The organism is Bacillus sp. hwrm1 (assembly GCF_040207805.1).
GTDB lineage: Bacteria > Bacillota > Bacilli > Bacillales > Bacillaceae > Bacillus > Bacillus velezensis.
Window position 1 is genome coordinate 1780274 of the sequence record NZ_CP157943.1, and the last position, 57671, is coordinate 1837944.

Annotated in this window: 57 protein-coding genes and 1 pseudogene (1 of these 58 cut by a window edge); 15 read left to right on the forward strand and 43 right to left on the reverse strand. The window is 36.4% G+C overall.

The features are described from left to right. The 4 genes from ABK447_RS09105 to ABK447_RS09120 form a co-directional block, all read left to right on the forward strand. Positions 1–163: the 3' end of a hypothetical protein gene (locus ABK447_RS09105; RefSeq protein ID WP_064778345.1), read on the forward strand. 179 nt of this gene lie to the left of the window's left edge; 163 of the gene's 342 nt are visible here — the last part of the coding sequence; its start codon lies beyond the left edge, outside the window; its stop codon occupies positions 161–163. Positions 164–290: 127 nt separating this feature from the next. Next, positions 291–1049 carry a sporulation protein YunB gene (yunB, locus tag ABK447_RS09110; protein ID WP_076982785.1) on the forward strand — a complete coding sequence of 253 codons (759 nt, stop codon included), beginning with the start codon at positions 291–293 and terminating at the stop codon, positions 1047–1049. Between the two features lie 216 nt (positions 1050–1265). Then, positions 1266–1598: a YolD-like family protein gene (locus tag ABK447_RS09115; RefSeq protein WP_064778347.1), complete on the forward strand. Its 333-nt coding sequence runs from the start codon at positions 1266–1268 to the stop codon at positions 1596–1598. Next, positions 1591–2841: a UV damage repair protein UvrX gene (locus tag ABK447_RS09120; RefSeq protein WP_197200350.1), complete on the forward strand. Its 1251-nt coding sequence runs from the start codon at positions 1591–1593 to the stop codon at positions 2839–2841. Before ABK447_RS09115 ends, ABK447_RS09120 begins: the two co-directional genes overlap by 8 nt. Positions 2842–3004: 163 nt before the next feature. Here the strand turns inward: ABK447_RS09120 and ABK447_RS09125 are convergent, their stop codons facing one another. From ABK447_RS09125 to ABK447_RS09335, 43 genes and pseudogenes are all read right to left on the reverse strand, one after another. Further along, the gene (locus tag ABK447_RS09125; protein WP_020954197.1) at positions 3005–4165 is read right to left on the reverse strand and encodes a tetratricopeptide repeat protein; all 1161 of its coding nucleotides are present in this window, start codon (positions 4163–4165) and stop codon (positions 3005–3007) included. Positions 4166–4316: 151 nt separating this feature from the next. Next, positions 4317–4622, reverse strand: a complete 306-nt coding sequence (locus ABK447_RS09130; protein WP_099762739.1) for a hypothetical protein — start codon at positions 4620–4622, stop codon at positions 4317–4319. A 338-nt stretch (positions 4623–4960) separates the two neighbouring features. Then, positions 4961–5212, reverse strand: coding sequence for a phage holin (locus ABK447_RS09135; RefSeq protein WP_014470077.1), 252 nt, complete (start codon positions 5210–5212; stop codon positions 4961–4963). Positions 5213–5224: 12 nt separating this feature from the next. Then, positions 5225–5596, reverse strand: coding sequence for a hypothetical protein (locus ABK447_RS09140; RefSeq protein WP_014472511.1), 372 nt, complete (start codon positions 5594–5596; stop codon positions 5225–5227). A 106-nt stretch (positions 5597–5702) separates the two neighbouring features. Next, entirely contained in the window at positions 5703–6749 is a 1047-nt protein-coding gene (locus ABK447_RS09145; RefSeq protein WP_079005041.1) for an N-acetylmuramoyl-L-alanine amidase family protein, read from the reverse strand. A 169-nt stretch (positions 6750–6918) separates the two neighbouring features. Further along, on the reverse strand, positions 6919–9468 hold the full coding sequence (locus ABK447_RS09150; RefSeq protein WP_241745096.1) for a peptidase G2 autoproteolytic cleavage domain-containing protein: 2550 nt from the start codon (positions 9466–9468) through the stop codon (positions 6919–6921). A 13-nt stretch (positions 9469–9481) separates the two neighbouring features. After that, the gene (locus ABK447_RS09155; RefSeq protein WP_197200349.1) at positions 9482–10297 is read right to left on the reverse strand and encodes a hypothetical protein; all 816 of its coding nucleotides are present in this window, start codon (positions 10295–10297) and stop codon (positions 9482–9484) included. A 20-nt stretch (positions 10298–10317) separates the two neighbouring features. Beyond that, complete coding sequence (locus ABK447_RS09160) at positions 10318–13614, reverse strand: phage tail protein (protein WP_241745095.1); 3297 nt, start codon at positions 13612–13614, stop codon at positions 10318–10320. A 14-nt stretch (positions 13615–13628) separates the two neighbouring features. Beyond that, on the reverse strand, positions 13629–14390 hold the full coding sequence (locus ABK447_RS09165) for a phage tail domain-containing protein (protein WP_197200348.1): 762 nt from the start codon (positions 14388–14390) through the stop codon (positions 13629–13631). 44 nt (positions 14391–14434) lie between these two features. Further along, positions 14435–21319 carry a phage tail tape measure protein gene (locus tag ABK447_RS09170; protein WP_197200347.1) on the reverse strand — a complete coding sequence of 2295 codons (6885 nt, stop codon included), beginning with the start codon at positions 21317–21319 and terminating at the stop codon, positions 14435–14437. Between the two features lie 63 nt (positions 21320–21382). Further along, a complete protein-coding gene (locus ABK447_RS09175) occupies positions 21383–22009 on the reverse strand; it encodes a hypothetical protein (RefSeq protein WP_197200346.1) in 627 nt (208 codons plus the stop codon). A 126-nt stretch (positions 22010–22135) separates the two neighbouring features. After that, complete coding sequence (locus tag ABK447_RS09180) at positions 22136–22594, reverse strand: hypothetical protein (protein ID WP_109566959.1); 459 nt, start codon at positions 22592–22594, stop codon at positions 22136–22138. Positions 22595–22728: 134 nt separating this feature from the next. Then, positions 22729–23706, reverse strand: a complete 978-nt coding sequence (locus ABK447_RS09185; RefSeq protein WP_236655725.1) for a tyrosine-type recombinase/integrase — start codon at positions 23704–23706, stop codon at positions 22729–22731. Between the two features lie 13 nt (positions 23707–23719). Beyond that, the gene (locus ABK447_RS09190) at positions 23720–24136 is read right to left on the reverse strand and encodes a hypothetical protein (protein ID WP_197200345.1); all 417 of its coding nucleotides are present in this window, start codon (positions 24134–24136) and stop codon (positions 23720–23722) included. After that, a complete protein-coding gene (locus tag ABK447_RS09195) occupies positions 24136–24621 on the reverse strand; it encodes a hypothetical protein (RefSeq protein ID WP_014417863.1) in 486 nt (161 codons plus the stop codon). Before ABK447_RS09195 ends, ABK447_RS09190 begins: the two co-directional genes overlap by 1 nt. A 78-nt stretch (positions 24622–24699) precedes the next feature. Further along, positions 24700–24804, reverse strand: coding sequence for an XkdX family protein (locus ABK447_RS20905; protein ID WP_022553071.1), 105 nt, complete (start codon positions 24802–24804; stop codon positions 24700–24702). Positions 24805–24895: 91 nt separating this feature from the next. Then, positions 24896–25234 carry a hypothetical protein gene (locus ABK447_RS09205; protein WP_225630112.1) on the reverse strand — a complete coding sequence of 113 codons (339 nt, stop codon included), beginning with the start codon at positions 25232–25234 and terminating at the stop codon, positions 24896–24898. After that, positions 25228–26562 carry a pyocin knob domain-containing protein gene (locus ABK447_RS09210; RefSeq protein ID WP_197200344.1) on the reverse strand — a complete coding sequence of 445 codons (1335 nt, stop codon included), beginning with the start codon at positions 26560–26562 and terminating at the stop codon, positions 25228–25230. Before ABK447_RS09210 ends, ABK447_RS09205 begins: the two co-directional genes overlap by 7 nt. Continuing rightward, entirely contained in the window at positions 26562–26918 is a 357-nt protein-coding gene (locus tag ABK447_RS09215) for a hypothetical protein (protein WP_022553073.1), read from the reverse strand. The genes ABK447_RS09210 and ABK447_RS09215 overlap by 1 nt, the downstream gene beginning before the upstream one ends. 71 nt (positions 26919–26989) lie before the next feature. Next, positions 26990–27391 carry a hypothetical protein gene (locus ABK447_RS09220; protein ID WP_077722246.1) on the reverse strand — a complete coding sequence of 134 codons (402 nt, stop codon included), beginning with the start codon at positions 27389–27391 and terminating at the stop codon, positions 26990–26992. Between the two features lie 20 nt (positions 27392–27411). Next, complete coding sequence (locus tag ABK447_RS09225) at positions 27412–28206, reverse strand: hypothetical protein (RefSeq protein WP_077722247.1); 795 nt, start codon at positions 28204–28206, stop codon at positions 27412–27414. A gap of 39 nt (positions 28207–28245) precedes the next feature. Beyond that, a complete protein-coding gene (locus tag ABK447_RS09230) occupies positions 28246–28971 on the reverse strand; it encodes a hypothetical protein (RefSeq protein ID WP_197200343.1) in 726 nt (241 codons plus the stop codon). Then, a complete protein-coding gene (locus ABK447_RS09235; RefSeq protein ID WP_197200342.1) occupies positions 28968–29474 on the reverse strand; it encodes a hypothetical protein in 507 nt (168 codons plus the stop codon). The genes ABK447_RS09230 and ABK447_RS09235 overlap by 4 nt, the downstream gene beginning before the upstream one ends. Continuing rightward, positions 29471–30136: a hypothetical protein gene (locus ABK447_RS09240; RefSeq protein ID WP_197200341.1), complete on the reverse strand. Its 666-nt coding sequence runs from the start codon at positions 30134–30136 to the stop codon at positions 29471–29473. Before ABK447_RS09240 ends, ABK447_RS09235 begins: the two co-directional genes overlap by 4 nt. Further along, positions 30133–30453: a hypothetical protein gene (locus tag ABK447_RS09245; protein ID WP_041481761.1), complete on the reverse strand. Its 321-nt coding sequence runs from the start codon at positions 30451–30453 to the stop codon at positions 30133–30135. Before ABK447_RS09245 ends, ABK447_RS09240 begins: the two co-directional genes overlap by 4 nt. Then, positions 30450–30881 carry a hypothetical protein gene (locus tag ABK447_RS09250; RefSeq protein WP_224988287.1) on the reverse strand — a complete coding sequence of 144 codons (432 nt, stop codon included), beginning with the start codon at positions 30879–30881 and terminating at the stop codon, positions 30450–30452. Before ABK447_RS09250 ends, ABK447_RS09245 begins: the two co-directional genes overlap by 4 nt. Positions 30882–30893: 12 nt before the next feature. Further along, entirely contained in the window at positions 30894–31427 is a 534-nt protein-coding gene (locus tag ABK447_RS09255; protein ID WP_197200340.1) for a hypothetical protein, read from the reverse strand. 52 nt (positions 31428–31479) lie between these two features. Next, positions 31480–32472, reverse strand: coding sequence for a hypothetical protein (locus ABK447_RS09260; RefSeq protein WP_014417872.1), 993 nt, complete (start codon positions 32470–32472; stop codon positions 31480–31482). Positions 32473–32496: 24 nt separating this feature from the next. Continuing rightward, complete coding sequence (locus tag ABK447_RS09265; RefSeq protein ID WP_014417873.1) at positions 32497–33039, reverse strand: hypothetical protein; 543 nt, start codon at positions 33037–33039, stop codon at positions 32497–32499. Between the two features lie 24 nt (positions 33040–33063). Beyond that, the gene (locus tag ABK447_RS09270; protein WP_241745094.1) at positions 33064–34545 is read right to left on the reverse strand and encodes a hypothetical protein; all 1482 of its coding nucleotides are present in this window, start codon (positions 34543–34545) and stop codon (positions 33064–33066) included. A 29-nt stretch (positions 34546–34574) separates the two neighbouring features. Further along, positions 34575–36017: a hypothetical protein gene (locus ABK447_RS09275; protein WP_181816511.1), complete on the reverse strand. Its 1443-nt coding sequence runs from the start codon at positions 36015–36017 to the stop codon at positions 34575–34577. Positions 36018–36043: 26 nt separating this feature from the next. Then, a complete protein-coding gene (locus ABK447_RS09280) occupies positions 36044–37858 on the reverse strand; it encodes a terminase (RefSeq protein WP_181816512.1) in 1815 nt (604 codons plus the stop codon). After that, positions 37851–38900 (reverse strand): hypothetical protein, encoded by a 1050-nt coding sequence (locus ABK447_RS09285; protein WP_238794483.1) that lies wholly within the window; start codon positions 38898–38900, stop codon positions 37851–37853. The genes ABK447_RS09280 and ABK447_RS09285 overlap by 8 nt, the downstream gene beginning before the upstream one ends. Positions 38901–39115: 215 nt before the next feature. Next, positions 39116–39445: a hypothetical protein gene (locus tag ABK447_RS09290; RefSeq protein ID WP_197200339.1), complete on the reverse strand. Its 330-nt coding sequence runs from the start codon at positions 39443–39445 to the stop codon at positions 39116–39118. Between the two features lie 41 nt (positions 39446–39486). Continuing rightward, a complete protein-coding gene (locus tag ABK447_RS09295; protein WP_014417880.1) occupies positions 39487–39942 on the reverse strand; it encodes a hypothetical protein in 456 nt (151 codons plus the stop codon). Then, positions 39914–41155, reverse strand: coding sequence for a metallophosphoesterase family protein (locus tag ABK447_RS09300; protein WP_197200338.1), 1242 nt, complete (start codon positions 41153–41155; stop codon positions 39914–39916). Before ABK447_RS09300 ends, ABK447_RS09295 begins: the two co-directional genes overlap by 29 nt. Before the next feature lie 11 nt (positions 41156–41166). Beyond that, on the reverse strand, positions 41167–41376 hold the full coding sequence (locus ABK447_RS09305) for a YonK family protein (RefSeq protein ID WP_047474221.1): 210 nt from the start codon (positions 41374–41376) through the stop codon (positions 41167–41169). A gap of 261 nt (positions 41377–41637) precedes the next feature. Next, on the reverse strand, positions 41638–41868 hold the full coding sequence (locus ABK447_RS09310; protein WP_197200337.1) for a hypothetical protein: 231 nt from the start codon (positions 41866–41868) through the stop codon (positions 41638–41640). Between the two features lie 662 nt (positions 41869–42530). Next, positions 42531–42686, reverse strand: a pseudogene (locus ABK447_RS09315) (hypothetical protein); the annotation flags it as partial. Between the two features lie 644 nt (positions 42687–43330). Next, positions 43331–43606: an HU family DNA-binding protein gene (locus tag ABK447_RS09320; protein ID WP_020954168.1), complete on the reverse strand. Its 276-nt coding sequence runs from the start codon at positions 43604–43606 to the stop codon at positions 43331–43333. 252 nt (positions 43607–43858) lie between these two features. Continuing rightward, positions 43859–46384: a hypothetical protein gene (locus ABK447_RS09325; protein WP_197200336.1), complete on the reverse strand. Its 2526-nt coding sequence runs from the start codon at positions 46382–46384 to the stop codon at positions 43859–43861. A 40-nt stretch (positions 46385–46424) separates the two neighbouring features. After that, positions 46425–46604, reverse strand: coding sequence for a hypothetical protein (locus ABK447_RS09330; RefSeq protein WP_014417885.1), 180 nt, complete (start codon positions 46602–46604; stop codon positions 46425–46427). Between the two features lie 119 nt (positions 46605–46723). Then, entirely contained in the window at positions 46724–46960 is a 237-nt protein-coding gene (locus ABK447_RS09335) for a helix-turn-helix transcriptional regulator (protein WP_020954165.1), read from the reverse strand. A 178-nt stretch (positions 46961–47138) separates the two neighbouring features. Here ABK447_RS09335 and ABK447_RS09340 point away from each other — a divergent pair, with 178 nt between their 5' ends. The 11 genes from ABK447_RS09340 (at position 47139) to ABK447_RS09390 (ending at position 57617) form a co-directional block, all read left to right on the forward strand. After that, positions 47139–47423, forward strand: coding sequence for a hypothetical protein (locus ABK447_RS09340; protein ID WP_038458716.1), 285 nt, complete (start codon positions 47139–47141; stop codon positions 47421–47423). Continuing rightward, a complete protein-coding gene (locus ABK447_RS09345; protein WP_197200335.1) occupies positions 47423–48535 on the forward strand; it encodes a tubulin-like doman-containing protein in 1113 nt (370 codons plus the stop codon). Before ABK447_RS09340 ends, ABK447_RS09345 begins: the two co-directional genes overlap by 1 nt. A 954-nt stretch (positions 48536–49489) precedes the next feature. Continuing rightward, positions 49490–49708: a hypothetical protein gene (locus tag ABK447_RS09350; RefSeq protein WP_206701183.1), complete on the forward strand. Its 219-nt coding sequence runs from the start codon at positions 49490–49492 to the stop codon at positions 49706–49708. Positions 49709–50011: 303 nt separating this feature from the next. Continuing rightward, positions 50012–50251 carry a hypothetical protein gene (locus ABK447_RS09355; protein WP_014472020.1) on the forward strand — a complete coding sequence of 80 codons (240 nt, stop codon included), beginning with the start codon at positions 50012–50014 and terminating at the stop codon, positions 50249–50251. Between the two features lie 79 nt (positions 50252–50330). Continuing rightward, positions 50331–51548: a hypothetical protein gene (locus tag ABK447_RS09360; RefSeq protein ID WP_197200333.1), complete on the forward strand. Its 1218-nt coding sequence runs from the start codon at positions 50331–50333 to the stop codon at positions 51546–51548. Positions 51549–51855: 307 nt separating this feature from the next. After that, positions 51856–53727 (forward strand): LPD29 domain-containing protein, encoded by a 1872-nt coding sequence (locus ABK447_RS09365; protein ID WP_197200332.1) that lies wholly within the window; start codon positions 51856–51858, stop codon positions 53725–53727. 53 nt (positions 53728–53780) lie between these two features. Further along, positions 53781–55382 carry a DUF4942 domain-containing protein gene (locus tag ABK447_RS09370; protein ID WP_197200331.1) on the forward strand — a complete coding sequence of 534 codons (1602 nt, stop codon included), beginning with the start codon at positions 53781–53783 and terminating at the stop codon, positions 55380–55382. Positions 55383–55734: 352 nt separating this feature from the next. Beyond that, positions 55735–56487 carry a Rha family transcriptional regulator gene (locus ABK447_RS09375; RefSeq protein ID WP_038458705.1) on the forward strand — a complete coding sequence of 251 codons (753 nt, stop codon included), beginning with the start codon at positions 55735–55737 and terminating at the stop codon, positions 56485–56487. Positions 56488–56672: 185 nt separating this feature from the next. Then, entirely contained in the window at positions 56673–57098 is a 426-nt protein-coding gene (locus tag ABK447_RS09380) for a hypothetical protein (protein ID WP_038458703.1), read from the forward strand. Positions 57099–57101: 3 nt separating this feature from the next. Continuing rightward, positions 57102–57272 carry a hypothetical protein gene (locus tag ABK447_RS09385; RefSeq protein ID WP_203226402.1) on the forward strand — a complete coding sequence of 57 codons (171 nt, stop codon included), beginning with the start codon at positions 57102–57104 and terminating at the stop codon, positions 57270–57272. Between the two features lie 33 nt (positions 57273–57305). After that, the gene (locus tag ABK447_RS09390; RefSeq protein WP_038458701.1) at positions 57306–57617 is read left to right on the forward strand and encodes a hypothetical protein; all 312 of its coding nucleotides are present in this window, start codon (positions 57306–57308) and stop codon (positions 57615–57617) included. Positions 57618–57671: the final 54 nt, after the last annotated feature.

Genomic DNA, 57671 nt, shown 5'->3' on the forward strand with positions numbered 1-57671 from the left:
CCAGGAACTATCTAAGATTGTAAATACAAGAATTCCTATGATGGAAGAAAACACAAAAGAGCTAAGCAATGAAATGGAAAATTCACATCAAATTTATAAGGGAATTTCAAAAGAAAGCATAAAAAGAAAAAGGATTAGAAAAACGAAAATAAGCAGGCTATAAAAATAGCCCGTCATTTGCGTGATCAGAAAGAAAAGCAATACTTTGTGCCGGAGTTTTTAAGTGTGAAAATAAATTACTATGTCCCCCCTTACAAGCATACATTGTGATATGTAAGGGGGGATTTTTCTTGCCTAGATACCGGAGCGCTCTTCGCAAGAGAGGGCCTTTGCCTTTTCGGTATGTGTTGCTTCTGTCGTTTGCTTTTTTTATCATATCGACGGTCATCAGCCTCTGGATGATCAACTCCTCAATCAAACCGGTGCTGATGAACATAGGAGAAATGGAAACCAAACGGGTGGCGACAGAGGTCATTACGGAATCCATTGAAGAATACATGTCTCACAGCGACAATGTGAAAGATATGGTCGATATGAAAACGGATGAAAACGGAAAAGTCACAACGATGGATTTTAATACACAAGTGGTCAACAGCATGAAGGCGAAAGTGACAAAGCAGCTTCAGGCTCATTTGAAGGAAGCGGAGTCGAACAATAAGCAGCATGAAACGGAAAAAGGCGCGAAAACGGCCGATGAAATTATGATTAACATCCCTTTAGGGCAGGTCACGGGAAACAGCATTCTCGGAAATCTGGGGCCGAAAATCCCCGTGCGCTTTAACCTGATCGGTGATGCGTTAACTGATGTGAAAACAAAAATAAAGCCGTACGGCATTAACAATGCCCTGATCGATATCAGTATTTTTGTGGAAATTAAAGTGAAGGTCATTATTCCGTTTGCCAGTAAAACATCAGTCGTGACAAATAATATTCCGGTCTCCATTAAAGCGATTCAAGGAGAGGTGCCGCAGTTTTATAACGGAAGCGGCGGATCAGGTGTGACGCCTTCCATCCAGCTGCCGAATGAAAAAAAGGAGAAAGACAAATAAAGACACACAGCCGCATTTTCTTCTGGCGGCTGTTTTTACTTTTTCCTGCGGATTTCTTGAAACTGAACTCAAGTATCGACTAGAGCAGCCCATAAAGCTTAGTGGATACTTGCTGAATAGTCATTTCCAACAATTACATCGAACTATTGTTCTTATTTATATTGAATAAAGAACATTTGTTCTGTTAATATTAGATCAATAAAGGAGTGATTCAAAATGCTTAGAGATCGAGGGGCGATCAAATGGACTTCCATGATGCTTCCAGAACATTTAACGCAATTAAAACAGGACTTGTTAGATGTTTCGAAAATGGAGAAGCCATCTTTAGATGAGCAACAAATTGAGGAGATTGACATCCTGGTTTCTGAAGCAATGGCGCTGAATAAAGAACTAAAGTTTAAGCTCTTTAAAGAAGGGGTTGCCGAGGATTTAATCGGTACAGTTCAATATCTCAATTACGAACAACACAAATTGCATGTAAAAGATCATCACGATCAAACCGTATACATCACCATGAATGACATCATAGGAGTTGCTTACAATGATTGATTACTCACAGTTTCCACGTAAAAATATACTTTGTGTAGATATGAAATCCTTTTATGCTTCAGTTTCAGCTGTAACAATGGGATTGAATCCAATGACATGTTACCTCGCTGTAGTTGGAAACACGGATAGACAGGGAAGTGTCGTCTTAGCAGCATCTCCTGCACTTAAAAAAGATTATGGAGTCAAGACTGGTTCCCGGTTATTTGAGATTCCAGATGATCCGAGAATTCACATAGTAAACCCGCAAATGAAACTTTTCATCAGAGTTTCAACTGAAATCACTAAATTGTTTTACAGGTTCGTTCCTGAAACATGTGTACACACGTACTCAATTGATGAATCTTTTTTAGATGCAGGAAAAGAAAATCCTGAAGTCATGGCAGAAGCAATTCAGAGCAGTATGAAGAGAGAGTTTGGCTTAGTTTGTACTGTTGGTATTGGTGACAATATGTTGCTGAGTAAGTTAGCTCTTGATTTAGAGAGTAAGAAAACAAAGACTGGGATTGCACGGTGGAGATATGAAGATGTTCCAAATAAGCTTTGGTGTGTTCATCCGTTATCTGAAATGTGGGGAATAGGAGGGAGGATGGAGAGGAATTTAAACCGGATGGGGATTTCAACTGTTGGTCAATTAGCTAAATATCCATTAGAGCTACTTGAAAAACGATTCGGCATTATGGGCAATCAGCTTTATTATCATGCACATGGAATTGACCTTTCTGAAATTGGAGCTCCTTTGATGCAAGGGCAAATAAGCTACGGGAAAAGTCAGATATTACTTAGAGACTATACGAAGAAAGAGGATATCAAGGCGGTTCTCTTGGAGATTTGTGAAGAGGTTGCACGAAGAGCACGAACACATAACAAAGTAGGGCGCACAATTAGCTTGGGTATTGGTTACAGTAAAGATGAGTTCAGCGGCGGCTTTCACAGAGCTAAAACGATTGATTTGCCTACAAATATCACAATGGATATTTATCGATATTGCTTGATGTTGTTTGATAAATTCTATACAGGCAAAACGGTACGAAGTGTTTCAGTTACCTTATCCAATATTGAGGATGATGTAAATCAACAATTAAGTCTGTTTGAAAAAGATAATGAGAAGAGAAGAAAGCTTGGATTCGTTATGGACGGGATAAGAAACAAATACGGATCTAAAGCGATCTTACGAGCTGTTTCTTATACACCTGGAGGCACAGCTTTGCATAGAGCAGGTTTGACGGGTGGACATAAATCATGAGAACAGAGAGCAGCTCCCTCTGTTCTCCTTACAAAGTCATTAGTTTTTTACGTTTCGGCTCTTTCAGCAACCTTGAACGTATCATTTTGTTGTTGGAGATAGGAAGCACCCACTGTTCCGGCAACGCCGAATAATAGAACTGCACAGATAAATAGTTTAGTTTTCATATTGCTTCTCCCCTTTTGATTTGTCTTCTTGCTTCATTTGCCAAACGATAAAATTCAACTGCACCCCAAGCATCCTGTTTTCCAGTGAGAAAATCTGCTACAGAGACACCATAGCTTTCCATGTCAGGGTATATACTTCTTTCTTTGAAGAACTCGAATGTTTTCCTAACTAAGTCTAAATCATAGTCCAAGAAAAGTCCTTTAACCATTTTTAACTTTTCAAGTACCATTTCATTGTTATGCCGTTCAGCCAACTGTTTGGCCTGTTCATAAAATTTTTTTGCGTTTTCAATGTCATTTTGCCTTCCCTTTAAGAAGGAGATAACAAATAATGTTTTAGCAGCGTAATCATGATTTTCCGGCTCAATGATTTGAAGTGACTTATTAAAGTGAAAAAATGCTTTATCAAGTTCTTCCATTTGATTATAACATAATCCAATATTAAACAGTGCTGAACGCATCAAATGCCCACGATTCTTTTCACTTTTGTTTAGCTCTACTGCTTCCTGATACGCTTTGTATGCTTGCTTTAAAGCTTCATCAAACTTCATACTGTCCAATAAATTACCAAATATGACGAATTGACAGCGTACCTTTTGTACCCCGTATGTAGGGCTCCCGTCAATAGCAGGTTGCTTTTTAAATATATCGTAAGCCCTCATGGCATAATTCATTGAAAAATAAGTCTGTTTCATGTGGTAATACACTTCTGACAATTTAAAATAAAATTCAGCTTTTTCAACTTCAATATCTTCGCTCTCAATTGAATCCAAATATCTCTCAGCTTGTCTATAGTGATTAAGGGAGAATGCCAACTCCTTTTGTCTAAAATAGAACATGCCCATGAAAAAATAATAGTAATATTCGAGCATTCCAGTTAAGTTTTCATGGCCTTCGTATGCTTTTAACTCACCATAGTTTTTCTCAATGTCTTTTATAGCGTTAGGATACATATATGCCAACATTAGCTTATGTCTAAACTCAAGTAGGGAGTAGTATAGTAAAACATCTTGGTTTTCTTCCATAATTTTTATTTCCTGCATAACTTCTTTACGCATTTCTTCTGCTCTACCGACCCAATTCTTTTTAATAGCCACATACCAATGATTCATCTTTGTTGCTACTAAATCATAAGGAATGACCTTTTCGTTCTCCAAGTCCTAAACCCCTTTCAAATCCATTTTATTATATAGTTGCATTGGAGGAAAGAAATGTAAAGGGAATTTGAGTGAAAATTAAAAACAAATCAATAATTCGATTATGAACGAAACGAAAAAAATACCCTCCTCGTTAGAGAAGGGTATATGATCAGTTTGCTGTTGCTTTTAGAGAAGCAAGCCACTCATCTAATGTTCCAGTGAAGCCTTGTTGAACGGCTAATTCATATGCTGATTTTCCATCTTTACCGGCAGCACCAGTAGCTCCTTTAGCACCGGTTGCACCAGTATCACCTTTGTCTCCCTTAGCGCCAGTAGCTCCAGTGTTGCCTTTTTCACCTTTTAGTGAAGCTAACCATTCCTCTACAGTTCCTGAAAAACCATTGTCCACTGCGATTTCATAAGCAGACTTCCCAGTGACAATTGAGACATTAACCATTGGATTGAAAAAACTCATTTATGCGCCCCCAAAAAGTTATATGTAATTCCTGACTCAGAAATTTTGAAGCTTGTGATAGGTGAATCGTGAGCGTCCATTTGAAAGCCTTGTCCAGCCCTTAAATAGATAGGATCTCCACCATTGATTGATACGTGGCATTCCTGATCATTCGAAAAGCTGAACTTATAGAAAGAATATTTAATCGTCCAGGTTGCAGGTGGGGAGGGGATTACTTCATGGTTAGATTCTGACTTCTCAAGCATTGGACTTCCGATATATCCAGATCCTATTTGCATAATCAACAATCATTCCTTTCTTCTTGAAAATGAAAAAAAGGGGGAGATAAACTCCCCAAGTTATTTTGGCTCTGTGTATTCCATGGCTTGATCGCTGTCTGAGATACCTGTAGTGGTTGGATCCACTACAACCCCCATTGCAGTTAGAAATGTAAGCAAAGCATTAAATTTCTCAGTAAGATCATCGCTAAACACAGAAATGTCGTATCCAAATGCAGATGCAATTGCTTGTGCAAACAAAAGAGTTGCAGAGAAGATTGCAACCAGGAATGTTTTCTTTTTAAGTCTTACTTTCCAGTTAATTTTAGTCATTAAATCGTCTCCTTATAAATTAGCTAATTTGGTGATATCAACACCAGCGATCTCTGCACCAAGCAGTAAGAGAATAATTAGAACTAAAATCTTTAATGTCTTGCCGAATGTTCCTTCTAATAAGTTTTGAAGCCATTTTGTTTGCGACTGATTAACTTGCTGAAACTCATTTCTTAGTCCAGCTATCTCAGTGGTGAACAAATTTTTTGTTTCAACAAGGTTTTTTTCCTGATTCTCAACAACAGTGGTAAGCCTAATGAGCGATTCACTTGTTGTTTTTTGTGTTTCCAACATGATTTTTCTATCTTCTGCTTGTTCTTTAAGACGTTCTTTTATATGAGCGACCTCGGTCTTTAAAACTTCATAGTTTTCTTTTTCAGCCACAATGCAATCATCCTCCATAAAAAATAGGAGGTAATGTCACATCACCTCCTAAATAATCATTGATACACTTTGAGCTACAATCATTCTCAAAGATATTTAAATATATTTAGATTTTTGAGCCAAATTGTCCTGAGATGTAGCCTCGTTTACCTTTGTAGATAACTTCCCAGTAACCCTTAGCATTGTTTAACCCTTTCACTGAGCCAGAAATGCTGACGGTATCACCTAGCTCCACAGTGCCGAGATTCTTCGCTTTGTTTTTATCAGGTCTGTCCATTACGATAGCAGCGCTTTTTACTCCGACAACTTTAATCTTGCCTACAGATTTGATTCCACTGCTATCAGGCTTAGAAGTGGGTTTAGGCTTTGGGGTTGATTTTCCAAGCTCAGCATCACTTTTAATGTATTTCACATTTACATATCCGCTGTATGTAGCGCCTTTGGAGTTTGTATATTTGATATAACCCCAACCATTTTGAGTTGATCCTTTTTGGTATTGGACAGTGGAGCCTTTAGGAAGGGCAAGTACAATAGAGGAGTTCGCATTGCGCTGAGTTCTCACATTAAGACTGTCTGCGATAACTGTGTTCTTAACATAAGAGCCATTTGTTTTAACGACTTTTGTTGGCTTTGAAGATGAGGAAGAAGTTTTCCCGCCGAGTGCTTTCAATTCAGCAGCAATAGAAGCTTTAACAGCATTCCAACGTCCTTCATCAAGAACTCGATGTGGGCAATACTTGCCAGACCAGTCTTGATGCTTTTTAACTCGATCTATGCCCCAGCCACGTTCTTTAAGGAGTTGTGCAATAAACTTAATAGCCAACGCTTCAGCTTTTTTATAGCGCTCTCCGCCTGATTTAGAGTAGCAAACTTCTACACCGATGGAAGTCCGGTTTCCTGAATTCACACCTGATCCATCACCCGTATGCCATGCATTACGATTTGTAGGAATCCCTTGGACAACCTCTTTATCATCTACAGCAAAGTGAAAAGAAACTTCATTATTGTTACCGATCATATAACTAACTTCATTTTGCGCTGGTGCGTCGTTGTATGTATTGTGAAAAGTGATGAATGAAGCAGATAATGCATATGGACATTTGATTGAATATTTGTCTGGTGATACTAACATTTGTCTCGCTTGAATAGCCATATTAAACATCTCTCCTAAATTAAATTTGAGCACAAAAAAGAGAGAAGGGGACAAATCCCTATCTCTCTTTATCTCACGTATGCTCTTGTTATCTCTGTTTTTGAATGCCGTAAATTGAATAAAATTTATATTTTAACTAGAACATAACCACCTCCTTTAATTATAAGGGTTACTTAATTAAGCAGATGGCAATGCCATAACCGAGCTTGTCTGAATATGGAGTTACAATCTCCATAGCCTTCCAAGAGTAAAACCTGTCTTCTGTTTTTGTGCCGATTCCATAATTACCTTCAATTCGATCTCCCACAGAAACAGTACTGTCCACTTTTACATAAACCTGTCCGAGCAATCCTACTATATTCCATTCAGGACGTTCTTCACGAGGGACGTAATCTATTTTTTCAATCCACTCAGGGTTTACTTTAGGCAGTTTCTTAACATCACCGGTTTCTGGGTTGACCACATCTTCATATATATATCCACCAAACTCATTCTTTAAATATCTACCTTGCCAGTGAATGTCAGCTCCGCCTAAAATAGTTCCTGCAGTTTCGGAGATTACTCCGTGTACATCTTCACCTTTTCTCGCCGGACGAATTTTAGCTCCTTCAAGAGTGACAATAGTCCCTGTCGGAATTGCTTTTCCGTCAAGGCTTTCAAAATACTCAGCGTAATCACTAAAGGTGGCTCCGCCATTCATCTTTCCTGCAGATGTTATATCTCCATTCATGGAGTTTAGCATCCATTTAATATTTGCTCTGGATGGAGTAGGGCCATATCCGCCAACCACCATATAGCGATCATTTTCACCAAGTTTTACACCTCCAGAAGCGTGGATTTCACGTGATACATTTTGCCCCTCGATATGAGAATCATTGGAGTTGTAAACACCGCTACGAGATCCATCTACAGAGCTTCCGCCTGATGAGCCGAAAACGTTGGTTCTTGTTCCCTTTGCAACGCATCCTCCGGTAGTGGCTCCAACTAAAGTGGCATCTCCAAGTGCTTGAGGTTCACCCGATGAAGCTAATACTGCACTAGTATTTGTTTTAGCATAGCCAGAAGTCGTAGCCCCACGTAGACCGCCCTTGAAATTATTCGGGATAAACGTGTAGGTTTTTCCGGCAATTTTACTGGGAGTAGCGTATTGTTCGCACATCGCAGCACTAATATTAGCTTGTGAGTTAGTACAATAAACGCCAATTGAACCTGCTTTGTTTGTTCCCGTCATGTTAACGTTATTGATATTGACTGAGCCAACTTTACTTCCAACAGCAATACCCACTAATGCAGATTGGTTAATGGTTACATTCGAGATGTTTACATTGTCTGATTTTTGAGCTCCACCGATTACATAGATATCGTTACTTGCTGTTGTAAACCCCGAAACAGTGATGTTGCTTAGGTTGATATTTCTGCTCTTATATTGAGTAGAGATTACTGTAGTATTCTTATAATCATACGTCGGATCACCAATTGCATTGAAGTTTGATACGTTGACATTTCTATAAGCGGAAATGACAAGTGCGCGAGGATTTAAACCTTGGTAAAGGTCACTGAAAATAGGGTGTTGTGCAGTGCAGTTAACGATATTAATGTCAAATGCACTTGTGGAGATTTTTTCGGAGGCTAGGTGGAAGCCAATATGTCTAAAGTCGAAAGCGCGGATATCATTTTCGGAATAGCAGTTTATTAAGTTTACGTTTCTTGCTGCAGGTGCTCTGTTGTGAGCTTTGACTTCAAAACCCCTGCAATTTTTTCGGCTGTAACAGTTCACAAGCCATACGTTTTTAGAGCCATCATCAATTTCAAAACCGTTTGAATTTGAAGCTCCTTTGCTGTGTGCGGATCCATTAGCGTCATAGGCGTAACAGTTAGTGAAGAAGATGTAGTCTGAATAGTGAGTTGTGAAGCCATCATCACCATAGTTAGTTGCAGTACAATTTTCAATCCAAACATATTTGCTACCATTTGGCTGATAATGATCTGCTCCATCAGAAGAAGAGTTCCAAACAGGGGAGCTTACATCAAAACCGTGTACACCTGGATTACGAGCATTGACGTTTCTAACCCGAACAAATTTAGAGTTAACAATACCCACACAGTTTGCATTTGTTCCATTTGTAATGGTGTTGTCCTTTTTGTCTAAATTCCAATCGAGGTCTAAGTCTTCAATTAAGATATATTCGTTTCCGTTTGTGTAGTCGCTATTGGTTAACACACAAGATGTTCCGGCAGCAGTTGGATGAAGCTTGATAATAGACCCTGATCCAACACCGTAAAGTCTGACATAAGAAGGGATATGTAATCCTTGAACCATATAAATACCTGCAGGTACAAAAACCTCTCGTTTCCCACTTGCAAAGGCAGCTTTGAAAGCTTCAGTGTCATCAGTAACACCATCACCCTTAGCCCCAAAATCCTGAACATTGACACTTCGTCTGATAAACTCATTTAAGACTTTATCAACAATTGTTGCACCAGCTGCAGGGATTTTTGAAATGTCTCCAATAGTGTTTGTGATATCTGTTAAACCAGAATCGACTGTGCTTATTACGTTTTTAATATCCTTAGAAGCTTTATCAAAAGCCTCTTGAATATCGTCTGCAGTATATCTGATATTATTTGATTTTAACCCTATAGCATCAATGGGTATCCATTGCTCTGTTTCTTCGTCCATATAACCCATTGTGTTTACGGGAATTAAATTGTCGCTCAATCTATACTCCTCCTTATCCTTTTCTAATCCAAACCATACTTCCGTCAGGGGGTTCTACAGAAGGTTTTATCCTCATCTTTTTGGGAGCATTGTTCGTTCTCAACCATACTGATCTGATGTTGTAAGGCTCAACATAGCTGGAAACAATGTTGAAACCATCATACTTATCTGACACGCTAATATTTATCCAGTCGAAACCATCCCATCGATATTCAATGCCTGTTTCTTTTACAGTGACAGTCCAACCAATTTGAGGGGAAGGATAAGTGTTTAATAAATCCTGATAGGTGTACACAAACGGCAAGTAAATCTTCCTAGTGTTTTCAACTACATACTCATAATCTGATGTTGCTTGTCTGCACCAATTTGTTATTTCAATACATCTCTTGGTGACACGTTCACATTCAGCAATACGTTCGTTGATACGAATAATGGCATCTTCAGCATCATCAATTAAGCCTTGAAGTGTTTCAATGACCATATTTCCTTGCCGTTTAATCCAAATTCTTGAGGCAGGGAAGAAGGATGCGCCTTCTCCTTGATATGTAAAAGTAAGTGATTTGCCTTCATTTGAACCATTGAAAAAGACAACTCCCATAAGGTAATCAACCTTAAAGTAGTTGTCTTCTAATTCACCATCTTCAATTTCTCGCCATTCTTTACTGTCACCACTAACCTCGACCCTGTACTCACGGTTAGGTACTTCTGTAAGTAAGACTCGATCATTGTAAACAGTTAAAGTTTCACTATAGCTTAAATAAGGGTCATCGATTGAGCCCTTCCTTTTTTGAGAAAGGGTGGGATCGTTATAGAGCTGAGGAAAATCCAAACTAAATTCACCGTCCTTTCTTATTGTGTAATTGATTTGAGCAATTCTTCTAAGTGCGCGACTCTCTCTTCTAAACTCTGCAGTCTTCCCTTAGTACCACCTAATGTTTGTCCTCTAATAATGGATTCAGCCTTCTTGTCAATTACGTTGTAAACAGACTTCTCATCTGAAATTGCGTATACAGAATATCCTTGCCACCAATCTTGAGCTTGAAAAACTCTAACCCATGCTTCAAACCAATTCGCCTGAATTGATTCATTGTATTCCCCTAGGTCACCGAATGAGTTATGGGGCTGTTCAGGAGAGTTACTGTAAGGTGGGATGCCAAGTTCACCAAAGAAGATCGGCTTATTCCATTTATCATAAAATGCTTTGATTTCCTTAAATATATTTTGTCCTCGTCCATATAACGGTACACTATAAATAGCATCAATTAACTGATCGACAGATGGATTTCGATTATCAGTTAATTCAAAGTAAGCTGCTATTGCAATAATATCAACTAGTCCGAATAAAGGATTGTTCAGCTTTTTATTATATGCAGCAATCGTTTCGGGAGCCCACTCAGCGGTTACCCAATAATTTGTCCGGTAGAGTATCTTGCCAGAAAATAAACTCCTTAGGGCTGTAATAACTGATTTCCACTTTTCTGTTGAGTCTTCCATATGAACTAAGTTTGAAGCAATGTATAAGCCGTCTAATTTAAATTGTTCGCATTTTTTAGCGAAGTCTTGCAGGATGTTGTTCCATGCTGCGAACCATTGGTCTAGATCAGAAGGTGCCCAATCGGTTTCAGCTATCGTTCCATTTGCGATGAAGGGGTAGGGTTCTAAAATAATGTTGTACCCGTCATTTTTGAGTTTAGGGATCATATCCCACGCTTCGTTATAAGTGTAATCCACAACAGTTGGATTTGAGTCTGAAGCATCCACTGCATTAATAAGGATAGGAATAGTGATTGTATTTAAGTTTAAAACAGTTGAATCATAACTGACATCGGCATAGTATTTACGGCCAAATGCTGAAACATTTCCGCCTTTCCATTTCAAGGGGTTGACCAAAAGGTTATTGAGTTCAATGTTTTGAACGCGACTATCGTAGTCGGACAGCTTAGTGTCAACTTGTGCTGCTGTGGTTTCAACTAATTCAGCAGTTTTTTGATCACTGGAAACCCATTTTTCGCCGTCGTAAGATGAAACAACACCTGTAACCGTATTAGTCCATAAATCGTTTGCTTCTGGTTCCTCAGGCTCGGTTGAGGAGACCGTGTATTTCGAGCCATTTAGCTTTCCTTTAACTTCTACAGTAGAAGAAGGGAGGTAGGGGTTTTCGTTTGGGTGAAGGGATTTTACGATGTCAGATCCAATGAATTGAGTTATCTCTATATCTGCATCAACTCTTCGATAGGCTTGAATACCAATTGTGTAGTACATATTGGAGGGGAGTCCTGTAAATGTAGCAGCTCGTTTGTCATACTTTACATTCTTCAAGTCTTCACTTGCCATTTTTGAGCCAAAAACGTACTCTTCATTTTTGTTGCTTCCATGCAGATAAATTTCAAAACCATCAATATTGTATTGATCTTCGTCTGATTCAACATAGTCCCATTGGAAAGTTACGTCAACAGAACCATCATCATTGGTCGTATGAGAAATAGCAGTGCCGTCCTTTGCAATAACAGGGGAGGCGGGTTTAACAGCAATCCTGTCATTACGTCGGTTGAAGTTTTCAGTAACCTCATCGTACTTGATTTTCCTTTTGTTTGTCTCAGTGCTGATTTTATTTGTTCGATAAACTGTTTTCAGCATGTTCTCAAAATCCGATGAAGCGCGTTTACCATTTGAAACTGTAACGCTCAAGTTAGACTGTTCAAAATCAATCGAAATAGCTGTTATTGTTGCTTTTACATCGGTATAGAAGCTTTTCTGTTGTACCCTTACGATGTCGCCAAGAGAAAACCTGTCCCAGTTATGTTTTTCACTAATGCAATTGAAAAAGTTCACTAAACCTAATGTAAGATTAACAGCTGGTGCATTTCGGTTTTCAAGTTCTTCGTTTGCAGCATCATATAGTTCATTCTCATCAAAGATACTGTCATTAGACCATTCTGCTGTAATAATGTATTTTGAAAGTTCTTTCTGGAGATCAGTGCTGAAGTTCTTTTCAAAAGACAGTTTATCTTTAAGGGCGGTAATCTGTGTTGAAATTTGTGTAATAGAAGCTTGTATTGCTTTAATTTCTTCTTTTTTTGATTCAACTTCTTTTGATTTAGCATCTCTTTGCTTTATTAGATCAGTAGTATCATCGCCGGCTTTACTTGCAACTGTAATCCTGTCCAATATCTTTTGGAAATCAAGTTGCAACGTATATAGGTCATTATTCGATGCTGTTTCTTTTTCCTCGGCTTTCTTTTTCTCATCTAAAAGTTTGTAGAAAGAACTGCCTTCATTATTAACCAGGTCGTTGTAATCTAAAATTGCATGACAAAGTGCATCAGACATGTAGCTGCTTCTTTCGATTACATTTCGTTTCTGGTCACGCTGAAAAGGGTAGAGGAAGTACGAAAAATCGTCTATGTATGATTGTCCGGTTGGATTTACGGAGTTGATGCTTAATCCATCTTTGCCTGTAGCATAAATCCTTGTAACGACATCATCCATATCCTCAATGTCATCCAGAGAAATCATATATTGGGCAGGAGTTATTTTGAGTCCCTTATATTTAGACACATCGGATTCTTTGTAAAAATCAACTGTACAGTCAATTGTATTAAAAACAGGAATCGCTTCGAATTTCTCGCAAATCGAATACATAAAATCAAGCTTGTTTGAAGAAGAAATATCAAACTGTCTGTATTTTAAATTGAAGAGGGGATCAATGAAACCGATAGACCATTCAGTATTTTTTAGGCAGTCGGTAGCGGCCTCTTTAAGATTTTTCGAAGTTTCTTCATACTTAATGACACCTTGCTTAGAAAGTACATATTGAAGTGATTTGCATTCAACCTGGATAGTGTCCATATCATTGCTGTATGATTTGGTTTTCTTGACTACTGTAAACCAGATTGTAAGTCCATAAAATTCTGATTTTATTAAGTACCAGGGCCTCAATAGATCAACAACATGATTCCGTTTATTTACACCATCGTAAGTGGCAGTTAAAGGGATTGAGAATGTTAATTCGTGTACATTGCTGCCGTGATTGAGCGTTACCATAGGATTGATTACTTCATCAATATTTGCGATCTTTGTTTTATTTGGTTTAGCTAGGGAAAGACGAATATCTTTAATTTCCGTGTCTTTACGAATTGTAATCAAATGTCTAACCCCTCCTACAAATACTTGTATCTAAATGAAAATCTTAATTTACAATTGCCTGTAACCTTTAATCTGTTTCTTCCGAAGCCCATTCTCAAGTACTGGTCATTAAAATCGTCATAGCGCTCATTGCCATAAAGATTAGACTCAATAATTTCTTTTTCGCCGTTTATTTTTAAGAGCTCCTTATCTTTCAAGTTGCTGAATAAAAACGGTTCGCTGAAATCACTGAGATTTTCGATTTTTATGTCACCATCACCAATTTTCAATATTTCTAAAGAGGGGAAGATGTTTACATCGCCTTTATTATGCAACTCAACAATTTCAGTACCGGAGGATATATCAAAGGCATGAGTAATTGCATTTCGACTGTAAGCGTAAGGGGAGTTGCATTTCATAGTTAACCGGACGTAGCCATTACGAGCGGCATTATGAACTAAATCAGCTGTATCTACTGGCATTGCATAATAAACGATATCAAGGTTTTGGCTAAACGCAAAAGGCTTGTAATCATCTACGCTTAACCAACGTTTAATTGCTCGTACATTCTTTTCATCAAAGTGATCACCGAGATAAAAATTCAATGGGAATTGCTTAGGTTCCTGTTTAACACCTTCAGTGTAGGGTTCAGGTCGACCCTTTACATAAGTTTCATTGACTGTTCTTGAGCCTAAGAACGGTTCCTCAACTAAGCCTGAATCAGTATTAACATTTGTGACGCCATAGTCACTTGATTTTTCGTTATTAAATAAAAAATAGAGGCTTTCTCTAATCAATTTTTATCACCTCAAAAATAAGAAGAGCCAGCATATACACTGGCTCATGAGTTGTTGAAATTTATGCCCTTGTTTTTAAGACCATTTGCAAATTTATTGAATACAAAATCAGCAGTTTTCTGAGGATTTTCTGATTCATTAATGTTAAATGTAGCTTTAAAATTATTGTTGTTTACAGTGCCGTTTACTGACTTAGTAGCATCTGGTGGGGAAGAGAGGCTTTGAATACTCGGTATCAAACTATTAGAAAGACTGGATTGATTAATATTCGGAATTATTGATGGAATAGAAGTAATCCCTTTGTTAATCAAGGCTGTTAATTTCCCATCTTGACCCCATTTAGGTGTCTCTTCTTTTGGAGCATTGTTCTCACGTACAGTTTTTACTGTATCCAAGATATTTGCAGTGTCGGTTTTATTAAGGATGAGCTCTTTATCGTGTAGGAAGGCGAGCTTACCTGCACCTAGTCCTGTTCCTGTATATCCGCCCGATGCAAAAGAAGATACCTTTTTTCCAGTTTTATTACCCTTGGTCACAGTATTAAGGGCATTAGAAGCTTCTTTAAGCTTATCGATAAGGTTATTAGAGATGCTTTTCCCAATGGACTCCATATTGCTGTTAATGAACTTAGAGAATTCATTCAGTTGCTTAGCAATATCGGTAATTTTGCCATCCATTAGCTTTTTCTCAAGTTCCTTAAATCCACGCTCATCATTAACGAGATCATCATATTTCTTATTAATTGAATCTTCATCTTTTTGAAGCTGATCTTGTAACGATTCTTTTCGCTTACTGTTTTCACGATCTTTAAGAAACTCATCTAATGCTTCTTGCTGTTCTTGAAGTTGCTTTTCCAAGTCTTTAACCTGTGATTTTGCTTCATCAGAGTCATCAAGGGATAGTTTGTTTAGTTTATCTTTGGTTTCCTGAATAGCCTGATTCTTTTCTTTGAGCTCTTTTTGGTATTTAGCTTCATCATCAGTTTTATCAATCTCATCAATCAAGTCTTGTGTAGCTTTTTGGTGCGCTTTTAATTCGATATCACGCATCTTTTCGTACATCTCTTTGTAGATAGAGACAACTTCATCAGCAAGAGATTTGTACACATCTTTGATTGATTTCTTTGTGTTGTAAAGCTCCAGGTTGTAATCCTTCTGCTTGTCTTTCCAGTTCTCGATTTCTTCAGTAATTTGTTTCTGAATATCCGGGAATCCTTTAGCAGCTTTCTTTTGTGCTTCCAACTGTTTGATATACTTCTTCGCTTCATTCTGTTGCTGCTGAATAAGCTTAATCTGTTGGCTATAATATTTAACCTTGTCTTTATCTTCCTCGGTCATGGATATTTTGTTGCTAACATCTTTAAGCTTGGATTCAGTTTTCTTGGTTGATTTCTCTATACCGTTAAGCGTTTCATCAACTTTGGATTGGATGAGCTGTCCCTGAAGTTCTCTTACTTCTTCTTGGAAATTGATGAGATCAATCTTAGCTTGTTTTAATTCCTCAGCAAGCTGTGCTCTTTGAGCGGCATTCAGAGTTTTGTTTGTTTTGATTTCTTTTTCAATAAAAGAAACCTTCTGACCCTGAATCTTTTGCTGTTCAGTTAAAGCTTTTTTCTGATCGTTTGTATACTTGCGGAATTCTTTACTGTCGCTCAGATAATGACTAGCGAGGGCTTTGTCTTTAGCGATTCTTACATCAAAATCACCAATGCGCTTGTCATATTCATCAAGATGCGACTGAACGATCTCATATTGAAGCTCTTGTATCTGATCGTTTACTGAATTAATGTCACCCTGGAGAGAGAGGAGGTCAGATTTGGCTTGTGCTATTGCTTGCTGTCGTTCTGCTTCAGCTTGGGATGCATCTGAAATAGATGTACCGACACCTTTTAAATACTTCTCAGGGTCAACCGTCTTTCCGTTTTCCTCAATTTGAAGATGAAGGTGATTTCCTGTTGAATTACCCGTACTACCAACTTTACCGATGGTCTGACCAGCTTTAACAGTTTGACCGGCTTTAACAGAAGGGGTATCAAGCATATGCATATACTTAGCAACTTTTCCATCATCCTGCTGAATGACAACCCAGTTACCAGCTGTTTTACTGTATCCAGCAATTTGAACTTTTCCACTCTGAACCGATTTGATTGCGGTTCCAGCTTTTGCTGCGAAGTCGACACCTTTATGTGGAGTTGATCGGTAAGCGCCATCTTGTGCACCATACTTAGAACTTATTCTAAACGCACTGTTCTTCGTGTAGTAGCTTGCAATAGAGGAATTAGCAGAAGTTATTGACTTGGTGTAATTTGACATGATCTTCTGAACATAATTCTGTGTTTCCTTGAAAGGAGGGACTCCACCATACTTAATTACATTACCAGGCCCTGCGTTATAAGCAGCAAGTGCTTTCTCAACATTGCCACCAAATTTGCTTAGTTGTTGGGCTAAATATTTCGTGCCACCCATAATGCTCTGATAAGGATCATAAACATTGTTTACACCTAAGCTTTTGGCAGTGGAAGGCATCAACTGCATTAATCCTGCTGCGCCTGCTCCAGAACGAGCCCTTGCATTGAATCCTGATTCTTGTTGGATTACTGCTGCAATTAGAGCTGGATCAACACCGTATTTGCTTGCGGCAGAATTAATGTAACTGGAGTATTTACCGGAGTAAGACCCGCCACCGGAAGAATAAGAACCACCAGAAGATGAACCAGAGGAAAGGGAAGAGGTTACGATACCGTATTGTGCAATGTTCCCTGACTTGATTTGATCCTTGAGGAGTTTGGCTTGCTCCTGCATAAGCTTTTTCTTTTGTTGAAGAGCTTTAATTTCTTTCTGCAGGGCATTTCGATAACTTTGAGAATACTTTGGATAGTCGTTTACCTGCTTATTGTACTTTTCAGCTTCAGCGTTGACTTTCTCCAGAGCTTCCTTGTATTTATCAGCCACATACATAGATGTTTTCATTTCCTCAGAGGCTTTATCACTTGAAGAAGAAAGGTCATCAAGAGATGTTCCTGTTTCAGATAGGGAAGTTGAAGCCAAATCGGCTAGTTTATCAAGCTCTTTAAGCTGATCAGTGATATCAGTGACTTGATTTAAATCATCCTGTGTTTTCGGTAGGAACTGCAGCGCACCACTGTTCCCTTTTTTTAGTTCGTCGTATATCTTTTTCTTGTTATCTTCAAGCTCAGACTTCATTTTATAAGCGTCTTGAACAGTCTTGATAGCCTTGACTTCAGACTTATACATATTAATCTTTTTGTTTAATGCATTAGCCTGATTAATTAGATCTTGTCTTACAGATTGTTGCATATCATTGTAAGCTTTGAGTTTTGTGTCCCGAAGCTTAACAACTGCATTTCTGTTGATTTTTACAACACCATTTTCAACTGAAATTGCATCAGCAAGATCATGTTCTTTCTGAATAAGCTTCATGGCTTCTGTTGCAGATATATTTTTACCTTCAGACATTTTTTCAAGGAGGTTATTTAAAGGGGAGATGCTGTCAGACATAGTGTCATAAGCTTCATTTTGAATGGCAGATATAGCAGCATCATTTTGTTTCGATTCAACTAAATCATCGATGATTCCTTTAATTGCTTCAAAATCACCTTTAGCCTCTTTGAGCTTGTCAGATAAATTCCCGACTTGCTCACCTAATGCATCTACACCTTCACCATTTTCATCCCATGTTACTTTTGCAGTTTGTGCAGAATCATTTGTAGAGTCAATGGCAGTTTTAAGGTCATCATAAGATAAAGCCAAACCATTAGCTTTATCTTTGCCACTCATATATTGATTAACGAGCTGTTCTAAGCTTTTAGAGGCGGAATCAAAATTATTTTTATTGCCCGATTGCAGAGCTTTTTGGATATTATCCATGTATTTCGAAACATTTATTGAAAATGACTCAAGTTCATCTGCATTCATTTTGCTGAAGTCGATTTTATCGAATGCGTTAGATATTTCCCTTGAAAGATTCGGATTTATCTTTATTGAGTTAAAGGCATCAATTGTCTGTTGCACTTGCTCTCTAATTTTAGCCTGTGAGCTGGATAGCTCTTGTTCAGTACGTAGTGCATCTTGTTCAGCTTTAATACCTTGATTTTTTTTGTCATTTTCAGAAGAGAAAATATCCCAGCTCTTGCCGTTTTTATAATAATCAGCAACCTGCTTATACTGTTTAATCTTATCATTGAGTTTATCAATGTCTTTTAAGCTTTCCTTAAAGTTACTATTGGCACCTGTTTGAATGTCTTTTTTGTTTAAATTACTAAGGTCTTCAGTGTACTTTATAGCATCCTTGAGTGCTTGGTTTTTCTTTAAGATTGCTTGCCCTTGAGAATCATAACCAGCGATCAAATTCGGGAATGTTTGTGCTAATTGTTGTGTTACTTGCAGATATTCTTGCTCTTGGTCAGCCGATAAAGCTCCGCCATCTTTAGCCTTTTGTAATTCTCTGTATTGACTAATCAGTTTGTCTGTTTCATCTTTATTCGTTGTAATTGCTTCAATGCTAGTAGTTTTAGCTTGTTCAAAGTCTTCTCTAGCTTGTTTTAAATCAGAATAAGAGGAAATGAGTTTCTCAATAACGACGCCCAGTCCAACCATGGCTGCCATAGGAAGAAAACTTCCTGCTAAGAAAGCTCCAGTGGTCATCGCCACTCTTTTAAGTCCAACTAGGGATGCATTAAATGCAGTTACAGCTCTATTCCATACAACTGTTTTGGCAGAGGCGGCAGTTACTCCAACAGTTACAGCATTAAAGTTGAGTACTAAATTTTTAAGGGCTACGCCCATTGCCATTCCTGAGGTAAGTGCACTTGTACGTAAAGAAGTGTTAAAAAGCATAACTGCAGCTGTAGCAGCTCCTATAACTTGAGGAAGGAGACCGACTGTTTTAGTGATTTGAGCACTTATTTGCATTAAACCTTTAAGTGCATCTGCAAAAACAACAATACTATCTGATATGAAAGCTTCACTTGAGGCAACTGACATCTCTGTAAATGCATTTGACAACCTATTTAATCTTGCCTGTAAACTGTCAGCGTATTTCTGCTGTTCACTCCAAGCGCTTCCTGCGGAATTAGCCGCAGTAGTCGCTGCGTTTTGTGATATGGAAAAGTTGTTCATTAAGGCATTAAATCTAGAAAGCTGATAAATGCCCGCTACACCTATCGAGGTGTTTTGTTTTTGAGCATCGCTGAGGTTATTCCATTTGTCTGCTAACTCATTAATTAATTCAGTAGCAGATTTCGCCTCACCACTAGCTGTTTTCACAGAAATACCAATCTGTTCTAAGGCTTTAATTGAGCTATTATTATTCCCAATACGTGCGAAAATGGTTTTAAGTGAGTTACCAACAATGTTTCCTGATTCACGGGTGGTACTTGCAATTGCAGTAGTATACCCAATCAGGTCATTTAATTCAACGCCAAAAGTGGAAGCGGTACTTCCTGCTTTTCGAATCGAATTCGCTAGGTCTAGAGTAGTTACAGCATAGTTGTTATCGACTTCATTTAGCTTGTCTGCAATTGAAATGGAATCATTTGCGGCAATATTGAAATTTAACATTGCGGCAGTCAAAGTGTTAACTGTATCGTCAGGAGTCAAGTCAGAGACGTTTTGAAGTACCTGAGCGGTTTTTGTTAGAGTGGTCAGTTCGCTTTCATCAAAACCCATACGCCCAAAATCGCCAGTCATTTGCAGGATGTCAGTGATCTTATTTGAAAGCGTGTCACCTAAGTCGATTGACTCTTGAAGAAGCTGATTGTACTTGTAATCAGGCTCATTCATCACACGTCTGATGTTTGTCATTAGAGTATCAATTTCAACAGCCTGAGAAACCATTTCCTTGAGCCCAGATATAGCACCATAGAACAAAGAACCGGAGATCAAATATGTCGACATACTCTTGAAAGCTTGAGTTAACTCCGTGCCAAAAGAGGAGGCTTGACTAGACGCTGTTTGAGCATTTGAAGCCAATTCCCTAAATTGCATGTTCAAGCTTTGCATTTGAGATCTGATATTATTACCGCCGGCACTTACATTAAGACCATTTACTGCATTTAAATAATCTTGAGTAGCTTGTCTATTGCCGGCACCCATAGTATCGCCATAACGTGTATTAAGGTTTTGTACGTTTACCTGTGCTTGGCGTTGATACAACTCAATAGTTTTTCTGAGCTCATTATTTTTCGCCACAGCAGCAGACTTATCATCGAGCATTTTAATTCTGTTTTGTAATACTTCAATTTGTTGTGCTGTTTGAGCAGTATTTAATTTCCGTCCAAGGGAAGAGAGGGTAGTGTCAGCTACAATTCCTTGCTGTCTAAGTTTTTCCAAATCCAGTTTTAATTGTTCAATAGCTTTTCGTTGTTGATCATAATTCGTTGTTACTTTTGACGTAGTAGCGTTTGTTTTTGGATCTGTTGTATAGGTAATATCATCGAAGCCATTGCGGTTCTTTTGAGTAACCCTCGTTGTTTGTCCTTGAGAATTCTTCTGTTCTGTTCTTTTCTGTACTTGACCAAGTTTTTCAGTCGCTTGAGCAAGCCTGTTAACTTCTTGCGTTTGTTCACGTAATGATTGATTGCGATTGTCTATGGTCTTTGTTTCACGCTGAATGATTTCGCCATTTTTCTTATATTGCTGCGTAAGTTTTTCAACAGTGCCATCAGCATTTCGGGTAATCGTTGTAGTTTCTTTAATTGTTTGATTGAAGGATTTGAGATGTTTTTGATAAGTGTCAACCGCAGAGGAGAAGTCGTTGAGAGTCTTTAAAGCAGAGGCATCAATATTGGTCTTTAAATTAAGGGAATTAAGCTTTTTCTCTAAAGATTTAATTTGCTGATTTAACTGTTCGACAGTCTTTGAGGAGGTATCAGCTTTGGGTGTGAGTATGATCTTTAAATCTTGACTCAAATATAGGTCACATCCTTTCGAATAGGGGAGAGTGATTTTTAGGGCATATAAAAAAGCCACTCATTATTGAGCGACTTTGTTTGCTTTCCGTATTGCTATCTCCATAATCCCTTGCCATATTTCAGCATTTGATAAAGCATCCTTAACTTTTGGATCGTCCTGTTTAAACCCTTTAACAATCTCTAGTCCAAATTCATCTTTACTCGGCAGGAAATCAAATCTGTAAATAGGGGAGGAGAAATCATCGAGCTTTAATTTCAAATCAATTTTTTTGAAATACTTTGTTTCTGTCTTATTGGAAGTCAGCCCGCCAACTAAAGCTCCAATACTGCCTGCGGCTAATCCACCTACAACAGCGCCTGTTATTTGACTTCCTTTGGAAACTTTTGTGATTGTACTATCATCAATTGAAACCTCGGCTTCAATGATTTTTTCAAAGGGGATAATTGTTTCTTCAAGTGTTCCATATTGATTGAATTTGTGAATCATAAATTTATCTTCCGGTTCAATCAATGTAAGCTTTGCATTTTTATCTGGATTAATAATCGACTTGCAATTAGAAGGGAAGTTCCCAACCATCTCAATCTCGTTTGCCCTTTTTTTATCTATTTCTTTTTGCTTATCCGATGCTAAAACCCCAATAATAATGAAAGAGCCGACAACTAAAATTAGAATGATAGCCCATATCATCCAATCACCGCCAGTATTATTTTCCTACATTATAGCATGATTTCCAAAAGTGTAGAACTAACAATATGAAATAAAGCGAGTGATTACTTACCATCTCTCAGGTAATAACTCTACGTTAAAGAAAATTTATTTATCTGACTTAAGCTCTTCGAGCAAGTCTTTAAAATAAGCAGCTGTATTTGAAATTTTAATATCCTTTCTGGCAGAATTATATATAATCTTACTTATTATCATAGCAACAATACCGTACAATAAAAAATTTATATAGTTTTCGTCTGTAATTTTTGCAAGGTTTACTTTAAATAAGATTTGTAAAACAACAAGCATTGTACCAATAAGTACAGCGGCAACAGTCCATAATTTGGTATGGTCAAATTTCCGTTGAATTCTAGCTAGTCGGGCTATCGCAGCCGATAAGTCTGTTTTAGATAATGTTTTCAGCACTTCAATTTTTTTTCGGTGAAGATCATGATCATATTCCACTTCTTCTGGAAATTCTCTTTTAATAAATTCTATAAGTTCTGAACTTCTTAATTTAATTAAGCTCTCTTCCAAATATTTTTTGTAATATGCTTCATTGTCCAAAATGTTCACCTCAAGGTGATTATCGGACACAAATGGAAATTTTAAAGAAGAGAGAGGACTACAAAGATTATTTCATACATAAGCAAAATCCCTCAATTGAAGGATTTTGATTCTGCATAAAAGAGGGATTTCATTTACACTTCAAATTTTGCTTTCTTGTCTTGAATAGCATCTTTGTTTACTTCTAGATAGTGATTCTTTGTTACGTCAGTGCCTTTATGGTTCAATAATTGAGACACGTCCTCTAGACTCATGCCACTGTGATACAGAAGGTTACTACCACTGTGCCTTAAATCATGACAGTGTAATTCAGGAATCTCAATTATTTCTCCGATTCTCTTTATCCAATACCCTTGCAGAGTTCCGGTTTCAGCTTTCTTCCATGTGCCTCCGTACTTTGTTATGAAAAGGTATTCGCATTCAATTCCGTTTTCGGATCTGTATTCCAACCATTCCTTAACAAGATCAATAGCTCTTTGAGAAGGGAAGAGGGTGACTTTGTATCCTTCTTTTTCAATGACATCTTCCACCCGAAGTCTTTCAAAGTCAATTTGTTCAACTTTAACGTTGCTTATGGCATTAGCTCTGGCCATCGTGGAGAGACCGAATTCAAAGAAGAGCTCTAACTGAATATTTTCCTTCTTTTTAAGTCCTTTTCTGATTTCTTCGACTTGTTCTTTTGTTAGGAAGGTCTGTTTAATTTGAAGTTTTTCACCAGTTCCAGCCTTAGGCCTGTCTAAGAAGTCAACGGGATTCTCTTTGATCTTACGTTTTTTCCTTAAAAATAAAAAGAATGAGCTAATGCTACTCATTCGTCTCTGAATTCTTCGTTCATTATTGCCTAGAATACTGGTACAGAATGCAACAAAGTCTTCAATTAAATCAACCATATCATCAGGATCTTCTTTAATAATATCCACAATGTGCTGATTATTGTAATTCTCTAAAATATATACCAGCCATTGATTGAAATCTGATTGATATCCCACTTTACTGGATTCCGAAAGGTTCATGTTTTTAAAGACAAAATACTTTCGGATTAATTCCGCATTTTTGGGGTTAATTTTGTTGACCTTTTCTTTTGTTGCATATGCTATCTTTTTTCTAGCCATTAACACACCACCGTTATTCTGTTTTAATACCACTTGCATTTAAATCTTTTTTCATAGCAGCAACTAATCGTCCATCTTTTAAGGATTCAGCAGTATTCTTCATGACTGGACGAGGTTTTCCGTAACCATAACCGTATTTATCTGGATACGTGTACCCTTGACCAGTCTCAACAACCGTAGCAACATCCTTGCCGTTGTCTTCACGATTGTTGTCTAATGAAATTCCGTTATATTCGTTTTGAATGACAAAGGAGTCCTTCAAAAGAGAAGTACGTTCATATACAAGAGGATCGTATGTGTCATATACATCAGATTGCACATGCTCTTGACCCGTTTTAATCATCGTATTTTTTGTGCTGGATTGTTTTTGAACGGCTTGCTTTGCGGCAAACTCAATTAATGCTGCTATTTCTTTTATGTTCTTGGCCATTATTCAGCCTCTTGTTCATTTTCAATCTCTTCGACCTTATTAAGGATGAGATCATTTATTTCTTCAGGAGATATGTTTGAAAGTTTGTCTAAATTCTCTTGCATCATCTTTGTTGCTTCTCCAAATTTCTTCATGCTTTCTTCAGGGAAGCTACTAATAATCAATGGGAAAAATTCAGAGTCCACAAGCTTAACAAACCACTTAACTTTGTTTTTGATATCACTTGGAATACCCAAGTCTGTAAATTCTTTAATTAGTGAAAAGAATCCCCATTGAACAGGATTTATGCTTTTAAAGTCAATGTTTTTTTCTTGAGCATTTTGTGGGTCAGTAATTAATTCAGTAAGCATTTTGGTTAAGCGGGTAGGGGAGAAGTAAGGGTAAATAAAAACATGAACGTCATCAGTAAGTTGCACTCGTTCTTTCTTGTCATATTTACTTACACTCTCTTCGATCAACCCAAGATTTAATTTTTTCGATGCCATTTCATTTCCTCCTTTTATATCCTCTGAACACATAAAAAAGACACCTCAGGGGAGAGGTGTCTAAATAAAACTTGTATTTTATTCTGTGTCTGCTTCTTCGTAGTCTTCGCCAGTGATTTCTTTGTACTCTTCTAAAGTGACTAAACCATTCTTTACTCCTAATTGGAGCTCTTCTTTTGTCACATCGTTGAATTCCTGGTAAGCTTCTTTGACTTGATCAACGGTTGCCCATTTTCGACTCAGGGCATTAACCCAATAATTGTATGTAGTAATTTTATGAACCTCCCTTTAGATCAGCAATATCTTTTAACATTGTGTTTATTGTTTTGTTGACTTGAAGCAAGCTTAGGCGGAGTTGGGATAGGGTCTGTCCTATTATTTCAAAATCGTTAGGTTCAGGGATACTTGGTTTAACGCTATCCTTGTATTCTTCAGTTGCTGATTCAATCCATTTATTTTTCTTGGGATCATATTTGGGCAAGATTATTGTGGGGTCTGGGACAGCAGTTGTACTATTTGGAGGAAGAGCATCGCCTTCAATGAAGTCTTCTCCAGCGTACATAAAGTTCTCATCGTAATAAAGAACATGCATAATATTTTCACCTACTACCATAAAGGAATTCCTATATTAAATGAAACTCTGGAAACACTGTTAATGTCATTAGCGTACAATCCATCAAAACGTAAATCTCCATCTGTTGTGAAGGCAAATCTCGCTGTTCCATATGATCCAATTGTGGGTACTACAAAATCCACCAGCTGTGTTGGCTTGGTTGAGAATTTAGCAACTGCAGTTCCAATTGCCGGCAATGTTCCGAAAGATCCTCTTAGCCATAACACATTGTTTACACTTGAGAATTTGAAAGGGTAAGTGGAGTATTGTGTAGCTCCATTGATAAGTGTGACTGGGTTCCAAGAACCTGATGTACCACTCCATCTAGCTTTGTCATCCAAAGTAACGTGAATATCAGTTTTTGCTTCGTGGGCATCAGTGTAAGCTTTCGCCGAGTTGAGTGCGGTAGTAGCTCTAGCTTGTGCTCCGTCAGTCGTTTCATGTGTTTGCCAGGAAGTCCATGTGGAATCGCTCTTTCTAAAACGGAAATAAGTATGTGTTCCGTAATATGCTTCTAATGCAAATTGTGCAATTGTAGTTCCATAGTTCATGACAACTAAATAGACATTGGATAAGTTGGCAGGGGAGTGAAGCCCTTGGTTGGCGATTAAATAAAACCCAGTGTTAATCAAATCGTTGTACTCTGTTTTTTCAGAGCTATCTTTGAAGATTACTTTTCCATCATCTGCAGTGAGTTTGAAAAGTTGAGCAGCGTCCCATCTATCCCGATCAGATTTGTTGATATGGACATTAGTGTCATTCAGATGATTATCAAAGTCACTTTTAGTAGCTTGTTTTACATTGTCTACATTCCCAAGTCCAACCTGTTCAGCAGTAACCTTGTGTGGGTTTGATTGATCGTTAGTATGTTCAGCTAAAAAAGACTTTGACCTTTCATCGGAGCTGTTCCAATAACTGCGCTCATCCTTTGTGATATGTCGATCCAGGTCTGCATCATGAGCGTCAAAATCAATTTTCGCTGCTTGCTGTACATTATCAACCTTAGATAAGCCAACTTGGCTTTTAGTAACTGCATGAGGATTTTTCTTATCGTCAAGATGTCCATCAAAAGCAACTTTTGTGGCTTGCTCCTCATTAAGCACATTTGACAATCCGACTTGCTCTTTAGTCACTTTGTGCGGGTTTTCTGTATTCTGAGTATGCGACTTTAATTCCGAATTTTGCTTTTCCATGAACTCATCGACTTTGTCAGATAAACGTTTTTCATGATCTGACATATGAGATTCAGTTCTGTAAAATTGATCTTTAAGGTTATTGATTTGTATATTGTTTTGTTTAAGCTGACCTACAAATTTACTGCTGCTCATTAACTCACCGCAATTCCTTTAACCGTAACATCTCCATTTACGGAAATGACCTCAACCATGAATTTGAAAAGCCCCGCAATATCGAAATCCCAGTTTTCATTTGTATTCAATGTGCCCGTACCTAATTGAAAATCAGTTTTGTTTGTTCCAGCAATTTCTGTCTTTTCACCATTTTCATCTACGGCAAAGAATTTTATTTCTCTTGAAGTTGAGGAACCAGAGATCTTAACAGTAATATCCCGATAATGTGATACTACAAATTCTTCACCTTCAGACGGGGCAGTTGTTGCTTCGTGGAATGTAAAGGTTGCTTTATCTGGAATGGTTTTTAAAATATTTTCATCGGTTTCTGTCAACAACTCCACCTCCTAAGTCTGTTTAAAAACTGACTTTTATTTAAATATGAGAGGGGAAGTATCCCCTCATTTTATTTAGCTTCAAATACTCTTACGTCTCTGTCAGTACCGTCATTGATCACATAAACATAAAGTGTTTTGCCAGCAGCAACAGGCACCGAAAAAGGTTTGTCACCAGCTGTCAATGGGATACCTGTATCAGCAGTTACAGTAGAGTTTCCAATGTAAATCGTGCCTTCTGCAGGAGGATAAATAGTAAGTGCTGTCCTGTCAGTGATGCCTGCGGTAACTTTTTGAGCTGTTGAAGTAACAGTGAATTTATCCGTTTTAAAAGAGGAGAAACCAGCTTGAGGGAAGTCAACTTGTAGAGGCTTTTCTTGTGATTTGAGATGAATGTCAGTTACTAAACCACCGTTTCCATCATCTCTAGCTGAAGATTTTACGCCATCGAAATCATTAAGTTTTGCTGCCATTAAAAATCACTCCTGTAAAATTAATTGCCAACGTCTACGGATTTAGTTTGTGTTTCTGTATCAGATCCAGGATCTGGGTCTTTGACAAAGTTAATTTCTCTACTCGCTTCAATAACAACAGCCATCTCATCAGTGTCAGTGTCCGCCAGTGCTTCAAATTTAATTTCTGGTGCTAATGCATTACCGTTTTCGAGCGACATTTCAAATTCGCCAGAAGGAGATACGTTAGGGAATTGAATGTAGATATCACTGTAAACCTCTTCAGTGTCAGGATTATAGGCAATTGTACGGTATTCAACTTCATATCGCTCAGAGAATTTGCTCGCTTTAATAGGGAGGCGTCTACCGATTTTGTTAATCTGGTACACTGCAGTTAATTTCTCTTTAGTGCCAGCAAATCCAGTAGGAATTAAATAAGATCCATCTGTTGACACAGGTGTCTTGTACGTAACACCTCTTTTGTTGAAGAAGGTTACATCACTTACCGGTTTACCTTTAAGTGTAACCGCATTTTTGTCATCAACAATTAGACCATGTTCACGGTCGAAAACCTGAACTTTTGCTTCTTCTTCAATTGTTTCACCTTGTGTCATTGCTAACCACTCTAAGTCGAAATATGCATTCTTGACAGTAAGATTGATTTCTTTTTCAGACTTCAAGATATAAAGTGGTTTATTTCCGATACCACCACGAAGTTTTTCTTCGGAGATGGCTTGGGAGAATGAAGCTGTTTGTGCTTCTGCTGTGAATACAAGCTGACCATCAGATTTTCTTCTGAAATAAACATCAGCTGTATCTTGAATAACTGTTTTCATCTATAGATTTCCTCCTTAAAATAAAAAAAGGAACAGCTTTTAGCTGCCCTTAGAAAAACCTTTGGTCTCTTTCATAAACTTATCTCGGCTTATGTAATGTTTCTCTTCCTCAAATAAGTCAATGTGTTTATCCCAGTTCACAATGTTTTTACCTGCTTCTGGTGATACTGTGGCAAAGAGGGTAGAAGTATCATATTGCTTGAATTGAGCAATCCGGTGATAAGTCATATAAAGTTGAAACAGGGTCATGTCATTAATGTCTTTATAAAGATAGCCTGTATAAGTCGACACTGTGCTAATGATATCTGCCATATCAACTGGATCAACATCTTGACTCTTGACTCTTTTGCTTCGCTCATTAGCTTTTTGAATCTCAGGATTGGAGCTTATTTTTTCTTCCTTCAAACAGCACATTTTTAATACCAGTTCTCTAATGGAATCGAAGTTGTCTGGGGTAAGCTTATCCAGTATTTCTTCTCCATTGAACATTTTAGAAAACACTGTGCTGTAAGCTTCTTGAAAATTAGGAAGGGTACCCGAAATTTCATAAAGAGTCATTTTTTTTAATTCAGCAACAAGCTCATCAAGTTCCCCGAAACGATTAACATCTTCTTTGCTATAAACGTAAATGATCTCTTTTTTGGACATTTTGATTAGCCTTAAATAATTGGCTAACTGACCGTACTCTTTAACTTTAATGAATCTGCATTCACCAAGTTCTGTAGAGATAGGTTCTCCAGTAATGAAAAACTCCATATCAATCATTTCATAGCTCCGAAAGTGAATATTAATTTGTATCCCAAATATCCTTCAGGTGCGTTCGATATGAGCAGTCTTGTGTATTTAATATTTTTACCGATACCAGCAAAATTTTGATTGAAGAGCATGTCACAAATACGATCAGTAATTTTCAGGTTCCTGAATTCAGTATCTTCATAGGTGTTAATGTGTGTATAAACATCAATCATCAAATCTTGATCTAGCAGCATCGCACTTTGAATTGAGGGTTTAGGGATTCCATTGCCAAGATAAACACAAAGCCTGCAAATTGGTTGATCGGTTAAATCATCAGTTTTGGGAGCACGTTTAATTATGGAGCTTAATATCGATGGGGAATCATCAACTGGATCATAATAATTTTCCAACGTCTGAACGTCAGGGAGAGAAGAGGAGAGAGGGTCATCTTTATAATATAAAAGACGATTCAATTCTGTATCATTCATAATGGTTCTGAATACAGTTGTCATATGTTCGACCATCATACTCATTCACTATCACCTCCAACTTTCTTTTTGGCTATAAGTCTAATTGTTCCGGTGTCTCCATAGACCTTGGAATAGTCTATATCATCAACACGGAATTCCTCACCATAAAAAGAAAGAAAAAGACCCTTCCTTAATTTTTCATGTTTTAAAAAGGGGATGGTGACATGTGCTTGTCCTTCGGGAATGTTTATGGCCAATTCGGATCCAATTATTGAGGTTGTGCGCTCAAAGACACAAGGAACTTCAAGCTTTTCACCAGGAACTGTAATCATAATTGGTTTTCCTGTAATTTCATTAATCTTTCCAGATGGAATCTTACGATCAGATGATGTTAGTGTAATAGATGAGTTACATAATTTAGCCTTGGCTATGGGATAAAGTCTGTTTGTATCAAACTCTGTAATAAGAAAAGGGGAATCGTTTATCTCCGCAATAGCTCCCTTATGGGATTCATAATCAGGTCGAAACAGTAATGTTTTATCTTCGGAGGTTTTCCCCTGATTTATTATTACATCGGTTAATTCACCGTTGATCGGAATGCTCTCAGAGAAGAGTGAAGAATCAAAAGACTTATTTATTGTGTCTTTCGTGTTATTAATTATAACTTCATCAGGAGTAGAGCCGTATGCAAGTAACCTCTTTTTATATGTTTCAAAAGAGTTCAATGTTCCATTCTCCCCATTATTTTTTCAATGGTTGCAAGAACTTTAAACACTTCTTTTCTAACGACATGAAAACTGTAGTCATGTGATGAAATATTCAATCGAATGGACTCTAGAGTTGCAAGTATCACAACATAATCAGAGCAATCATGTGCAGATTTAATAGTATCCTGAGCTCCATATAATTCGAAGATTAGTGAACTGACATAATTATCAATACCATAATTACTTTCTTCTAGGAGGGGAATGATTTTAAAGATGCGTGACTTTAAAAAGTTGAAGTATGCTAACTGAGTTTTTGAATCTGTTATCATCTTCATGATCTAAAGCCTCTCATACTTATATTTGAGTATGTATATTGCACCATTAAATCTTCAGCTTCTTTTTTGATTAAATTACGTAGCTCTCTAATCTCCTTAATATGGTTCGCTTGCGAATACAATTTGAAGTCCTTAGAGCTCAGAGTTTGATGTAAAAGGTCAGCAGTAACTATTTTGGGAGTGAGATATTCTACAACCATAAAGCAGGCCAGAATTTCTTTTTCTTCATCAGATAGATCTTCGTTGAATTGTTTGAGTTCTTGATCCCTGTCAGTTAAGTCCTTTTTACACCTTCTAAATTTAATAGATGACGACCTTAATAAAGGCTCTAAGGTATCAGCCAAATCTTGGTCGGAAATATTTAAAAATGAGTAATCAGTTAACTTAGGAAGGAAAAACCCGTAGATTTCTTCAAAAGGAGTAGGCAAATTTTACGCCTCCTAATCTGCTAATGAAAGAATGTCCAAATGGAGCTCTTTTTCCAATAGCTTAAGAAGCTGAAGATTATTAAATTCTCCACTTTCAACACCTTTTCTAGCTTTGTCAGCAATCAATTCCTTCATTCCTCTAGGTAATTTAGGTAAGATATCTTTGGCATCTGTGGCTGAAAGATTGAAGAATTCTTCAACTTCATCAATAGGAATAATGTGTTGATAAACCTTGCTTAAACCTAAGTATTGAACAACTTCCTCATCATCGATAAAAATCCAAGGCTCAGTTAGAAACTTAGGCTGAGACGATTTCATTGTTAACAATTCAGATACCTCTATGTATTCTTCATCCCCATACGCACTCCATACAGTTTCTAGCCCAGTTTTTTTTGAGATGTATTTCAAACTTCCACTCGTTACATTGAAACATGACACCAACTGATTACGGTTTATTTGTTTCTTTTTCTTAACTGTTTTCTTTTTTGGTGCTTCTTTTTCAGTAACCACTTCATTAGATTCAATTACAGTTTCTTTTGTTGCCATTTAAAACTCTCCTTTTTCATCAAAAATATATGAGGGCTAAATAGCCCTCATATTATGCAAATTGATACATACCGTACATTACGTTAAATACTGTGTCCACTCCGTATTGAGTAATGAATTTGTACTCCATAGACATATCTTGGTTGGTTGTACCATCGGATACTTCTTTAATAAAAGGAGTTCCTTCTTTGACAACCTTAATAGGTTTGGCGTTGGCTGGTAGAACCATCAAACGATCATTTGCAATTTGGAATTCAAAAGTGTTTGGTTTGTGGCTTTGAGGGATAGGAAGGAGGGAGTATCCGTTCCAAACGGAGAGAACACCGTTTTTGTTAATTTGATCTTTCATATTTTCACTCATGAGAGTAGTAGCACCGGATAGTTTAGACAATGCTGTGCGTGTTCCAGCAATAATGATTTGAGATCCTTGGTTTGCTGCTTGAACATGCTCTGCCTGCTCAATTAGTGTTGCGTCATTATAGGTGCCAGTCTGTTTGAACTCAGCAGGTAAGTATGCCATAGAAGCCATGAATTCAGTATAGATACGTGAATTCAACTCCTGAGTGAATGCTTCACTTACTTTTTTGATGAAAGCGTCCCAATCAATGCGACCGGCTAAGAACCGTTTGAAGTCAGTGTAAATTGCAATAGCATACGGCTCAGTTTGTACAGTAAAGGTATCCCCAATATTCAATTTTTGCCGTCTGATGCTCCAATGGTTACCTGAATGGCGCGCTGCTACCAGCATTGTTCTATCTTCAACATAAAATTCATTGGTGTCACCAAGGGCTAAATCACGGTAATCCACGAATTGTTCGAAGAAAGGGCTGGCAATCATACCATCGGTAATTGTTTGATCAAGTACCTCTTCAATAATTTCGAAGATATCATTCTTATAGCGTCTAAATTGACTAAAGTTTGGTTTGTCAGTACCGATAATCTCTACAAATGCTTTACGGATAACATCATTTGCCTGATTATTTGAGTAATCCGTAACTCTGTTTTTATATAAATCAATACCCAATTTCACAAGATCTTGTTTCATTAATTAACCTCCAAGTTATGATTATTAGTTTTGTTCTACTCTGATAACTACTAAATCAAGCATTCCGCCCACATAACCAGGTTTCCCGGTTACTGTTTGAGTGCCAATCTTTTCGATGGCTTCGATTCGCCCTACAAATCTTTGATCGGCTACATCTGCCTCTGCAATCTCTTTATATTTGAAAGAATTAGCTTGTAAGGTGACCTTATTTCCAATTACAACTTGTTCACCAAGAGCATCAATTAGGTCTGGTGAAACAGAAAAGATGTCGCCTTCAACAAGGTCGTATACTCTAAAAATTTGACCGGCGTCAATTTTGAAATACTTTAAATTGTTTTGTGATCTGCGAGTCTGGTCATACATAATCTCATCTTGTGCTACAATAGCAGCTTTTTCTTTGGCTGGATCTGTAGCTCTTTTAAATAGGCGCAACTCTCGTTCACCTTCATACGGAACTCCAACCACACCAACATTACCATTTTCAACATTAAGTTTTGCTTTTACAGAATGAATATGGGCACCGCCGTATACGGCAGCCAAATTATCTAAACGAACAACTCCTGACATTTAAATGCCTCCTCCAAATGTTATTTAGTTTGAAAACTTTTCGAACAACCCGCCATAAACCAGTTGTGTATCATCATTTTCTTTATTAAAAGGTATTTTCACAGTTGTATCTTTTTCTTTTTTCGAAGATGAAAAATTTGCTTTCTTTTTTCCTAAAAGAGTGAAGAGTTTCTCTTCAATCTGTTGAATAGATAAACCTTCAGAAATCGCTTTAACTGAATTGATATCATCTTCAGATAGTTCAAGATTGAACTTTTCATAAAGCTCTTTTTCTTTTTCCTTACGTTGTGAAGAAAGAGTGTCAGCTTTAAATTGTTTGAGCGCCTCATTTTCTTCTTTAACCGACGCGTAAGCATGTTCAACCTCTTTTTCCTTTGCTTCAAGTTCATCTTTTAGTTTTTCAACAGGCACCACAGAAAATTTTGATTCATTGCCTTCGATAAAATCTACAATTTCAAACTTCTTTCGGTGTTTTGTTGAAAAATCAATTGTCACCTTGTCTTCTGAAATGGAGAATTTGAAGCCATACAGTAATCCGTCTTCTTTGTTATCAAATGCAAAAACTTCATCGTCTTTTTGATCTGCGTAGTAATAGCGAATTCGCTCTTCAGATTCACCCCAACTATAAGTTTTCACAAACTTTTCTTCACTAAGGGCACGTTTTAATTCAGCTTCTAACTGATTAGCTGACAAGGAAAAGCTACTGTCAACTTTGTATGCTGTTTTGAGTTTTTGATTTAACTCTTCATATGAAAGTGATTCATAATTGATTCCGTTTGCGGCTAACTCTTCTTTAGTAACAGAGAATTGTTTTAAAAGTTCTGTTTTATCCAAAGTCTTTATACCTCCTTTATCAGTGTTGATGGATTTAAACAGTTCCATTTTTTCTTGAATACCTTTGAACATTTTGTCTTCTGAGAATTGAGTTTCGATAGTTGCAGACTGCATAGCAGGGAGGACATCAGTTCCTAATGCACAAGCACCAAAAAAGCTAAATTTAGTGAAATGGAACACTTCATCAATCCATTCTCCTTCAAAATCATCATGGAGTTCCATGGACTGTGACTTCACGCTGTTTCTGTTGAATATTTCGATTGGATCATCCCATTTTTGCCATACAAGTCCTTCGCAAGTAAGGAATTCTCTTTCTATTCCGTCATCACAAACTCGTTTTTCAAACTTTGCATTGTTCGACTCAGGAATGAGCCCGATAGCTTGTCCGATATACTTAACTTTAAAGTGACCATCCTCTTTAATTAAAACCATGCGGTGATCTGAAAAATCAATATCCCCATCAGAGTTCTCTTCTATGTAGGATAAAATAGGAGTATTAGCAAGAGAGGGGATAGCGGCTTGAACTGCTTCTTTATTAAAATAGCTTCCATTTAGGTTTTCCCCTAAATGCATCAGCCAAATTTTCACCTTTAAGAATCGCGTGTCTTCTGTTTCAAATGAATCCAAGCTCTGAAAGAGAAGAGGCACATAATTATCTACCGTTTTGTCCAAATTTTCACCTCCTTTCAAAAATCATTTGATTACTCTCGATTAAGGTTTCCTTCATTTTCCCTCGTTTCAACACCTTTATCGGAAAGAGCATCTTCTTTTTTCTTTGGGGCTCCAGCAGATTTAACGCTTTGTGTGTGAGAGCTGGACAAAGGTATTAAATTATCTGGCAAATTCATAATTTCATTCTCAAGAAATGCCATGTTGTTTAAATTGCTCTGTGTAACCCCCAATGTAGAAGCTAATGCAGACTTAACAGGCATTCCATACTGAGCTGCTTGTAACAAACTGTCTCGTACAGTTTCAACATTCAATTTTGTAGTTTCTAATAGCTCAATTCTGAATTTATATTCACTATCCATTTTTTTGAGCTTCCTATTTAGCCATCGTTCCAATTGTTTTAACACTCTAAAAGCGACTTGTTCATCTGTGATTATCGATTTAGATAGGCCTGTTCCACTCATTCCATCACTGTTGAATAATATTTGACTGACTCCGGCCGCATTATAATAATCTCTTTCAGCTTTTGCGACAGCATCTGCATCATTGCTTTTTCTTTCAAGCTTAATTGCTTCAATTTGCATAGGAGAGGTTACTAGACCAACTTCTTCTGGCAGAGCATTCATTGCCATATTGTGAAAATCAATGGCTGTTTCCATGTTCAATAAAAGCTTGTCTGCTTCTCCAGATTTCTCATCCATGGGGATTTTTTGTGTTAGGATCATATAATTGTCCATCTTGTTTTTTACATTGCGAAGTCTTTTGGTTTCATCTATATCAAGAACTGATTCAAAAACTGAAGAGAAGGGGGGAAGTAGATATTCAAGTTCCTCATTTACCTTGATACATATAGTGTTTTCGGAGCTCAGTTCTTGCCACCTTAAACCTGTTTTGTCTTTGGTGTATTTCAGATACTTGACCCTAAATTCTTTAGGATAATCCTTTAAGATGTCCTTATTAGAATCAAAATAAGCAAAGTCAAAACTGTAGTTGAAAACTCCATCTTCAATGGAACTTATCCTACAATAATCTGGGTCAAGTTTTTGAATGAAATACGAATCAGATGTTGTATGCTCATATCCATAAAAGACGTCTTCTTTAAAGGCAATTAGCAATAGTTTTGTGAATTCGTGCTGAAGATTCATTGTTTCAATGAGTTTTAATATGCTGGAATAATGATCTTTAAAGGGTTTTTCTTTGAATTTGTCTATATTTAAATCGAAAGGTTTGATTATGTAATCAAAGCGGAGCATAGTTGCAAAGTATTGAACCAGGCGTTTATAGTTAGGCGAGGTGTTGTATAAAAAACGGCTAACTCTCCTCAATTCTTTTTGGCTTTTTTGAGGGTTTTGAAGGTACGTAATGATATTTTCTTTAGTGAATTTTGAGGAAATGGCTGATTTGTTATTACTTAAGCTCATGTCGTTGAGAAGTAGCTTTGACAGCTGCGCAAAACTTGTTAATTGTTGATCCATTTGTTACAAATTTCAACTCCTTTCTTTTAAGAAATTTGCGGTTGTTTAAACAGGAACATTTTATTCATATCAATTTTGGGATGCTCTTTTTTTGTTATGTTTTCACGTCTTAGTTGCTTTAAGTACCAAGCAAGCATTGCAATTGTATATGCACGGTCGTCGTGAACTTTACTTTTCTTATCAGGAGGCAAGTCATATCTCACTTTGCTACTACTCCCAGAAGAAAATTTATAGATGCTGACAAGCTCTTCTTTTGCTAAATCAATATTTGTTAAAGACAAAATTTCTTCATCGGTTAGCTTGTACTTTTTTCCTTCACCGTTATCAGTAGGTAAAGTGATTTCTCCCTTATAATCATAGGTTTCAGTAAATGATATTAAGTTTAAATCCATCATCTCAATTAAAGATTCAAACATGTCGCTTTTTAGTTTTTGAGGTGAGAGGAGGGAGAGTTTGTCACTGGCATTTGGATACTTGGAAATGTAAGATTTGTACTCATCGTGTTGTTTATCAATAAGACCCCTGTGTTTAACTCCCTTAGTATCTGTCCAGTCCTCCAGTAAACCATCTGCCCAGGCATTCATACCGCCACCGCCAGCACCGGCATCTAAAAGAATCCTTTCGATATTTTCATAATCAGCTGCCTTTGTTCCATTGTAATTTAGAAGCATTCTTTTAAAATCCTGAACTTGATCAGGAGTCTTAATTGGGGTTTTCTTTTTCTTTTCTAGATCAGTCCAAGAAACATTATTAGAAATTTCAAGCCGGTAGCCTACATTCTCATCATTAATTAGCTCTGCAACTGTGCATACTGAGTTGTCATGATTTCTTGCAGGGTCGATAGCCATTAAAAATTTTCTGGAGCCATCATTAGCAAGAACAGGGGGGCGAGTTACAGAATTTCTGATAATCATTGCACGTTTGATGATTTGATTGTCTGATCCCTCGGTGGTGAATATGTTCTTATATTCACGCATAGCTTTTTCTTTGTTATCTCTCATTGCTGCATCCACAGTTTCTTGGGATAGTAAAGACACGGGATACAGTTTTCCATTAAAAGTGGCATTTATAACAATGTCTGAACTGATATCTGCGACAAAATATCTTTTGTCTCCTAAGAACATCTTTTTAGCAAAATCGCTATATTTTCGATAGAAGTAAGTATCTGTTGAAGAAGCAGACGAGGCGTAAATCAGTTGGTTGGGCATTTGTTTAGGAAATAGAGTGACATCAACATCTCCACCTAGTCTAAAATCACTGTTCTGAACGGCAAACGGTTCAGAAGTTGTAAAAAGCTCATCGGGAGCAAAACCACTTTCATCATAGAAATTTAGGTTAGAACGCTTCGAGCGGTTGTTGTCAAAGGATCCGTTTAATGAATTTACAATACTGCCGTTATAAAGTTTGTATTGGAATGATGCGGGGTTGTGGGTGAAGCCATCAGTGTTTGCTGCACTCTTAACGGTTTCGTTATAAAAGATGTCTGTAAGGCCGGTAAAGGATGCGATCTCTCTTTTCGCTATTTTTTCAATTTTTAAGAACATCTCTTGCGATTGCGACCCAACACCAGCCAAGATATATGCTTGGAAATTGGGAATCAGAAGACTTTTGGCCATAATAAAGGGGCTTCCCAGTGTTGTTTTTCCTGAGTTTCGCCCCATGCACCAAAGAACATATTGCTTGTACCAGCTTTCAGTAAAAGCGTACTTTTGATAATCTAAAAGTTCCATTCCGAAGAATCTTTCTACAAATTTGACCGGGTTTTTTCGTCCCCACTGAATGACTTCAGCAAGCTTAATAAATCCATCTATTTTCCGTTGGGACATATTGGCTTTAGTCATTTGTCAAAGTTCCTTCTGTTTTTCTCAAGCTAAATAATTCTTTCTTAAGCTTCCGATTTTCTTCTTCAAGAGTGATTGTTCTTGCATCTAAGCTCTGAATAATTTCTCTTTGCTCCATGATCATTGAAGTATAATCATTTTCGTCAAATTGCAATTGATCCATAATGCTTTTATTGCTTAAATCAGCTACTTGTCTTATCCCTTGTGCTGTTTCAATATCAAATTGATTAACTTCTCCTTCTTCAAAGCCTTTCTCCTGAAGTGTTTTAATAATTCCTGAAAGAGTCCCGGCACCTTTGCTTTTATTGTTGTTATGGTTTACCGAGATACCATTGTCTTTAGCTAAAGCCAGCATGGATTTGAGAATCTTTTCTTTGGAGTCAATTAAGGATTTAATGCCGCCTGCCTGATTAGACATATTAGCTACGTCACTTGTAATTGTCGCAATTGCTCGGTTTATTTTATCAATTTGATTAAATCCTTTTACAATTTCAATTACAGCGGGCAGTTTGAAATTGTCCTCTAATGTTCCTTCGTCAAGGAAGTTGACTAGGTTATTGTAAAGAAGACGTTTATCACTCTCAATTTCTCCTTCGAACGGATCATATCCCAACATCCTTAATACATCATTTTTATTGGCATCATCTAACTGAATGCCATCATCTTTAGATGGATGATCTACGTTTATTTCTTGTTGCGTTTTCGTACCATCTTCGTCGAACTCACTGTCTTGCCATGTTTTCATGCGGTTATGTCTTAGACCTAAATTCTTCATGTAAATTGAAAATAAATGCCTATTTCTATTTGCTGCTTCTTCAATTGAAGAAATCCAGGTAGTGTGCAAGTATGGTTTATCAAGCATTCGTAAAAGATTTTGTATATGGATAGGACTTTCTATGTCTGAGTCAGCAATTTTTAATAAGCATTGTTTACAGACGTGTAGCTTACCTGTTGCAGCGTGAAAAGGGGAGGCAGAGGCGTAATATTGCCCTGCGTCTCTTTCTTTTCCACAACAGGAGCAAACAATTTTTTCAATATTCATCTACTCACCTCCGTTAATTTCTAAAAACACGTTTTATAAAACGCCCAGCAATAGAGCGAAAGGGGGATCGCAATCATCACTGGGCGTTCTAAAAAGGTGCTTAAACTAAAGAAGAGAGGACTTCATCGTGATGAAATCCTCTCTTAATTTCAATACCTAGAGGTAATCAAACTCTGTCTTCTTCATTTCCATCAATCCTCATCATAATTTTTAATCTACTTCAACAGATCTTCGATGGCGCCTAAGCTAACTACTTTCTCAAAAGGAGAGTAATGTTTTGCCATAACACTCATGTTTTTCAAATCTTCGAGAGCGTATCCTTTATTTATAAAAGCCTCTCTATGAGTCTCAATAACATATTTAGGATCAGTAAATGGCTTACTTACACCATGGCACGTCACTTCTTCATATACATGAGGGATTGAATCTAATAGTTGCTTGAAATCTGATAACTCTCTCATCAACTGATCTTTATTGATGTTCCCTTTTTCATCCTCAATGATCGTCTTCCAAAATGACTCATAGGTTCTTTTGTAATCGGCCATTTACCAGTCTCATCCCCAATCTCAATAAAATTAAAGTTTTATCAATAATGAATTTTAAAGAATTCGTTATCCTGTGGGTTTACTTTGAAAATCAGATCTAAACCTGATACCTCACCACTAACACCTTTAAGTTCTGCTCTAGAAATAATTTCGACATTGTTAAATTCTAAAGTAACCTTGTGTGACTTTGTTGTCTCAATATGGCGACCAATTGTTTCAGCTAATAATTTGAATTCAGAGCGAGGAGTCTCTTTTAAAACTGAAATATATTGTTTCTTCCCTAACTTTGATTCAAAGGAGGTAGGAGCTTTATATTTACCTAAAAATTTAAGTACATCAAAGTTTAGCAGAGCATTCTTTGCAAAAATCAAATACGTTTCATGTTCATCGCTATAAAAGATTTCAACATCTTGAAGAGTTGTTAAATCAATTAAAGACTCTTCAGTTTTTTTATCATACAAATGAAGGTTATACACTTCGTGCATTGCTAAGTCCACGTATATTTCCTCCCTGATTATCATTTTTAAAGCGAATTATGTATGTAGCCTCAATACCTGCATCATCAAAAACCATAAATTTTTGAGAAGGTTTTGTGCCAAACCGACCTTGCATAGCATAATCATCCGCACCGACAAGCGCTCCATTTACTACAACTGTTGTGCTGCCGTACTCTTTTTCATAATTGTGATGAATATGACCACCGAATATGTAAGAAGGGATGTAGCCAAGTAGTTGAGGTAATCGTGTTACGCACTGATCAACACGATCGTAGTGTCCGTGCACAAACACGACTTCCTGATTGTTGATTTTGGCGGGGATGAATCCGTCTTGCTCAGGTTCAATGGAGATGTTCTCTATGTTCTTTAATCTGGCTTCGAGGTACCAATTAATGAGGTATTCAAAGTTTTCTTTAATCCCTACATCATTTTTAGAAGGGGAGAGGCGACCGTGATTTCCTGCCACGTTGTAGAACTTAACCTCTTGAAACTCACTTGCCAACATAGCTAGCACTTCTGCAAGTGTTTCTGATACATATTTAATTTGTTCTACAGCATCTTCATTGGCCTGAACTCTTGTAGACACATGAATAAGACCTCCGATTAAATCACCGAGATTTGCTACATGCAGTGTGGAAACATGATTCTGTTTACCATACTCAATCACTTTGTTCGTGAGATGTTCTACACGCTCATTAAAAATTTCTTTATTGAATTTGTTAATGCGGTTGTCGATTTCCATTCCGAAGTGCCAATCACTGAATAGTGCAAGCCCATGTTTTTCAGCAATAGCGGGGGATGGGAAGGTGAAGCGAAGGGGTCTTTTTGACTCTAAAGATGCAATAGCTTGTACGACATCATCTTTAATTTGTTCAAACCGTGCTTGATTGGCAATGAATTTCCGGTATTCTCTTTTTTGATCTCGTGCTTTGATTGTTTGTTTTTCGGATTCAATGCGAATTTCTTCATGTTTTTGTTGAACTTCTTTGTTCATATTCTTTGAAATAATGTAATCATACCATCGCTCAAATTGCTTAAAATCCTTACGCCACTTGCTTTCATCATAGTTGGTTCCTTGATCTTTATTTAAAAGGGAAGCAATTGTTTTTGTGTCAATGTGATAAGTGTCTTTGTTTTTGAAAAGCCTAATATGATAATCAGTGAATGATTCGTCTTTTTCTCGTTGTAACACAGGATCTAAAATAGCTGTCATTCAGTCACCGCCTACTCAGAAATGCCTTCAGTTTCTTGAGGAACAACATCACTGTCACTTTTTAACGTGAAATCAATTGGATCCGTTTTGCTTTCAAGCTCTCTTAGGTATTTAGATAGTGAGTGAATGTGTATGCCATCACCTTTATGCTCAATAATTTGATCTTCATCTACATTTACAGTGCATTTTTTAAAAGAATATTCTTTCTTACCTTTAGCCAAATTAAATTCCTCCAATATGTGTTTTATTTACGTTCAATAAGCTCCTTCGGAAGCCCGATGATCCGAAGCATCGGTAACGTCCGAAAAGGGGATATAAAGGAGATGAAAAGATAAGTCGGATAGGCGTTGGGGAAACGCCCGAAGGAGATTATTGATAACTTGCGTCACCGGAAGGCTCGTAAGCACATTCCGGCCGATCGGTAAAACGCAAGCACAAAAAGACCTCTGCAATAGGGAGCAGAAATCTTATTCTGATTGCGTTTATTTGTCGTCTACTAATTTAAATCCAGGTTCTAGTACGAGCTTACCGTACACGTCGAGAGATCCGACAAATACTTTTCGACCTTTCCGATCCTTTCCGAAATATTCTTCTGTGTCTTCATTGAGGATAGCATCGATAATATCACCAGCATAAGTTTTATTAATAATCTCGCCCCACTTATTATATACCGTGTCATCATACATAACTTCAATGCGAATGTTTGTGTCCATCTTTTCGTCCTCCCTTGAAAATTATACGAAATTAGAGTTTTTCTTACATAGTATTAAATAACTCACGTAGGTACGCAAAATCGACAGGGAATACGCTGATTACGGGTTCATCGATCGAAATCTTTGTAAGGCGAAAATAACAAAAGACGCCAAATAACGTCTTCAGAAACTCCTTGTACTTCATGGTACATGAGCATAAAAGGCTGGTTATCGCTGTGCGAAATCCAGCTGGCTCCTTCTACACCTGGCAGATGAGCTATGACAACAAATAATACACACTTTCTGGAATGTGTTCAAAGTTCCTATTGCCAACATCTTATATATCAAGTTTTTATGTTGCTTGCCAACTGCTCAGCAGAGTCTGAGAGCAAAGGGAAAAATAATTTGAGAAGGAAAGACCCTAATAAGCCTTCTCAATGGCATTTTAAATGCTCTTGTCGGGTTACACGCCTTATTGAGAAACAAAGCGTCTCAAACGCTCGCCATTTATTTTGCACAGTTTTCTCTGACCCGTGTAAGGAGGTATGTGCATGGGAAAGGTAAGGCTCCATTCAGAACGTTGAAGGAGATAAAGTGAACGTGTTGTTAAGTGAAATTGAAAAGGCAAGACCGGAAATAATCCTTTTCTGTGAAATGGGAGCGGTGATCAAGCGCTCAAAAGCCATTTCACTTATTTTACGAGGGTATGTAATTACAAAGCCTCGCTAAACCGGAAAAATTTTTGATTACCTCTAATAAGCAACAAAGCTTACAAGGGCATTATTTAAAGGGAAGGGAGACGCATCTACCTTACCTAAGTGCAAGCCGAAGCAGTACACCGCAATTAATATTCAGGCTACATGTCACCCATAGTAAGACTGTGATGGGATTCACCCTACATAAACAGCAATTTTTCAGCTTGAGTAGCAATGGTCTTACCGACATTTTTAGCCCGATAATAACCATTTACCTGTCTCTTTTTAGATACAGACATGCGAGTTAACCTCGAACCCTCATAAGTGACCATTATCCGACTAACTACAATGACCAGTTGTAGCTGTAAAGTCGAATTTAATGCTTTTGTTCGTATGAAAGTGAGAATAGCAATGTTTAGAAAAAGCTTAATCCACGATGGGGCAATACCCCGCTAATATTCACTTATCTGAAACCCAGGCATTCCAAGCCCTCAAACAAATGAATATTAGCGGAGAACTGATATCCCACATATCAGTAAACAGCTTATTATTGACGACACCCCCATGTCATCAATAAAAGAACTCTAATTAATAACCCGGAGATGTATGCGGGAGAGGATTTGCACCTCTCATGAACGGATTTCAACAACCGTTAGCCAAATCGACTATTATGTAGCCCCGTAGTCTACTTCACAGTACCGTCCTTATGTTCGTCTAAGCGTCTACCTGTTCCGCCACCACATTCATAAGTTAAAGAGGGAAGAGATACCAGTCCTTCACTTTATATATTAAGCTTTCACTGCATCTTTTAGAGCTTTTGCAGCTTTGAAGGCAGGTGCTTTAGTAGCTGGAATATCAATTTCCTCACCCGATTTTGGATTTCTCCCTTTACGAGCTGCACGTTCACGAACTTCAAACGTTCCAACTCCTGGAATCTTGATTGATTCACCTTTTGTAAGTGTTTCAACGATCACATTAAATACTGCTTCCACTTTAGGTGTAGCTTCTTTCTTAGTAACTCCTAATTTTTCTGCAACTTCTCCAACAAATTCTGTTTTGTTCATGTTTTAATTCCTCCTAGTGATTTTGTTTATTTTTGTGTTAAAATATAATTACGGTAACGTTTGTTCTTCTTTTGAAAAATGGGAGACGTACTCACCCTTATATGTGGAAATTAGCTTTCTTTCTCCCTTATGGCGATTATCTCAAAAGGGGCTTTCAGACCAGTCATATCAAGGGTTCAAGGCGCTTTTTTCGTTAAACTTTTTCCGGTAAAATCGCTGTACCCCTTGGGGGAGTAAGGCTCAGGGCACTTTCTATTTTTCTTCCTTCCTCCACTTATCCCTTTTCCACTTGTTTTTTTGCTTTTGTGCTATTTTCTTTGCACAGGTTGGACAATATTTCGCCTTGTGCGAAGTCGACTTAAACATTTTTCCGCAACTACAGCATCCTCTATAAGTCTTTAAGTTATGTCTTAGATTCTCTAATAAAGTCTCCCCAAAGCACTCCCATAATGTTGATTTAAATTTGCTTTTCTTTTTATATAGGTGTTTAACTAAAACATCAGCAACATATTGCTCGTCGCTATGAATCTTCAATAATCTGTCTTTAATGACCTTATAGACATAAAGTTTTTGTCCAGGCTTAATGTCTTCATTATTCATGAGCCATTTTTTGTTCTGGTCTAATCGTTTGTATTCACTAATAATTGCATCGTCCAATTTAATCTCCTTGTTCTTGAGCAGGAAGCGATAATCGAACTTTCCTGCAACAGCTGCGAAATTAATTCGGTCAGAAGGGATAATGGAGTCTAACTTATTTACTGTGCTTTCATTAATTAACTCAACGCTATGTTCTTCTTTATCCTTTGCATTTATGAAGAAGTAGGGGACTTTATTTTTTATGTAATCTTTGATTTTTTCATCAACATGATCAGGACGGGTGGGCATGAATAAGGTTTTTGCAAAATCGATAGTAAAGTTATTTTCCATGCATAACCATTTGATCACATCCAGATTTATATTGTCACTGTTCCATATCTTAGTGATGTTGTTACTGTACTCCCCGATATTGATCCCATAAGCAAGAGTTAGTGCTTCATAGACGTTCTTGCTATTAATCTCTTGTTTCTGGGCTACAGACATTTCATAATACAACGGAACGATGTTTTCCATATTACGCTTGGCGATATTAACGATTAACTCATCAGCAATAATTAAAGCCTTATCCCCGTCATTATCAAACTGCAGCAACTTAGAAATCGGATCATGAATGCTTGTGTAAACACCTGGTGTAATGAACCATTTTTCATATTTCTCATCTTTTTTGTTCCGCCTAACACCATGCTCTCTGAATAGGTGAGGGGAGCGGAGGATATCAATATACCCTTCATCATATAAAGAACAATGGACATCACTTCCTGAAAGCAGTCCTTTTGGATTCTGGATGTTCAGAAATAATTTTTCGCAGAAAGCATATAGATCAGGGCATAAGTATGTATAACGCGCACCATCCACAAGCAATTTTCCTGATTTGGCATCTTTAATCATGCTTTTCTTTTTATTTTTAATAATTTCTTTCGTGTGATCATCGTTAAGAAGTTCTGGATATAGAAGTAAAGCGTCCTGAAGAGCTGTCCGATGTTTCTTTTTCTCCGTAGCTCCAAGAACTCTTAACATGGTCTCTTTATCAGTGCCCAATATGCTTATCTCTTTTACAGTCTTTGAGCTCATTTGGATTAATTCTTCATCCGAGATATCTGTAAGTGTCTGGAGCATTTGATAAGTGAGTTTACCTTTAACAGAAGGATCTTCTTCGTTGAGTTTTGCCCCTAAGCATCCATATTTTTTATAATTGTATTGATATTCTTCCCACGATGAATAATACTTCCACATTTTAAACTGGCTTTTAGTGAAGATAATTTGAACATCATCTTTCACTACGTCCCATTCCTTGCCGTATATATCAGTTACTTTAAAAGCTTTGTTTTCCTCAGCAAATTTACGAAAATCAAAAGGAACTAATAAACCCTTTACCCATGGCAGTCTGACCATGAAGCTTTTGCTACTCAGAGTGGGGAGAATCATTCCGCATCCATCCGTATGCTCAATGGGAATGTTCATTGTTTTTCGTGTGATCTCGTAGGTATCTCGATCAATGTAGTCAACGAGACTCGACACATCAGTTTCTAAGTCGTTGACAACAATGGCTTTATCAATATCAATCTCCCAAGGGCTACTGGCACTGTTAGAAAGGGCCATATAGCTATTCCATTTGTTAATGCTACTACCACCAAGAGAGTTGATCTTTTTAATACTCAAGCCGCATGTCAAAGCATCCTGATATTTATCGTAGGTGCTTTTTTTAATGAAACATGACTTTTTTGTACGAATTTGACCGGCGCTGCTCGTGAAATAAACGTATTTTTCATTGTTATGTAAAAATCCTTGATCAATAATGTCCTTCAATACTTCAAAATGATAAGTCTGGACAACCATGATTTCCTCTGAAAGGGTGTTTTCATTAATCCCTAATGTACGGGTCAACACTGAATCAAATAAAGAAATCACTTTATTGTCCCTTAAGCTGTCAGTTCGAAGTGTTCTTATGTCGTTATGTTCTTCGAATGCGGAATAGAGGCATTCTTTAAGGTATGTAATTCTTTGTGATATGTATTTCTTATGTTTATTATTTACATTGTCTAATGTCTTAAGATAATCTCTGTATCTATAAGACTTCAAAATCTTATTATGTAATGAATTTTCTTTGTCATTGTAAAATGCGGATGTATCCACACTGTAGATATGAACTTGCTTAGACAATCCGTCTTTTTTTCTTTTCAATCAATCCCCTCCATATATTTTATTTTTACTCTAAAAGTGCTTAATATTCGCTATTAAGATATTGATTTACTAAACTTCGATATGTAAAGCTTTGCTTATTAATCTTTCCGTACCATTTGTAATCCTGATAAAGGTATTCTTCTTCGGGTGTTGCTGTCCCATCGACTACTTTTCCCTCAATAAACCCCATTAAATGACTAAATAAATACTGCTTTTTCATCTTACACCTCCACACTATTTTATTTTTACTCTCAAAATGATTAAAATAAAGACCACTTCACGTGGTTGTGTCTTTATTATATATTTTATTTTTACTCTTGTAAATATAAAAATCCAAAGTTAATTGGATTTAATTTCGATTAATTCAAAAAGATCGTCAACTTTACAATTTAGAATATGTGCCATTAATAAAAGATTATATGTACTAGGGAGGACGGTAGCAAATCCCTCGCTGTCATTTTTACACCATCTAGATATACTTGCTCTTTCAGCTTTTATTTGCTCTGCTAACCAGCCCTTTTCGATACCTTTGCTACTTAGAAATGAATCCAACTTACTTTTAACCCTATATTCCATTTAAATCATCCTTTTGCTGTTTGAATAAATTTTATAAAATGACTGGTTTACATACAAGCAGAGTGTAATTATTTGCATTAAGATACAAAAATATTTGCATTTAAATGCAAATAAACAATATAATAATCGTATATCAACCAAGATACTTCAAAATCATCAGATATTAAGGAGGGGTTACATGGATACTTATTTTGATTCAGTCATTGATAATTTAACTCGAAATGATTTGTATATTCTAGGCTTATTGAGCGATGAAGGGGCAGATTTAAAGTTTAAATCAATTAGGAAGAAAACCATTCAAGCAAAAACTCAGTTAACTGAAGCCACCTTTAGAAAGAGCATCGATCGTCTTGAGGCCTTGCAGTTTATTAATATAGTGAAAAATAGCAAAGAGCATACAGTTTTTATTACTCAATATGGACAAGAAGCTTTACGATATCAATTAGAAGGGGAGAGGGTTTAATGTTTGGATTTATTGGAGTTGGACAGGCCGGTGGAAGTGTAGCAGATGAAGCAATGAAGAGAGGATTTCATTCTGTTGCAATAAATTATTCACTTTCAGACCTTAATTCATTAATCAATATTCAAGATAAGCTTCATCTGGTAGGGACAGAAGGAGTAGGTAAAGACAGAAGCATAGCAGCGAAACATATGAAAAACAACTGGGAATCTTCAATTGAGTTTATAAAGAACACAATGGAAAAGCCTTCAGTACAAGTCATATTTGTTGTTTTCTCTGCAGCTGGTGGAACCGGTTCAGGGGTAGCTCCTATATTATTAGAATTGTTAAACGAATACCTTGCTCATAAAACCATAGTTGCTGTTCCAATCCTTCCTGATAACAATGAGGTATTGGTTAATCAGATTAATTCGCTGGAGCTACTAGATGAATTATCTCTGCCAGAGACCTGTGTTTTACCTTTGGATAATCAAATGGTTTTTCGCAAATATGAAGGGAAGATTTCAGAGAGCAGACTCTACAAGGAAACAAACAAAATGTTCCTGGATTTAATTGAAGTCTTACTCAATTACACGGACAGAGGATCAAAGATCAGTACATTAGACAGGAAGGATTTAAATCAGCTTTTTGATACACCAGGAATCATGACTATTGCTCAAACAGACCTCAATGAATTTACAAATGAGGGTAAGTATTTTGATAAGCTGCATGAAGATATACAAAAGTCGTGGAACAATTCGATTTTCACTCCTGTTGAGTTTGAAAATGTGATGAGAGCTGGAATTATCCTGGATGTTCATGAGTTCTTAACGGAGCATATATCGTATAATGAGCTGTTTAATGTCTTTGATAACAAGATGCCCCTAGACTTATTTAAAGGGCATTATGATAAAGGTAATAGGGCGATAACGATTCTTAGTGGATTAACCTGGATCAATGAACGGATGAAGCAGTTAGATGATCTAATTGAAAATGGAAACACTGAAGTTAAAGAAACAACTGTTTATAAAGCGAAGAATCGCCGTAGAGAGGATTTATTTAAACCGAAAAAACTGGAGAACAAGGAATCGAAAAAGACCTCGTATATGGAGGCACTGAAGAGACTAAAGCGCTAATTTTAAAGGGAAGCTGCCTACTAAGGTGGCTTTTTTATTTTGATTTTTAAGACCCCCTTGGTGATCATGAGCTAAAAAAGTGCGTATCGTGAATGAAGATCGGAAAGGGTTAATTAGTTGATATAGCAATGTTTTAGAGCTGTTAAAGGGGATAATAGGTGTTTTGTGATCGTAAAACGTAGACAGGAGAGAGGAAAAGTGGACTTTGAGTTAAAAATCTGATGAAAAAGGGGAGAATAAGGGGTGAAAAAACATTGATATTATAGGCTTTTACGATAGCGATTACGATGTGAAAATAGGCTGAAAAATGGGAAAGTGAAAAAATAAGTTGGGTGTGGAAATGGAAGTGCTAGGGGTACATTTGTTCTTGTTTTTTGGCCTTTAGATGTTAATATACCCCCTATATATTAGTATTGAATTCCCTATATAAGATACGTTATGTAGGGTTTTTATAATTTGGCTGATAAATTTGCACAGCTAACACAATTTCAAATGAAAAACAATAGTTATTTTTGAAAAAATAATTAAGTGGTCAATTTAAAAGTGAATACCCATTCATTAAAAATAATCGTGTATATAACGAAAGGAAGCAAATCGAAGTCTTATTTTTTATCTATACAATTTACTCATCAATCCGCACACCTATTTTATATTCATCCTAATCATATTCCTTCTCATCCTTCATCTCATTACATCCACCCTTAATCTTACCTAATCATCTCTATCCGTTTCCATTCACCACACATCATCATATATCCATCCTATAACACACTAACCACACATCATCAGAAGCATTCTAATACACCTAGAATCAATTTTAATTTGATCATAGTATCATTGGTATCTAATCCACATACACGCCTTATACAGCCTATAAACACCCATAAATAATAGTCCAAAATAATTTAAAAAAATCCATTTTAAGAGTAAAAATAAAATGACTTTGTAGGAAAAATGTGCTATAATAGAGTTATAGGAAAGGAGGTGAACAGAGTGCTTGAGAAAGTGGGTATAACAATTGCTTTCCTTATTCCTATCACGGTTTTAATCATCAACTGTTTAACGATAGCTGAGAAGATTCAAAACCTGATGAAGAAAAAAGAAAGCAAAAAGAAAAAGCGTACACGCAAGCGCCTCCGTAGCAAGAGACAACGCAAACGTATACGCAGATAACACGCTAAAGGGGAATTAATCCCCTTTAGTCACTACCCATATTATAACATGGACAAGCACTTTGTAAACATGAAGCGATTCTCATTATGGTTTACGAACATAACATTTGTTGTTTTATTCTTGTTGTTCCTGTTCATCAAAGATTACTTCAGCAGCGGAATACAGTCGCTTATTATGGCTATCTTCATAGTAACGTGTATCATTATCATTTTGTTATGGATCGGTTACTTTGTTATACGCCAAAAGAAGGTAAACAAATCTAACTGACATCATGCTATACTAAGCTTATTAGAGGTGAGCGGAATGGAAAATCAGATCCTTGAAGCGATACAGCAACTATCCAAGGATATTAACACAATTAAGCAGGACGTTAAGGATATTAAAGAAACTGTTAAACGAATCGAAGAAAATGAACCTGAAGAGGTTGTGTCTATGCTTAAGATTATTAACAAGAATATTGAAAGTGACCACCGATACAATGATAAGAAATTCTCTGGACTTGAAAGACGTATTCATGATCTTGAAGAAAGAATCAACAATTGAATTTCATATATGAGAAGGAGCGGTAAAACATTTATCCGTTCCTTTATTTTTAAATTAAAGGGGGAAGTCTGTATATATTATGAATAAAATTAAAATAGTTGATTCAGTAATGGGGAGCGGTAAAACATCTGCAGCGATTAACAAAATGAATTCTGCTGGTAAAGAAGAAACCTTTATATTCATCACACCTTATTTAAATGAAGTTGAGCGCATAAAGAAAAGTATAAAGTCCAAACACTTTTTCGAACCTAAAGTAAAGAAGAAAGGTGATAAAACACAATATAAGTTTGAATCCTTTCACGAACTCTTATCACAGAATAAAAACATTGTGGCAACTCATAACCTTTTTAAAAACGCAAACGACGAGACAAAGGAACTTATACTTGCAGGCAATTACACATTGATATTAGATGAAGTCATGGAAGTAGTGGAACAATTACAGGTGAAGAAACATGATCTAACAACACTGTTTGATTCCAATTTGATCTATGTTGAAAACGGTTTTGTCAAATGGAATGAAGAAAAAAAAGACTATGAAACACGATACGATGACATTCGAGATATGGCGTTAAATAACAATCTAATGTATTTCAAAGACAATATATTGATTTGGAACTTTCCTGCCGACGTATTCCAGTTATTCAAGGAAGTTTACATACTTACATATATGTTTGATGCTCAAATACAAAAATATTACTACGATCTGAACAACATTAAGTATCAAAAGTACAGTTCAGCTTACATGGATGGACAGTATAACTTCATTGATCACCGTCCTGATTATGAAAGGAGCTTTAAAAAAGAGTTAAGAAACAAAATAAAAATATATGAAGGAAATTTAAACACAATAGGACAACTGGAGTTTTCACTGTCTTCTAATTGGTATAAAAATAAATCACCTTACACAATCAAAAAGGTGAAGAACAATGTATTCAACTACTTTAATAATATTGTTAAGTCGTCAAGTGATGAAGCTATGTGGACGACTTATTCAGACCATAAGAACAGAATAAAGGGCAATGGGTATACAAAGGGATTTGTTTCATGTAATGCACGTGCAACAAACGAGTTTAAGCATAAGAAACACTTAGCATATACAATAAACAGATATACGAATACTGTTCTGTATAATTATTTTAAAGAAAAGTACAGTATTACAATAGACCAGGACGCATTTGCATTGTCTGAGTTAGTGCAATGGGTATGGAGGTCTGCTATTAGGGATGGAGAAGAAATAACTTTGTACATACCTTCTTTGAGAATGAGGAAGCTGCTCACAAACTGGCTCGATACCTGATAAAGAGGACAAACCTCTTAAACTTAAAAAATAAGCCAGTCATATCAAGGGTTTTAGAGCCTAAGTCTTAAGGAGAACCAGAAAAATAATTAAATAAAAAATAATAAATTCGTCCGTAAAGAAAGTGCCTTTACGGCCGTCTCGTTTCAGCAAGCTGAACCTCGATAATATGTCTTTCTTTTTTTTAGAATAAAAATAAAATAACTATTGAATATTTAAAGTGATCATGTTAAAATTAAATCAAGTCAAAGGATTACATACATTTAGAGTAAAAATAAAATTGTAATAAAGAATGGAGAGGTTGAAAATGACAGCTGTTTTAAGAATTAACGAAGAGTTAAACGGAATTGAACTTTATTTTGATAGTAAACCAGAACAAGAGGTTTTAACTCATCTTAAATCAAACGGTTTTCGATACTCTGGATTCAAAAAATGTTGGTGGAGCAAACGGACAGAAAAATCAATGCAGGTCGCTAATGGTGTCACTAAACAAGAAGTCTCATCTTCTAAAACAATCACTAAAACTAAAAAGAAAGCTAAGGGTGTAAAAATGGGTCTGTGGGATGCAACACAATGGAGTGAAGTAGAAGTAAATAAGGAACAAGAAGTAAAAGAAATGGCAAAGGAAATAAGAAAGCATTTGAGACAACGTTTCCCACAATGCAAATTCTCTGTTACTACTGGGGGAAGCTATTTACATAGCACTATTAACATCACAATCAAATCAAGTCCATATGAAAAAGGGTCAGCTTATTTGACTGCGATTTATGGTTATTGCAACAGTCTTTTAAACAATTATCGCCATTGCTACAGCCCAGCAGATCCATACACTGATTACGCAGGTAGTTACAACTTTTATGGTCGAGTTTCATTGGACTGGGAATACACAGTGACAGAACAAACAGAAGAAATTAAAGAAGATATGGCACTGTTTGATTCAAAGATGGAAGAATTCGAAGAAGCCGAGAAAGCGAGAAAAGAAAAAGAACTTAATGAGTATTTAAAAGAGCAAGAGCTTAAAAATGCTGAATATAAGAGACGGCAACAAGAAGAAAAGAAACAAGCAGAAAATATCTATAGCAGCATTGTAGTAAAACAACTGAATGAAGATCAAAAGTATTTTGTTATTGATGCACAGTTTGCCAACTTAAACAAAAATCAAACACTTGATCAATATAAAGACGAGGTTGCTAGAGGTGACTACAGACTTGAAAATGTGAAAATTACAAAAGAAGTGCATTTCAATACTGAAGAAGCTTTAAACAACTTTTCTAACTTGCTTTTAAATGATTTTGATTTTCTTGCGGAAACCGGTGGAAGTTTTACGGAAGACAACCGGATCAATTCAATGATTGATTATTATAATATGGACGATTTAGAAAAGAACACAGTTAAATGGAATTTATATGGCGTAGGAGTGTACTACGGAGGGAAATTGCAATTTATTATAGACGCTCAAGGCCATTCTTATTCAAGGTATGTTGGTTTAGTGGATAATGCAAAAATTGAAAAGGCGATTTCTCATAAACAAGCGATAAAAGAAGGAGAATTAGACGAGTTAAAATATCAAGCAAGAAAAATAGAAGATCTTTCTAGCTCAGTCATTGAAGAATTAAATATATTTCTAACCTGGAATAATGAAGACTGGGACAAATATAAAACTTCACTCAAAGAAAAATTGAAATTGAATAATTTTAATTTGAGTAAAAATGTTATCCAACAAGCAGATACAGAAAAATTAAAAACTGCTTTATACAGAATTCTCCATGAAGTTGACAGCATTCAAGAACAATTTAAAAATGCTGATCTTGAAAAAGGTGAAAAATATACTCTGTTTCACATATCTGATCTTGGATCTTTAATTACTGAAAGAATAACATATAACAGTTACCGGCCAACTAAATATGCCCAATATGATAATGCAGTCAAGTTGACATACCAGTCTGAAAATAAAAGAAAATTATATTATCGTCACTTCTATTCAGAATTATTGATGTTCAAAGGGTGGCATAAGCTGCCGAAAACAGTATTGAATAATGTAGAGGTTAAACCAGATGGAATGAAAATAATTCATAGTAAGTACCACTCTTGTGACAAAAGACAATTTGATGAGGTTTTAGGTTACTTAAATAATAAAAGCTTCAAACCAATAATCAACACGTATAAGCCTAATCTATAAACTCATGAGGGGATGGGAGAAGATCTCATTTCCTCACCAAAGGGGAAATTAAAATGTTTAAAGATAATCCGGATTTTTATCCGACACCACCACAGTTAATCCGAAAAATGACATCTAAAGTGGAATGGAAGCACATAAACTCTGTTCTGGAGCCGTCAGCAGGCAAAGGGAATTTAGTAGAAGCTATTCACAATCAATTTAAAAACACTAGCAACTATAGAAGGAATTCGAAATATGACATTGAGACAATTGAACAAGATGAAAACTTGAGACACATACTTAAAGGAAAAGAGTACAGAGTAATAGCTGATGATTTTCTGACGTTTAGAACATACAAGAAATACGATTTGATTTTTATGAATCCACCTTTTAGCGACGGTGCTAAACACTTATTAAAGGCCATTGAGTTAATTGAGAAGCAACAAAGATCCGGCCAAATTGTTTGCTTGTTAAACGCCGAAACATTAAAAAATCCGTATTCAAATGACAGGAAATTTCTGATACGTAAGCTAGAGGAGATAAATGCAGAAGTTGAATACATTCAAAACGCTTTTTCGAACTCAGAGCGAAGCACAGAAGTTGAAACGGCGCTAATATACATAAGCATTGAAAAACAAGAATATAGCAGCGTTCTAATAGAAGAATTGAAAAAAGATGAGTCCCATAAAATTAGTGCCGATTATAAAGCAACACAGTTAGTGAATGCAGACTTTATAAAAGGAATTGTAGAACAGTTCAATTATGAAATCAAAGCGGGTTTAAAATTAATCAATGAATATAACAGTTTAAAACCATTAATGCTACATAGTTTCAATGATGACAGTACTCCAATATTGAAGCTGCTAATTGATAAGAATACCGAAGAAAATGACATAGAGAATGCATATATAAAACAAATTAGGGCGAAGTATTGGAATACGTTATTTAACAATGATCAATTTATGGGGCTCTTCACAAGCAATCTGAAACAAAAGTATTTGCAGCACGTTGAGGAATTAAAAGATTATGACTTTTCTTTGTTCAATATCTATACATTAAGAATTCAGATGAGCAAAGAGATGACGCAGGGCGTAGAAGATACAATACTTAATCTTTTTGAAGAATTTAGCCACAAGCATTACTATGATGAATCCTCAAAAAATGTGCATTTATATAATGGGTGGAAAACAAATAAATCATATAAAATTAATAAAAAAATAATTATTCCATTGAACGTGTATAGCTGGCTAGATGGTCGGTATAATCCAACAGATTATAAGGTCTTAGAAAAGTTGAAAGATATCGAAAAAGTTTTCAATTATCTTGACAATGGATTGACAGAAGACATAAATATTGTTGAAACTTTAAAATTAGCTGAGCATTATGGGGAGACGAAAAAAATAGAGTTAAAGTACTTCTATGTAACTTTTTATAAAAAAGGGACATGTCACATCGAGTTTAAAGATATGGAAATTCTAAAGAAATTTAATATCTTTGGTAGCCAAAAGAAAAACTGGCTTCCTCCTTCGTATGGTAAGGTGAAATATCAGGATATGACAGCAGAAGAAAAAGACGTAATCAATAATTTTGAGGGTGCGCAATCTTACAATGAAACGGTAAATAACGCTTCTTATTATATCCTGGATACATCGAAGCTTCTCATGCTTACATCATAATAGCTTGAAATACACATTTTTAAGGATAAAAATAAAATAATCATTGATTATTTAAAATAGTCATGCTATACTTAAATCAAGTTAAAACAACAGCGAAGTATACATATTTTAAAGATGAAAATAAAATAACTAAAACAAAATGAAATGCATATTTTATATGAATTGAAAAAATCCTAATGGTTATTCTTCTTTTTTAGGATACAACAGACCTCTAAAAGCTTTATATCATAAGGGTTCTTGTTGCTGTTTTATTAAGAAGATAATGGACATAAGGGGGTGATTTGAATGTGAAATGTAAACTTTTTCATAAAGATCTAAATATACATAAATCAAATTAATTGGAGAGGTTTTATTGGAAAAAAATTTAACTGTAATTGAACGGGATGGACAACTTTTAATGGATAGTCGTGAAGTGGCTGATATGGTTGAAAAGAGACACGCAAATCTAGTAAGGGACATTGAAAAATATATGCAGATTTTAGAAAACTCAAAATTGAGTTCTCTTGATTTCTTTATTGAAAACTCGTATACCGTAGAGGGGAATAAACGTCCATACAAATACTACCTTCTCACTCGTAAAGGCTGCGACATGGTGGCTAATAAAATGAATGGTACAAAAGGCGTTTTGTTTACTGCGCATTATGTTACACGGTTTGAAGAGATGGAAACGCAGCTTAAAAAACAATTAGTTCCTTCCTATATGATTGATAACTCAATCCAACGGGCGGAGCGATGGATACAAGAACAAAAGGAACGTGAGAGAATCGAATCTGAAAAACTCCTTTTGGAACAACAGGTAACTGAGTATCAACCAAAAGTGGAGAAGTATCATCAGTTCTTGGACGCTGACGGGCTAATGGACATTGGTTCACTTGCTAAGGAATTAAATATCAAAGGATTTGGACGTAATAAGTTATTCACTTTTCTTAAGGATCAGAAAATCCTGATGGCAAATAACCTTCCATATCAGAAATATATGGGTCGTGGTTTATTTGAAGTTAAAAGTGTGCCAACATCTAAGATTGGATATGTTTCAAAAACGTATCTCACTGCTAAAGGTGCAGACTACATAACCGATTTAATTAGTAAGCGTAAGCCAGCTTAACAGATATATAACTAAATGTTATTATTCTAAACTAAAATACTTTCGCTCTCTTTTTTTTTAAAGGGAGCGGATATGCTATAAAGATGGGTGAAAAGTTGGCTGCGACTAAAACAAAATATATATTGAGCTTTAGTCTAAATGTGTGATAATTAGATATAATATAAAATCTTGAAAAGGTGGATATTATGTCTAAAGAAATTGATATTTTCATCAGAGTGCTACAAAAAGCACCTGCAAAAACTGGGGTAGCTATCGCGATATTTAGATACAAAGGAATTATGAAAGAAACATATTTCACCTGTTTAGAGCGAACGCAAAACAGATCAATAATTCTTGCTGCTAAAACTGCAATCGAAAGTTTATCAACCAGCTGTATAGTGAATTTACATACACAAAATAATTTTGGTTTTTCATACATGGCAGAAAGAAGGCATAAAAAATGGATTAATCGTGATATAGGTGATCAGCTATTGATCACTGTTGATAAGGGAGGTCACACACTTAACTTAATTGATTGTTCAACATCAATTGAAGGGAAAAATTATCAGCAAGCGTTATCTCAGAGATTAAGAAATATACAGGGGAATGCTTTATTTAAAGGGAGAGAGTAATTCATGTCTATGAAGGTAAAACAATTGATTGATTCATTGCAAGAGATGATGGACAAAGGGCAAATAACAGAGGAAACACAGGTTCTACTCAATACATATGACGACTGCATGTACGAAGTAGCATGTGTTGAGCCACTGGGAGAGTTTGTACAAATAGAAGCTAAGATTAAATAAAACATGTTTTAAACAGAATAGGAGTTGCACAGGATGGAAAATGAATTTATACATCTAATGAAAAGGCTAGATGAATCAGATATTGAAGAAGCGCAAAACACAGACTTTGATCATATGACTTACACTTTAAAAGATTTCACCCAAACTTTATATAATTTGCTCGGTTCGGTTGATGAAGGCGAAGGAACAGGATTGTCGAATAAGGATATAAGGAAAAGAAAAGCTGTGTTAGATATGGCTTTCACATATCTATACGCATCTGCTGATGACATAAGAAAATATCTTGAAAGTGAATATGAGGAGGAGTTAAATACACCTCAATTCAAGCATCTTAAACAACTTTGAATAAAAACACCATTTCATGCTAAACAGGATTCGGGCTGCCTACATAAGAACAGC

Excerpts from the sequence above, each read along its gene's own strand:
- ABK447_RS09345 (WP_197200335.1), top strand. The coding sequence starts at position 47,423 with ATGTTTGGATTTATTGGAGTTGGACAGGCCGGTGGAAGTGTAGCAGAT.
- ABK447_RS09130 (WP_099762739.1), bottom strand. The coding sequence starts at position 4,622 with ATGAGTTTTTTCAATCCAATGGTTAATGTCTCAATTGTCACTGGGAAG.
- ABK447_RS09300 (WP_197200338.1), bottom strand. The coding sequence starts at position 41,155 with ATGACAGCTATTTTAGATCCTGTGTTACAACGAGAAAAAGACGAATCA.
- ABK447_RS09225 (WP_077722247.1), bottom strand. The coding sequence starts at position 28,206 with ATGAAAACAGTTATTCAAGATACAGCTGATGTTTATTTCAGAAGAAAA.
- ABK447_RS09195 (WP_014417863.1), bottom strand. The coding sequence starts at position 24,621 with ATGGCATCGAAAAAATTAAATCTTGGGTTGATCGAAGAGAGTGTAAGT.
- ABK447_RS09205 (WP_225630112.1), bottom strand. The coding sequence starts at position 25,234 with ATGGTAGTAGGTGAAAATATTATGCATGTTCTTTATTACGATGAGAAC.
- ABK447_RS09285 (WP_238794483.1), bottom strand. The coding sequence starts at position 38,900 with ATGAATATTGAAAAAATTGTTTGCTCCTGTTGTGGAAAAGAAAGAGAC.
- ABK447_RS09360 (WP_197200333.1), top strand. The coding sequence starts at position 50,331 with ATGAATAAAATTAAAATAGTTGATTCAGTAATGGGGAGCGGTAAAACA.
- ABK447_RS09350 (WP_206701183.1), top strand. The coding sequence starts at position 49,490 with ATGTGCTATAATAGAGTTATAGGAAAGGAGGTGAACAGAGTGCTTGAG.
- ABK447_RS09385 (WP_203226402.1), top strand. The coding sequence starts at position 57,102 with ATGTCTATGAAGGTAAAACAATTGATTGATTCATTGCAAGAGATGATG.
- ABK447_RS09120 (WP_197200350.1), top strand. The coding sequence starts at position 1,591 with ATGATTGATTACTCACAGTTTCCACGTAAAAATATACTTTGTGTAGAT.
- ABK447_RS09365 (WP_197200332.1), top strand. The coding sequence starts at position 51,856 with ATGACAGCTGTTTTAAGAATTAACGAAGAGTTAAACGGAATTGAACTT.
- ABK447_RS09245 (WP_041481761.1), bottom strand. The coding sequence starts at position 30,453 with ATGAAGATGATAACAGATTCAAAAACTCAGTTAGCATACTTCAACTTT.
- ABK447_RS09330 (WP_014417885.1), bottom strand. The coding sequence starts at position 46,604 with ATGAAAAAGCAGTATTTATTTAGTCATTTAATGGGGTTTATTGAGGGA.
- ABK447_RS09340 (WP_038458716.1), top strand. The coding sequence starts at position 47,139 with ATGGATACTTATTTTGATTCAGTCATTGATAATTTAACTCGAAATGAT.
- ABK447_RS09135 (WP_014470077.1), bottom strand. The coding sequence starts at position 5,212 with ATGACTAAAATTAACTGGAAAGTAAGACTTAAAAAGAAAACATTCCTG.
- ABK447_RS09320 (WP_020954168.1), bottom strand. The coding sequence starts at position 43,606 with ATGAACAAAACAGAATTTGTTGGAGAAGTTGCAGAAAAATTAGGAGTT.
- ABK447_RS09175 (WP_197200346.1), bottom strand. The coding sequence starts at position 22,009 with ATGATATGGGCTATCATTCTAATTTTAGTTGTCGGCTCTTTCATTATT.
- ABK447_RS09290 (WP_197200339.1), bottom strand. The coding sequence starts at position 39,445 with ATGGCCGATTACAAAAGAACCTATGAGTCATTTTGGAAGACGATCATT.
- ABK447_RS09370 (WP_197200331.1), top strand. The coding sequence starts at position 53,781 with ATGTTTAAAGATAATCCGGATTTTTATCCGACACCACCACAGTTAATC.
- ABK447_RS09145 (WP_079005041.1), bottom strand. The coding sequence starts at position 6,749 with ATGGCTATTCAAGCGAGACAAATGTTAGTATCACCAGACAAATATTCA.
- ABK447_RS09235 (WP_197200342.1), bottom strand. The coding sequence starts at position 29,474 with ATGAGTATGATGGTCGAACATATGACAACTGTATTCAGAACCATTATG.
- ABK447_RS09115 (WP_064778347.1), top strand. The coding sequence starts at position 1,266 with ATGCTTAGAGATCGAGGGGCGATCAAATGGACTTCCATGATGCTTCCA.
- ABK447_RS09335 (WP_020954165.1), bottom strand. The coding sequence starts at position 46,960 with ATGGAATATAGGGTTAAAAGTAAGTTGGATTCATTTCTAAGTAGCAAA.
- ABK447_RS09355 (WP_014472020.1), top strand. The coding sequence starts at position 50,012 with ATGGAAAATCAGATCCTTGAAGCGATACAGCAACTATCCAAGGATATT.
- ABK447_RS09265 (WP_014417873.1), bottom strand. The coding sequence starts at position 33,039 with ATGTCAGGAGTTGTTCGTTTAGATAATTTGGCTGCCGTATACGGCGGT.
- ABK447_RS09255 (WP_197200340.1), bottom strand. The coding sequence starts at position 31,427 with ATGGCAACAAAAGAAACTGTAATTGAATCTAATGAAGTGGTTACTGAA.
- ABK447_RS09185 (WP_236655725.1), bottom strand. The coding sequence starts at position 23,706 with ATGGCTAGAAAAAAGATAGCATATGCAACAAAAGAAAAGGTCAACAAA.
- ABK447_RS09220 (WP_077722246.1), bottom strand. The coding sequence starts at position 27,391 with ATGGCAGCAAAACTTAATGATTTCGATGGCGTAAAATCTTCAGCTAGA.
- ABK447_RS09390 (WP_038458701.1), top strand. The coding sequence starts at position 57,306 with ATGGAAAATGAATTTATACATCTAATGAAAAGGCTAGATGAATCAGAT.
- ABK447_RS09230 (WP_197200343.1), bottom strand. The coding sequence starts at position 28,971 with ATGATTGATATGGAGTTTTTCATTACTGGAGAACCTATCTCTACAGAA.
- ABK447_RS09280 (WP_181816512.1), bottom strand. The coding sequence starts at position 37,858 with ATGACTAAAGCCAATATGTCCCAACGGAAAATAGATGGATTTATTAAG.
- ABK447_RS09210 (WP_197200344.1), bottom strand. The coding sequence starts at position 26,562 with ATGAGCAGCAGTAAATTTGTAGGTCAGCTTAAACAAAACAATATACAA.
- ABK447_RS09275 (WP_181816511.1), bottom strand. The coding sequence starts at position 36,017 with ATGGATCAACAATTAACAAGTTTTGCGCAGCTGTCAAAGCTACTTCTC.
- ABK447_RS09190 (WP_197200345.1), bottom strand. The coding sequence starts at position 24,136 with ATGGCCAAGAACATAAAAGAAATAGCAGCATTAATTGAGTTTGCCGCA.
- ABK447_RS09380 (WP_038458703.1), top strand. The coding sequence starts at position 56,673 with ATGTCTAAAGAAATTGATATTTTCATCAGAGTGCTACAAAAAGCACCT.
- ABK447_RS09260 (WP_014417872.1), bottom strand. The coding sequence starts at position 32,472 with ATGAAACAAGATCTTGTGAAATTGGGTATTGATTTATATAAAAACAGA.
- ABK447_RS09310 (WP_197200337.1), bottom strand. The coding sequence starts at position 41,868 with ATGGACACAAACATTCGCATTGAAGTTATGTATGATGACACGGTATAT.